The organism is Citrobacter sp. JUb117, assembly GCF_024809055.1.
In the GTDB taxonomy this organism is placed as follows: Bacteria; Pseudomonadota; Gammaproteobacteria; order Enterobacterales; family Enterobacteriaceae; genus Citrobacter; species Citrobacter gillenii.
Map to the genome: position 1 here is coordinate 1 of NZ_JANUFB010000015.1, position 41,702 is coordinate 41,702.

The 41,702-nt window shown below is 50.0% G+C and carries 37 protein-coding genes and 5 pseudogenes; 22 read left to right on the plus strand and 20 right to left on the minus strand.

What is annotated here, in order from left to right; translation table 11 throughout:
* The 8 genes and pseudogenes from M2374_RS22300 to pcoA form a co-directional block, all read right to left on the minus strand.
* Window positions 1-74 (minus strand): annotated as a pseudogene (locus tag M2374_RS22300) (TetR/AcrR family transcriptional regulator); the annotation flags it as partial.
* A 480-nt stretch (window positions 75-554) separates the two neighbouring features.
* Window positions 555-989 (minus strand): copper resistance system metallochaperone PcoE, encoded by a 435-nt coding sequence (gene pcoE, locus M2374_RS21600; RefSeq protein WP_038633679.1) that lies wholly within the window; start codon window positions 987-989, stop codon window positions 555-557.
* 215 nt (window positions 990-1,204) lie between these two features.
* Complete coding sequence (gene pcoS / locus M2374_RS21605) at window positions 1,205-2,605, minus strand: copper resistance membrane spanning protein PcoS (protein WP_006785898.1); 1,401 nt, start codon at window positions 2,603-2,605, stop codon at window positions 1,205-1,207.
* Window positions 2,602-3,282 carry a copper response regulator transcription factor PcoR gene (gene pcoR, locus M2374_RS21610; protein WP_001188930.1) on the minus strand — a complete coding sequence of 227 codons (681 nt, stop codon included), beginning with the start codon at window positions 3,280-3,282 and terminating at the stop codon, window positions 2,602-2,604. The genes pcoS and pcoR overlap by 4 nt, the downstream gene beginning before the upstream one ends.
* A gap of 54 nt (window positions 3,283-3,336) precedes the next feature.
* Window positions 3,337-4,215 (minus strand): copper resistance inner membrane protein PcoD, encoded by an 879-nt coding sequence (gene pcoD / locus M2374_RS21615; protein WP_229692861.1) that lies wholly within the window; start codon window positions 4,213-4,215, stop codon window positions 3,337-3,339.
* 55 nt (window positions 4,216-4,270) lie between these two features.
* Window positions 4,271-4,651: a copper resistance system metallochaperone PcoC gene (gene pcoC / locus M2374_RS21620; protein ID WP_000025662.1), complete on the minus strand. Its 381-nt coding sequence runs from the start codon at window positions 4,649-4,651 to the stop codon at window positions 4,271-4,273.
* 39 nt (window positions 4,652-4,690) lie between these two features.
* On the minus strand, window positions 4,691-5,581 hold the full coding sequence (pcoB, locus tag M2374_RS21625) for a copper resistance outer membrane transporter PcoB (RefSeq protein WP_074133539.1): 891 nt from the start codon (window positions 5,579-5,581) through the stop codon (window positions 4,691-4,693).
* Between the two features lie 5 nt (window positions 5,582-5,586).
* The gene (pcoA, locus tag M2374_RS21630) at window positions 5,587-7,404 is read right to left on the minus strand and encodes a multicopper oxidase PcoA (protein WP_000925242.1); all 1,818 of its coding nucleotides are present in this window, start codon (window positions 7,402-7,404) and stop codon (window positions 5,587-5,589) included.
* A 234-nt stretch (window positions 7,405-7,638) separates the two neighbouring features.
* On the opposite strand from pcoA, the gene M2374_RS21635 reads away from it, so the two are divergent.
* Window positions 7,639-8,088: a hypothetical protein gene (locus M2374_RS21635; protein WP_003032836.1), complete on the plus strand. Its 450-nt coding sequence runs from the start codon at window positions 7,639-7,641 to the stop codon at window positions 8,086-8,088.
* Between the two features lie 288 nt (window positions 8,089-8,376).
* Window positions 8,377-9,114 carry a peptidoglycan DD-metalloendopeptidase family protein gene (locus tag M2374_RS21640; RefSeq protein WP_000287501.1) on the plus strand — a complete coding sequence of 246 codons (738 nt, stop codon included), beginning with the start codon at window positions 8,377-8,379 and terminating at the stop codon, window positions 9,112-9,114.
* Window positions 9,115-9,147: 33 nt separating this feature from the next.
* On the opposite strand, the gene M2374_RS21645 is transcribed toward M2374_RS21640, so the two are convergent.
* From M2374_RS21645 to silC, 7 genes are all read right to left on the minus strand, one after another.
* Window positions 9,148-9,345 carry a DUF2933 domain-containing protein gene (locus M2374_RS21645; protein ID WP_000843494.1) on the minus strand — a complete coding sequence of 66 codons (198 nt, stop codon included), beginning with the start codon at window positions 9,343-9,345 and terminating at the stop codon, window positions 9,148-9,150.
* A gap of 40 nt (window positions 9,346-9,385) precedes the next feature.
* Window positions 9,386-11,839 (minus strand): Ag(+)-translocating P-type ATPase SilP, encoded by a 2,454-nt coding sequence (gene silP, locus M2374_RS21650; RefSeq protein ID WP_038633697.1) that lies wholly within the window; start codon window positions 11,837-11,839, stop codon window positions 9,386-9,388.
* A gap of 126 nt (window positions 11,840-11,965) precedes the next feature.
* Complete coding sequence (locus M2374_RS21655) at window positions 11,966-12,406, minus strand: DUF411 domain-containing protein (RefSeq protein WP_000758228.1); 441 nt, start codon at window positions 12,404-12,406, stop codon at window positions 11,966-11,968.
* Between the two features lie 86 nt (window positions 12,407-12,492).
* A complete protein-coding gene (silA, locus tag M2374_RS21660) occupies window positions 12,493-15,639 on the minus strand; it encodes a Cu(+)/Ag(+) efflux RND transporter permease subunit SilA (RefSeq protein ID WP_032620969.1) in 3,147 nt (1,048 codons plus the stop codon).
* A gap of 10 nt (window positions 15,640-15,649) precedes the next feature.
* Window positions 15,650-16,942, minus strand: coding sequence for a Cu(+)/Ag(+) efflux RND transporter periplasmic adaptor subunit SilB (silB, locus tag M2374_RS21665; protein ID WP_000157620.1), 1,293 nt, complete (start codon window positions 16,940-16,942; stop codon window positions 15,650-15,652).
* 113 nt (window positions 16,943-17,055) lie between these two features.
* Window positions 17,056-17,409 carry a cation efflux system protein CusF gene (gene cusF / locus M2374_RS21670; RefSeq protein ID WP_008786772.1) on the minus strand — a complete coding sequence of 118 codons (354 nt, stop codon included), beginning with the start codon at window positions 17,407-17,409 and terminating at the stop codon, window positions 17,056-17,058.
* A gap of 28 nt (window positions 17,410-17,437) precedes the next feature.
* A complete protein-coding gene (silC, locus tag M2374_RS21675; protein ID WP_038633711.1) occupies window positions 17,438-18,823 on the minus strand; it encodes a Cu(+)/Ag(+) efflux RND transporter outer membrane channel SilC in 1,386 nt (461 codons plus the stop codon).
* Window positions 18,824-19,012: 189 nt separating this feature from the next.
* On the opposite strand from silC, the gene silR reads away from it, so the two are divergent.
* From silR to M2374_RS21695, 4 genes and pseudogenes are all read left to right on the plus strand, one after another.
* Entirely contained in the window at window positions 19,013-19,693 is a 681-nt protein-coding gene (silR, locus tag M2374_RS21680) for a copper/silver response regulator transcription factor SilR (RefSeq protein WP_038633715.1), read from the plus strand.
* Entirely contained in the window at window positions 19,686-21,161 is a 1,476-nt protein-coding gene (silS, locus tag M2374_RS21685) for a copper/silver sensor histidine kinase SilS (RefSeq protein ID WP_032433718.1), read from the plus strand. The genes silR and silS overlap by 8 nt, the downstream gene beginning before the upstream one ends.
* A gap of 250 nt (window positions 21,162-21,411) precedes the next feature.
* The gene (silE, locus tag M2374_RS21690; RefSeq protein WP_038633721.1) at window positions 21,412-21,843 is read left to right on the plus strand and encodes a silver-binding protein SilE; all 432 of its coding nucleotides are present in this window, start codon (window positions 21,412-21,414) and stop codon (window positions 21,841-21,843) included.
* A 253-nt stretch (window positions 21,844-22,096) separates the two neighbouring features.
* Window positions 22,097-22,345 (plus strand): annotated as a pseudogene (locus M2374_RS21695) (transposase); the annotation flags it as partial.
* A 9-nt stretch (window positions 22,346-22,354) separates the two neighbouring features.
* On the opposite strand, the gene M2374_RS21700 reads toward M2374_RS21695, so the two are convergent.
* Window positions 22,355-23,506 carry an IS30-like element IS30 family transposase gene (locus M2374_RS21700; RefSeq protein ID WP_259156201.1) on the minus strand — a complete coding sequence of 384 codons (1,152 nt, stop codon included), beginning with the start codon at window positions 23,504-23,506 and terminating at the stop codon, window positions 22,355-22,357.
* 67 nt (window positions 23,507-23,573) lie between these two features.
* Here M2374_RS21700 and M2374_RS21705 point away from each other — a divergent pair.
* Window positions 23,574-24,467 (plus strand): annotated as a pseudogene (locus M2374_RS21705) (IS3 family transposase); the annotation flags it as partial.
* Window positions 24,468-24,577: 110 nt separating this feature from the next.
* On the opposite strand, the gene M2374_RS21710 reads toward M2374_RS21705, so the two are convergent.
* From M2374_RS21710 to M2374_RS21720, 3 genes are all read right to left on the minus strand, one after another.
* A complete protein-coding gene (locus M2374_RS21710) occupies window positions 24,578-25,027 on the minus strand; it encodes a zinc-ribbon domain-containing protein (protein WP_223229059.1) in 450 nt (149 codons plus the stop codon).
* A gap of 263 nt (window positions 25,028-25,290) precedes the next feature.
* On the minus strand, window positions 25,291-25,497 hold the full coding sequence (locus M2374_RS21715) for an AlpA family transcriptional regulator (RefSeq protein WP_024156440.1): 207 nt from the start codon (window positions 25,495-25,497) through the stop codon (window positions 25,291-25,293).
* 89 nt (window positions 25,498-25,586) lie between these two features.
* Window positions 25,587-26,168, minus strand: a complete 582-nt coding sequence (locus M2374_RS21720; RefSeq protein WP_038633736.1) for an inovirus-type Gp2 protein — start codon at window positions 26,166-26,168, stop codon at window positions 25,587-25,589.
* Between the two features lie 1,198 nt (window positions 26,169-27,366).
* Here M2374_RS21720 and M2374_RS21725 point away from each other — a divergent pair.
* The 15 genes and pseudogenes from M2374_RS21725 (at window position 27,367) to M2374_RS21795 (ending at window position 36,027) form a co-directional block, all read left to right on the plus strand.
* Window positions 27,367-28,470: a hypothetical protein gene (locus M2374_RS21725; protein WP_038633739.1), complete on the plus strand. Its 1,104-nt coding sequence runs from the start codon at window positions 27,367-27,369 to the stop codon at window positions 28,468-28,470.
* Window positions 28,471-28,636: 166 nt separating this feature from the next.
* Window positions 28,637-29,524 carry a GTPase family protein gene (locus tag M2374_RS21730; protein WP_038633742.1) on the plus strand — a complete coding sequence of 296 codons (888 nt, stop codon included), beginning with the start codon at window positions 28,637-28,639 and terminating at the stop codon, window positions 29,522-29,524.
* Between the two features lie 205 nt (window positions 29,525-29,729).
* A complete protein-coding gene (locus tag M2374_RS21735) occupies window positions 29,730-30,131 on the plus strand; it encodes a hypothetical protein (RefSeq protein ID WP_000819262.1) in 402 nt (133 codons plus the stop codon).
* A 96-nt stretch (window positions 30,132-30,227) separates the two neighbouring features.
* Window positions 30,228-30,695: a hypothetical protein gene (locus tag M2374_RS21740; RefSeq protein WP_000727137.1), complete on the plus strand. Its 468-nt coding sequence runs from the start codon at window positions 30,228-30,230 to the stop codon at window positions 30,693-30,695.
* Between the two features lie 190 nt (window positions 30,696-30,885).
* Window positions 30,886-31,136 (plus strand): annotated as a pseudogene (locus tag M2374_RS21745) (DUF905 family protein).
* 115 nt (window positions 31,137-31,251) lie between these two features.
* Window positions 31,252-32,070, plus strand: a complete 819-nt coding sequence (locus tag M2374_RS21750; protein WP_001234374.1) for a DUF932 domain-containing protein — start codon at window positions 31,252-31,254, stop codon at window positions 32,068-32,070.
* On the plus strand, window positions 32,070-32,333 hold the full coding sequence (locus M2374_RS21755) for a hypothetical protein (RefSeq protein ID WP_038633754.1): 264 nt from the start codon (window positions 32,070-32,072) through the stop codon (window positions 32,331-32,333). The genes M2374_RS21750 and M2374_RS21755 overlap by 1 nt, the downstream gene beginning before the upstream one ends.
* Window positions 32,334-32,410: 77 nt before the next feature.
* The gene (locus tag M2374_RS21760; protein ID WP_051594539.1) at window positions 32,411-32,806 is read left to right on the plus strand and encodes an antirestriction protein; all 396 of its coding nucleotides are present in this window, start codon (window positions 32,411-32,413) and stop codon (window positions 32,804-32,806) included.
* 52 nt (window positions 32,807-32,858) lie between these two features.
* On the plus strand, window positions 32,859-33,344 hold the full coding sequence (gene radC, locus M2374_RS21765; RefSeq protein ID WP_038642868.1) for a DNA repair protein RadC: 486 nt from the start codon (window positions 32,859-32,861) through the stop codon (window positions 33,342-33,344).
* Window positions 33,345-33,355: 11 nt separating this feature from the next.
* The gene (locus tag M2374_RS21770; RefSeq protein WP_038633763.1) at window positions 33,356-33,577 is read left to right on the plus strand and encodes a DUF987 domain-containing protein; all 222 of its coding nucleotides are present in this window, start codon (window positions 33,356-33,358) and stop codon (window positions 33,575-33,577) included.
* A gap of 22 nt (window positions 33,578-33,599) precedes the next feature.
* A complete protein-coding gene (locus M2374_RS21775; RefSeq protein WP_038633768.1) occupies window positions 33,600-33,959 on the plus strand; it encodes a type IV toxin-antitoxin system YeeU family antitoxin in 360 nt (119 codons plus the stop codon).
* Window positions 33,960-34,007: 48 nt separating this feature from the next.
* Window positions 34,008-34,385 carry a TA system toxin CbtA family protein gene (locus M2374_RS21780; protein WP_038633771.1) on the plus strand — a complete coding sequence of 126 codons (378 nt, stop codon included), beginning with the start codon at window positions 34,008-34,010 and terminating at the stop codon, window positions 34,383-34,385.
* Entirely contained in the window at window positions 34,382-34,873 is a 492-nt protein-coding gene (locus M2374_RS21785; RefSeq protein WP_038633774.1) for a DUF5983 family protein, read from the plus strand. The genes M2374_RS21780 and M2374_RS21785 overlap by 4 nt, the downstream gene beginning before the upstream one ends.
* A 29-nt stretch (window positions 34,874-34,902) precedes the next feature.
* Complete coding sequence (locus tag M2374_RS21790) at window positions 34,903-35,097, plus strand: DUF957 domain-containing protein (RefSeq protein ID WP_038633777.1); 195 nt, start codon at window positions 34,903-34,905, stop codon at window positions 35,095-35,097.
* 80 nt (window positions 35,098-35,177) lie between these two features.
* Window positions 35,178-36,027, plus strand: a pseudogene (locus tag M2374_RS21795) (DUF4942 domain-containing protein).
* 787 nt (window positions 36,028-36,814) lie between these two features.
* Here the strand turns inward: M2374_RS21795 and M2374_RS21800 are convergent.
* Window positions 36,815-40,573 (minus strand): peroxidase family protein, encoded by a 3,759-nt coding sequence (locus tag M2374_RS21800; protein ID WP_259156225.1) that lies wholly within the window; start codon window positions 40,571-40,573, stop codon window positions 36,815-36,817.
* Window positions 40,574-41,702: the final 1,129 nt, after the last annotated feature.

Consider the following 41,702-nt stretch of genomic DNA (forward strand, 5'->3'; position numbering starts at 1 on the left):
GCCACGACGGACTCGACAGTTACGGCACGACGTTCATCGGCCGGCAGATGCTTTGGATGGGTGTCAACGAGCACTCCTTGTAAGATAGTAATTGATTACTATCTTACCACAAGAGGCAACTCAAACAAGAGAAAACCCGACGTACTCGTCAATATCTAGAGTCTGCAATGGGCTTAACGTGCTTTATTTTCCGTTTTCTGAGACGTCCCCAGTATGGCAACCACGATCAGTTGTGTAGAGACATTAAAGTTGTATCCTTTAACCTGAAAAAGACTTTAAAGTTGTAAACTTTTAAAAAAAACACATACAAAACATGATACTAAGTGTGTATCACACGCTGTTCCAACATTATGCCTTGATGTTCTTGCAGGAACTGCAATTTACAGGAGGAAAAAGGTGTTTTTGTAGTTATCTGGCGTTACGTGACAGTGTTGGTCAGATACTTCCACCTCTTCAGAGTTAAAGTTTGATATATGGGAAAAAAACGCTCCCGGACGGGAGCGTAAGCCAGTGACTTCGGCGTCAAATGAGGGTCTAACAAGTGGAGCTGCGGGTTAATTCTGGGTGATCTGGCTGCGATGCTTTTCAGCCTGCTGCTGATGAATAACGGAAGATTGACCATTATTCGCCTTCTCATGCATAACAGCGGCTTTCTCATGCTCGTTCATTTCGGAAAATGATTTTGCTGTTTCGTTAGAAGCTGCTGGCTTGGATTTCATCATTTTTTTATGCATTTCAGCCATGTCCTGATGGGCAGCAGAATTGCCGTTTTGCATCATTTCATGGGACATTGCGGCCTGATCGTGACCGCTCATATCCATCATTTTCATGCTCTCCCCCTGAACTGCACTTTTTTCAGCGGATGATTGCATCTGATGGGCAGGCGCCTGGGCATTATTTACCTGGTCATGCATGTTCATTGTCTCTGCAGCCCAGGCAGATGAAGCGACAGCCATCATGGCAATAAAGGATACAAGGATCTTTTTCATGGTTGGGTCTCCGGTGTTTTCATACCCGAACAATCAATGCTTATAACAGAGAAAGCATTTGATCTCAGGGCTGGTTGATCATCACGCCAGGAACCGGGCGATTGAATTATCACGCTGTCCTGATTTATGGCTGATTATAAAAAACCGCCTCTGTTTATCGCGTGACTGAACGATGACATTTTTGTCACCTTCCGGGTTTCTCCTGAATAACGGTATTAATCCATTAACAGACGCACACTGAACACAATTTCCCGCCCCTGCTGTTCTGCTGACAGCTCGCCGCCGTGAGCATGAATGATCGACCTTGTAATTGATAATCCCAGCCCCGCGCCTTCCGTGTTGTAGAACCTTGATGAGTCTGCGCGATAGAACCGGTCAAACAAACGTTCCAGATTAGCGGGAACCTGGCCGGATATCGTATTCGTAATCATCACGTTCACACAGTCACTGTCACGCTCAAGGTGTATCGCTGTACAGGTGTTATCGGGAGAATACTTGATTGCATTGGAAAGCAGGTTACTGAAAGCACGTCGGAGCATATCGCTGTCTCCGGCAACAACGCCCTCTCCTTCAACCGTGATTGTCTTTCCTGTTTCGTCTGCCAGGGGCTCGAACAACTCACGTAATTCATTCAGTTCGGCTGCCAGATCCACATCATGTTTATCCAGCCGCAGCAGACCATGCTCTGAACGTGCCAGAAAAAGCATGTCACTGGTCATTCGTGACAACCTTTTCAGTTCTTCCAGGTTAGCGAATAAAATTTCGCGGTAATGCGAAACATCCCTTTCCTTAGCCAGTGCAAACTGCGTCTGCATCATCAGATTACTGACTGGTGTGCGCAGCTCATGCGCGATGTCAGACGAGAAATCTGACAGTTTCCGGAATGCCCCCTCCAGGCGATCAAACATATTATTGAACTCCTGCATGGTCTCAGAGATTTCCGGCGGAGCCAGATCGGGATTTAGACGCTGATCCAGGCTGTGTACAGTCATGGAGGAAGCCAGACTGGTCATTTCCCGTAACGGTTTCAGACCAATACGTGTGGTCAGCCAGCCCAGAAAAACAGAAATAAAGACCAGACCGATATTGAACCAGAACAGCCAGGTACTGAGTTTGTCCATAAACAGGGTGTGATACCCAGTATCCGTGGCAACCGTAATGATGACATGTTTGCTTTTACCCTGTTCCGGCGTCACGGCAACCCGCCGCGAGATACTGCGGTACACGGTGTTATTTTCTTCCGTCTGGATCATATAGTCGAGAATATCACCCGACTTATTAAGCAGGACCGCTGGAACAACAGAATTTTTGGCATAGAGTTCAACAATTTTTTCATTTTCCATGTTTTTTATAGAAATGAATAAACCATTGTGCCCTACCATCGCATCGTTTATTTTTTCTGATAATGACTTAATATCCGTTTTGTTCCGGAACGTCTCTGTTTTAAGAAACTCTTCGGTGAGCTGAAGTTTACCTGTCAGAAAATCGCGGTCCTGATTATCGAAATAGCCATTAAGGGTGCTAATCAGGATAAAACTTGATAACCACCATACCGTAAGCATCACCGCAGAAAAAATCAGGCTCAGGCGTGTGGTCAGGGAAATTTTGAACCTCACTCTTCTCTGATCTCCAGGACATATCCGGCACCGCGAACGGTATGGATCAGTTTTGGCTCAAAGTCATCATCAATTTTACTTCTCAGACGTCTCACGGCGACATCAATCACATTCGTATCACTGTCAAAATTCATGTTCCAGACCAGGGACGAGATAAGACTCCTGGGTAACACTTCTCCGGTGCGTTGCAGCAGCAACTCAAGCAGAACGTATTCTTTACCGGTGAGATGGATCTTCTTCCCCGAACGGATCACGGTCCGGCGCACCATATCAACGGTCATATCGGCGATGGTGCAGACTGTTGCGGCCTGCGAGCGTGCCCGGCGCAGTAGGGTTCTTACACGTGCAACCAGCTCCGTAAAATCAAAGGGCTTAATCAGGTAGTCATCTGCGCCAAGCTCCAGTCCTTTCACTTTGTCCCGCACGTTGTCCTTTGCGGTTAAAAACAGGACCGGTTCTTCGTGCCCGGACTCCCTCAGTGCGCTGATGATTTGCCACCCGTCGAGGAAAGGCAGCATCACGTCCAGTATTATCAAATCATACTGTCCCTTCGACGCGGCCCCGAGACCATCGCGGCCATTATTAAAGAGATCGGCCTGATAGCCTTCCTCAACCAGTCCCTGCTGCAGGTAACGACCTGTTTTTTGTTCGTCTTCAACGATTAAAATACGCTGCATGGTCAACTCGCTGATATGAAAGTAAAAATCTCACGCATGAGCTTTGGCTGTCCCCTAGCTGACCTGAGACGGAGCAAGCATTCCGAGCCACGCTACGGCGCCCAGAATGATAATCGCAACAACGAATTCTGTCAGGATGCTGTTTCGCATCAGGGCAACGCTGCGATCATAATTCCCTTCCCTGACCATAACTTCAAGCCGTGGCCCCAGGTGAAACCGGTTTGCTGCAGCCAGAAGAAGCATCAGAACAAACAGAGCCGTCTTGGCAAGCAATATCCTCCCCCAGGAACTGTTGAATAAGGGAGTTAAGTTACCCTCAGCAATATACAGATAGTTGACCAGCGCACTCAGGATCAGGGCTACAACAATCACCGTTCCTGCCGTGGCAAATTTTGCCAGGGAGTCAGATATCACAATGACGCTCTGTGCATTATGCTCGTTTCTGCGCATCAGCAGGATAGCAAATGCAACCAGAGCACCTGTCCAGGCACCTGCAGCGCCGAGATGGGTCAGATCGCTCAGTAAATGGAGATAGTAATGCAGACCGTCATGCATAACGGCGTGTCCTCCCCAGGCAAGTGTGGCCAGCGCCACGCCCCCACTCATCGTCATCAGCAGGCAGGACAATACTCTCTTATTAGTGTAAAGGAACAAAGCACCGAGTGTGGTAAACAGGGCACAGAGCCTGACAATCCAGCTAATACCCACATCAGTTTCTTCTATCACCATCTCGATAACATGGATGGATAATTCTCTGAGGTCAGTTACTCCACTCATGGCATTAGATACCAGGAGCATATTAATGCCAGTAAGAATGATGCCTGTAACAACAGCAAAGGTTATAAACGACCTGAAATTAGTCAGGTTATAGGTTTCATGTCTGACACCACTTATTCCATATATCTGAAAAAATGGCAATCCAAATATTACCATCAAATCCAGATAAAGAAGAAAACGAATAACAATCATAATCAGGTCGTTCATAATATTACTTCACTGTAAAGGTGTAATTACCGGTAATAGGGTGCGTATCTGAAGAAACCGCGCGCCAGTCAACACGATAAGTGCCAGCGGGTAAAGGCTCTCGCGGAATAATGACCATCGATTTAGGGTCAGCGCCTGGCGCCACTTTTGCCGCGACCGGCATCGGAGAATGTGATGACATGCCTTTCATACCCGTCATTGTTAATTTTGCACCTGAGAATTTCACGGTCAGATTTTCCGAGAAATTAAGCTGAATCTTTTCCGGGGCCGCTACGGCTGAATCAGCCTGTGGCACAGAGCTTTTTAATTCCGGATGGGCCATAGCAGAGAAAGCAACGCCCATAACGAGGCCACCTGTAAGAATGGCTTTATTTAAAATCGACATTTTATTTACCTGTTTAGTTGAGTGTTTTATATCAGTGCGTTAAAACCAGATTCTGGCTCCCGCCAGGAATACTACCTGATGGTCTTTCTCACCTTCTCTTTTCGCCATATCGGATGTTTTCCCGTAAAGTTGATTCCAGGAAACGCCTATATAGGGTGCAAACTCACGGCGTATTTCATAGCGCAGCCGGAGCCCCAGCTCTGTGTCAGTCAGTCCCCTGCCGCGACCCCGCGATTCATCATCCTGACTGTAGAAATTCACCTCATAGGATGGCTGGAGTATGAGCCGGTTAGTCAGTAAAACGTCGTATTCTCCTCCCAGACGAAGGGCTGCTTTTCCGCCATTACTGACAAAACCCGTAATTTCAGACTCAAAATTATAGAGTGCCAGCCCCTGAAAACCGACAGCAGCCCAGGTCCGGGCAGAAGCAGGTCTGAAATCCTGCCTGACACCCGCAACCAAATCCCACCATGGGCCAACCGCATGTCCCCAGAGTAACTGCGCTTCAGCCGCCTCCGTTTCCCCATTGCTTCGTTCACCTTCACTCTTTAGCCAAATCCGATCTGTGTCGCCTCCAATCCAGCTGTTAACACTCCAGCTGAAATTGTTGGTGTTATCCGACCGTTGCCATTCCAGTTGATCCAGCAGAACCAGATAATTAATCGCACTGTCGTGAATCGCATGCCCCTGTAAATTGCCGAATGCAGCCTTCCGGTCGGCATCGGTAACAGGCGGAATTGGCGTTCTGCTCTCAGTTACAATGGGCTCCATTGACGTCATCTCAGTGAAATTCTCATCTGCTGGCATCTGCATGGCAGACATGTCGTGCCCGGCGTGGGGATCTGCAGAGACGGAGCCCGCCGCAATAGAAAGCGGTGAGGTAAACAAACCGGCGACCAGAACAGGTATGGCCTTCAAATTTCTCTTCATTCGCATCATTCCTCCACCCGGACTTCACGAAACATTCCCATTTCCATGTGATAGAGCAAATGGCAGTGATACGCCCAGCGGCCAAGCGCATCTGCTGTCACTCTGTAACTGCGTTTTGTACCAGGGGGAACATCTATTGTGTGTTTACGAACCATGAAATTACCGTTTTCATCTTCCAGATCGCTCCACATACCATGCAGGTGAATGGGGTGAGTCATCATGGTATCGTTGATCAGCGTGATCCTGAGCCGCTCACCGTATTTCAGCAGCACCGGTGCGGCATCTGAAAACTTGATTCCGTTAAATGACCAGGCAAACTTTTCCATGTGGCCGGTTAAATGCAGTTCTATGGTACGGCCAGGTTCACGTCCGTCAGGATCCTCAAAGCGGCTTTTCAAATCCGCGTACGTGAGAACCTTTCTTCCGTTATTTCGAAGACCAATACCCGGATCATTTAATTTCGGAGAGACGCTCATCGCCTGCATATCAACCAGTGGGTTATCCGTTTCTGACGCAGGATGACTTTGCATACCCGGCATTCCGGCCATCCGGGAATGATCCATACCGGCCATGCTGCTGTGATCCATGGGCGCGGAGGATGTCCCGCTATCCGGAAGGTCAGCACCGTCCATAGACATCATCTCTCCGCTGTTATCCATGCCTCCCATCTGGCTGTGGTCCATTCCTGCCATATCATGTCCCATTCCCCCCATACCCATATCTTCCATGGTCAACAGAGGACGGGGATCGAGGGGGGGAACGGCAGCACTTAACCCCTCTCTCGTGGCCAGTGTCCCTCGAGCGTAACCGGTCCTGTCCATGGATTGTGCGAAGATGGTATAGGCCTCACCCTGAGGCTCCACAATGACATCATAGGTTTCGGCAACGGCAATCCTGAATTCGTCAACGGTAACCGGGTTTACATACTGGCCATCTGCAGCCACGACCGTCATTTTCAGCCCGGGGATACGGATATCGAAATAGGTCATTGCCGATCCGTTGATAAACCGTAAGCGTATCTTTTCACCGGGACGGAACAGTCCGGTCCAGTTTTTCAGCGGGGCCTGCCCGTTCATGAGATAGGTGTAGGTGTAGCCACTGACATCCGCGAGGTCAGTCGGATTCATTTTCATTTCAGCCCACATTTTCCGATCGGCAATGGTGGCTGACAGCCCCCTGGTATTCACGTCGCGGAAAAAAGAGCCAACGGTTGGTTTATTGAAATTGTAGTAATCCGACTGTTTTTTTAATTTTTTCAGCAGGCTGTGAGGATTTTCATCGGTCCAGTCAGACAACATGACCACATGCTCACGATCGTAAGCAAACGGTTCTGGCTCCCTGGCATCGATGATAATGGCACCGTATACCCCCTCCTGTTCCTGCAGACCGGAATGGCTGTGGTACCAGTAAGTCCCGTTCTGCTTAACCTTAAAGGTGTAAACGTAGGTATCATCAGGCTCTATGCCCATAAAACTCAGCCCCGGAACACCATCCATATTGGCCGGAAGAATAATGCCGTGCCAGTGAATGGACGTCTGTTCATTAAGACGGTTTTTGACCTTCAGGGTAATGGTGTCACCTTCTTTCCAGCGAAGAACGGGCCCCGGCAGGCCTCCATTGATTGTTTTGGCCTGACGCTCACTGCCCGTGATATTGACGGCCGTTTCACCAATGGTCAGGTCAAACTGAGTACCCTGCAGGGATGCGGCAACTGGCAGGCTCAGACTGGAACGCGCATTGAAACTCCATACGCCAAGACTTCCGGCTACGCCAGAGAGGGTTAACCCCTTCAGGAAAGTTCGTCGAGACGTTTTCAACAGCATGCGCATTCCCTTATTTAAAGTATGGTTACTGACAGAATTCGAGAACCGATTTAAATTAAATTACTGGTTCATCCACTTACAATGAAATGAATCTAGCACACCTTAAGAAACAAATTCATTACAATCGTGTAATGTACATAGCTGTATTACATTTACGTCATCTTCCCCACAGGTTGATTATTTTTATATATGATCATAAGGACATCTTTTATGTACCTCAGAAGGTAATTACACATGAATATATTAATCACGACCACTGCGTTTACAGCTTTATTTTGTGGGGCAGCTTTTGCTCAGTCCAGTGATATTGCCCATGAAGCACATCGATTTGTTAATAATGCCTCAGCCGTCAGTCATGTGAATTACTCGACGCATGAAAACTTACCGGACAGGGTTAATAAAAACAACACGCCCTCATTCTCTGAAATGAATGAACATGAAAGGGCCATTGTTGCTCATTCATTTATGAACAACAGCGCGTCCTATGCGCATCAGAAAATGATTGAGGAACATAAAAAAATGCTGTCCGGCAGTGATGCAAATTCAAAGACCTCGTCTTCTTCTTTTAACGAACTGAATGCCGGAGAAAAAGCCGCTCTCGTGCATGAGCAGGTCAATAATGCCGGTGCGGAAGCACATCAGACGCAGGCAAGAAAGCTTCGCGGGCTGTATTCGACCAGGTAACTGCAGGCGGGTTAGTGCTTAGCGTCAGGTGCGCAGCAGGGCTTTACTGACGGGTTACGTAGCAGGACATGAGCCCCATATTGCTCTGCCGTAACCTGTTTCAGTCCCGTTAATCATCACCGTCGGGCTGGTCATACAGTTCCCAGAGCTTCAGGAGCAAACGGGAAACAAGATATGTTACAAAAATGACGACCATCAACGGTGCTCCCGATTAACTGACAGATGACACGCCTCCTGAAAACCCCTAGCATACGCCGCAGTGTTCATGCTAACGGCGAATTCCAGTAAATGTATTCTACCGATGTCGTAAAAGAAAATGCCTACCTTTCAGCCACCCGCTCGGGGCTGGAATCGAACGAGATCGCTACTCTTCAGCGCTCCTTGCCTTCCCGGTTTAATCTGCGGCATTTGAAAAAAAATGAATCATTAAAACTCGTACTGCAAAAGAAAGCGGGAAAATCACGTGTCGTGGCCTATAAATTTACGTCCGGTTCATTTAATTACACGGCGTATCGTATATCAGATAAAAAGTTCTATAACCTTTCCGATACTTCCGGGAAAGGCAGTCTCGATTATCCGTTACCGGCCACAGCAAGACTCAGTTCGCCTTTCAATCCTGCAAGACTTAACCCGGTATCGGGAAAAGTGAGTCCCCATAATGGCATTGATTATTCCATGCCCATGAACACGAAAATAGTCAGCGTCATCGACGGAAAAATCACCCGGGCCGAATACAACAGTACCATGGGATATTTTGTTGAAGTAACGGGAAAAGCCGGTGTTAAAACTCGCTATCTCCACCTCAATAAAATACTCGTTACTAAAGGGGCCAGGGTTACACGGGGAGGTGCTATTGCGTTATCCGGTAACAGCGGACGTTCATCCGGTCCTCATCTGCATTACGAGCTGGTCATCAATAACAACCCTGTTAACTCTCTGGCGTTCCGGGCAGCGGCACCCGCTGATAACAAACTCGAACAGCATGCCTTTGCGCATGCCAGAGACTACGAACGATACCTGGACTGATAACGGGACCGCGACGCGGCCCCGTCTGCCGGATTAATTTTTTTTATCGTTTTCACTTCCGTGATGTTGATGATCTCCATGCCCTCCGTGGCCGTGGAAAAGATGCATTAGCGGGCAGACCAGCAATAACAGATATGGCCAGTAACCTGCCACATGTGACCAGTGTTCGCGCAGGAGGGCAAATGCCGCGATCGCGGCGACAGCAATAAGCGCATAGGTGGTACTTTTCATACTGGACTCCTTCTGTTCGTAACTGACCCTTCACTCAGTGTTATTTCCCGAGCCTGACACTTTTCAGACGCAACGCATTCACAATGACGCTGACGGAGGAAAGAGCCATGGCCGCCGCCGCAATAACTGGCGACAGCAGTATTCCATACACAGGATAAAGCAGACCTGCAGCCACAGGCACGCCAAGTGCGTTGTAGATAAATGCAAAAAACAGATTCTGACGGATATTTTTCATGGTGATCTCTGACAGATGACGGGCCCTGTTCAGTATCATCAAGTCGCCTTTGAGAAGGGTGACTCCGGCACTTTCAATTGCCACATCTGTACCCGTTCCCATGGCTATACCCACGTCAGCCGCTGCCAGCGCCGGGGCATCATTCACACCGTCTCCGGCCATCGCAACCACATGGCCAGACTCTTTCAGTCGGGTTATCACTGCTTTTTTGCCATCCGGCAGAATTCCGGCTTCAACCTCATCTATTCCCAGTTTCCGTGCGACTGCTTCAGCAGTAAGCTGGTTATCCCCGGTGAGCATAACAATGCGGATCCCCGCCTGACGCAAAGCTTTAAGCGCATCCGGCGTGGTTGTTTTCACGGGATCCGAGATAGCTATCAGGCCTGCAAGGTCCCCGTCTGTGGCCACATAGATAACGGTAGCGCCTTCCATCCGCAACGTATCCGCAACGGCCTTTTGATTATCAATAACGATACTGTTTTCCTGCATAGCCAGTTCATTACCAATAACAACCCGTTGACCTTCGACATCGCCTGAGACACCTTTACCCGACGGTGCATCGAAATGAGTGACTGCGGGTATTGCGATCCCCTTTTCCTGTGCTGCTTTAACTACTGCCATACCCAGCGGATGCTGCGAGCCTTTTTCCACTGCGGCTGTTACACGCAAAAGAGATGTTTCCCCACCCGGATTGAGACTGATAATCCCTGTCACCGTAGGCGAACCTTCCGTGAGCGTGCCTGTTTTGTCGACAACCAGCGTGTCCACTTTTTCAAGACGCTCAAGGGCTTCGGCATTCCTGATTAACACCCCGGCCTGGGCTCCTTTGCCCACCCCCACCATTATCGACATCGGCGTGGCCAGCCCCAGCGCGCAGGGACAGGCAATAATCAGGACCGACACAGCCGCAATGAGACCGTGCGCCATCCTGGGCTCGGGCCCCCAGACAGACCAGATCACGAAAGCAACAACCGCGATAAGTATCACCAGAGGAACAAACCAGCCTGAAACGCTGTCAGCCATTCTCTGGATGGGGGCACGCGAACGCTGTGCATCAGCGACCATCTGAACAATTCGTGAGAGCATTGTTTCATCACCGACTTTCTCTGCACGGATGATGAGACTCCCTGTCTGATTAATGGTCCCCCCGATGACAGGGTCACCCTCCGTTTTGGTAACCGGCATAGATTCCCCGGTCACCATCGATTCATCAACGGTTGTTTTGCCTTCGATCACAATACCGTCGACCGGAATACTCTCTCCTGGTCTGATGCGGAGCTTATCGCCAGGCAGAACATCTTCCGCATTAATATCCGTTTCATGACCGTCATGATCCAGCCGCCTGGCGGTTTTGGGGGCAAGATTCAGTAGTGCAGTAATGGCACCTGAGGTTTGTTCCCGTGCCCGCAGCTCAAGAACCTGTCCCAGCAGAACAAGCACCGTAATAACTGCTGCGGCTTCAAAATAAACGGCCACCAGGCCATCCATGTTTCTGAACGATGCAGGAAACCAGGAGGGGAAGACGGTTGCAATGACGCTGTACACCCAGGCTACGCCGGTGCCCATTGCAACAAGGGTAAACATATTCAGGGAGCGGTTACGTAACGACATTCCGGCCCGGGCGAAGAATGGCCAGCCACACCACAACACGACAGGAGAGGCCAGAAGCAGCTGCAGCCATGTGTTGTGCTGTGGCGGTACTGTATTCCTCAAGGCGGGAAACAGATGAGATCCCATTTCGAGTACCAGAACCGGAAACGCCAGCAACAACCCCAGCCAGAAGCGTCTTGTCATGTCGCGAAGTTCATCACTTGGCCCCGTGGATGCCGTAGCTACGAGCGGCTCCAGTGCCATTCCACAGACAGGACAGCTTCCGGGACCACTGCGGCGTATCTCCGGGTGCATCGGACATGTCCACACACCTTCAGAATTCTCTTTCTCCGCCTGGTGGTGAGGCTGTTTTATCTGATCAGGGCTGACTTCGTGATGATCGTGGTGATGGTGATGGTGATGGGAATGTTCACTGGCATCTTCGGTAAGATAACGATCGGGATGGGCTTTAAATTTACTCTCACAGCTGGCGGAGCAGAAATAAAGTTGGTGGTCCTGGTATCGAATGCTGCTGTGCGCCCTGTCGGGCAGGATGTCCATCCCGCACACGGGATCTCTCACCTTATGCAATACGTGGCCCTCGTCCGGGGATAATGTCTGCTCAGAAGCAGTCTGGTTGTTGTGTTGCACTGCATTGTCATTTTTCACAGTAACTCTCCTTATGCATACCGAAGCATCTTCTGTCTTCAGGGTATGTCATGGATGCGATTACCACGAATGCCGCCGGCATAAGAGTGCCTGCTGCCGGCGTCCCGTTATCAGCCGTTCCGCTGACTATTCGATTCGCTGGAAGACTTTTTTACTTCCATCCGGTGAGAATGCGATAACATCGTAAGCCTCTTTTCGGGCTCCCATCTCCATTCCAGGACTTCCTGCTGGCATACCGGGGGTGGCGAGACCGTATATACCTGAACCAGACTGCATTGCCTTATGTATCGTTGTCGCAGGCACATGGCCTTCAATGATCAAATTACCGGCAACCGCGGTATGACAACTTCGCAGTCCTGCAGGAATAGCATGCTTTTCTTTCAGGGCTGACAGCGCCTGATCATTCATGACGTGAGTTCGTACTTCAAACCCGTCTTTTTCCATCGCCTTGCCCCACAGGGAACAACAGCCACAGTTTTCAGATTTGTACATATCAATCACTTTTTCACTCGCCATCGCGGGCAGTGAAAGGCCGAGAGCCAGCGCCATCAGAACCACTTTTTTCATACTCACCTCTGTATATTATCGATTTAAACCCTGACGTCAGGGTGAATCAGTAAAGAAGGACACCCACAGGGGGTGCCCTTTCAGGTTCAGGACACGCTTTTTTTATGTCTACGCAGCCAGATTAATTTGTAGGCGGCAGGAATAATGAACAGGGACAGCAGCGGAGCCGTGATCATCCCACCAATCATGGGTGCCGCGATACGGCTCATGACTTCTGAACCTGCACCGGTTCCCCAGAGTATTGGCAGCAGACCCGCAATGATCACCGCCACGGTCATGGCTTTCGGCCGGACACGCAGTACGGCACCATGATAGAGGGCTTCATCAAGGCCTTCCGGTGTGAACGTCTCTTTACGGGACAATTCCGGGTGCGCTTCAATGGCATGACGCAGATACATCAGCATGACCACGCCAAACTCTGCTGCCACCCCGGCCAGAGCGATAAACCCCGTTCCGGTTGCGACAGACATATGGAAGCCCTGCCAGTACAGGAACCATATCCCGCCAACCAGGGCGAACGGCAGGCTCATCAGGATCAGCAGGGCTTCATCAACCCGGCGGAATGCCAGATACAACAGGATGAAGATGATCATCACCGTCATCGGCACCATCAGCTTCAGTTTCTTGTTGGCATGCTCAAGCAGTTCAAACTGTCCGGAGAATGACACGCTGGTACCCGGTCTCAGTTTCACTTTCTGACTGATCGCCGTTTTAATGTCATTAACCACCGACACCATATCCCTGCCGCGCGCGTCAATGTAAATCCAGCTGGCTGGACGGGCATTTTCCGTTTTCAGCATAGTCGGCCCGGAAACGACCTTAATATCCGCAACATCGCCCAGCGTGATCTGCTGCTTCATCGGGGTCAGGATCGGCATCTGTTTCAGGGCCTGCGGGCTGTTCCGGTAATCCTGCGGATAGCGGATATTAATCGGGTACCGGGCCACGCCTTCAACCGTCTCACCCACCATAGCCCCACCGATGGCTGATGAGATGAACAGCTGCACATCGCCCACCGTCATTCCGTAGCGGGAGGCTTTTTCCCGGTTGATATCCACATCAATGTAGCGCCCGCCTTCCAGTCGCTCTGCGAGAGCAGACACTACGCCGGGTACGGTTTTGGCGACCGCTTCGATACTCTGCGCCGTTGCATCGATATCGGACAGAACCGTTCCGGACACCTTGATACCTATCGGGCTTTTGATCCCGGTTGAGAGCATATCAATACGGTTACGGATTGGCGGCACCCAGAGGTTTGCCAGCCCCGGTAAACGGACGGTCCTGTCGAGTTCTTCAATAATCTTGTCAATCGTCATGCCTGGACGCCACTGATCCTCAGGTTTGAGCTGGATCGTGGTTTCAACCATTTCGAGCGGTGCGGAATCCGTGGCGGTCTCTGCTTTACCGGTCTTGCCAAATACAGAGGCCACTTCAGGAACGCTTTTGATTAACTTGTCCGTCGTCTGCAGGAGCGCTGCAGCTTCAGCCGGAGAGACACCCGGCAGGGTCGACGGCATATACAACAGGTCGCCCTCGTTAATCTTCGGCAGAAACTCACCGCCCACCTGGCTCAGCGGCCAGATAACGGTGAAAATGGACAAGGCCGCAACCAGCAGGGTTGTTTTTGGCCAGTGGAGAACCCGCAACAGCAATGGATGATACGCTTTGATCAGTACCCGGTTCAGGGGGTTACTGGTCTCTGCAGGAATTTTCCCCCGGATCCAGAATCCCATCAGAATCGGAATGACGATGATGGCCAGCGCGGCCGCGCCCGCCATGGAGTACGTTTTCGTGAATGCCAGCGGGCCAAACAGACGTCCTTCCTGACCTTCCAGGGTAAAGATAGGAATAAAGGACAGGGTGATGATCAGCAGGCTGATAAACAGTGCGGGTCCCACTTCAACGGAGGCATCGGTAATCACCTTCCAGCGGGTGGCGTTGTCAATCTGCTCACCAGGATGCTGATGATCCCACTCCTCAAGCCGCTTATGCGCATTCTCAATCATCACAATGGCGGCATCCACCATCGCACCGACGGCAATCGCTATCCCTCCCAGCGACATGATATTGGCGTTCAGTCCCTGGAAGTGCATGACGATAAAGGCGATACACAGACCAAGCGGCAGAGAGATAATCGCCACCAGGGCAGAACGTACGTGCCACAGGAACAGGGCACAGACGATGGCCACCACGATAAACTCTTCCAGAAGTTTGGAACTGAGGTTATCAATCGCCCGGTCGATGAGCTGGCTGCGATCGTAGGTGGTCACGATTTCAACGCCTTCCGGCAGGCTGGCCTTCAGCGTCTCAAGTTTATCCCTCACTGCCGTGATAACGTCGCGTGCATTTTTACCCGACCGCAGGATCACCACGCCGCCAGCGACTTCGCCCTGGCCGTTCAGCTCGGCAATACCACGCCGCATTTCAGGCCCGGTCTGCACGCGGGCAACATCCCGCAGATAAACCGGCACGCCGTTCTCGCCTGTTTTCAGGACGATGTTATTAAAATCATCAATGCTCTGAAGATAACCGCTGGCACGGACCATATACTCAGCTTCGGCCATTTCAACGGATGAGCCACCGGCCTCCTGGTTAGACGATTCAAGGGCCTGTTTCACTTCGGGCAGGCTGATACCATACTGAGACAGTTTTACCGGATTGACCTGAATCTGGTACTGTTTCACCACGCCGCCAACCGAAGCGACCTCAGCCACGTTCGGGATGGTTTTCAGCTCAAATTTCAGGAACCAGTCCTGCAGAGAACGCAGTTCTGAAAGGTCGTGTTTTCCGCTGCGATCGACAAGGGCATATTCAAATATCCAGCCCACCCCCGTGGCGTCCGGACCGATTTCAGAACTCACACCGGCGGGCAGTTTTCCCTGTACCTGGTTCAGGTACTCCAGCACGCGGGAACGGGCCCAGTACAGATCGGTGCCGTCTTCAAAAATGACATACACATACGAATCACCGAACTGTGAAAAACCACGCACGGTTTTTGCGCCAGGCACGGACAGCATGGTGGTGGTAAGTGGATAGGTGACCTGGTTTTCTACAATCTGCGGGGCCTGGCCGGGATAGCTGGTTTTGATAATGACCTGCACATCTGACAGGTCAGGCAAGGCATCGACAGGCGTGTTAATAATCGTCCATGTGCCCCAGATGCTGAGAAACAGGGCCCCCATCATGACCAGGAAACGGTTGGCGACAGAGCGCCGGATAATCCATTCAATCATCGTCGTCTCCTCAGTGCCCTGAATGCATATTTACAGGCTGGTCAGACATTGCTGGCATACTGCTTTCTGTTTTTTCAGGGTGGCGCATACGTTCCAGTGCGCCCGTAATATTGGCTTCAGAGTCAATGAGGAACAGGCCACTGACCACCACGGTATCGCCTTCATTCAGGCCGGAGCCGATGCCGGACTGTTGCTGTGACTCATGCAGAACGTGGATCTGTTTCGGCACAAACTTGCCTTCATCATCAACAGTAATCACGCGCTGTTCTTTGCCGGTATCGATAACGGCCTGGCTTGGTATCAGCAGCATCTCCTGGCTTCTGGTATTCAGTTTCAGATAGGCATTCATGCCCGGCTTGAGAAACTCATCCTTATTAGAAACCTGGAGACGGACCTGAAGCGTACGGGTTGTCTGATCCACGCTGGGAAGAATATTCCATTTTTCGACATGGAATGTTTTATCCGGATAAGCCGGTACCGAAATTTCAAACTGCGACGTATCTTTCAGCAGATAGGCGATAGATTCTGGCACTGCAGCGCTGATCCAGACCGGGTCCATTCCCTGAATCTGAGCCACCACCTTATCTTTCGAAATATTCATGCCGGTGCGCAGGTCAAATGCAGTAATGACACCATCAATAGGTGCTTTAATGGTAAAACGGGTCTGAATGCTCCGGGTAGAACGCAGTCTCTGAATATCCTCTTCCGGCATACCTGCCAGGCGAAGCCGTTCCAGAACGCCTTTAATTTGCGTGGAAGTACCACCGGTGCTGGATAACAGAAGGAATTCACTCTGTGCTTCCACCCAGTCCGGAATGGTAATATCGATAAGTGGCGTCCCCTTCTTCACATGATCGCCAATCGTCATGGGGTAGACTTTTTCGACAAACCCGTCAGAACGCGCCTGCACAATAACAAACTGATACTCGTTATAGCTGACATTAGCCGGGATTGTCTGAGAATAATTCAGCATTCCTCGCGTGACTTTTTGCGTTTTTAATCCCAGATTCTGAACCTGGGTTGGGTCGATACGGATCCCGCCACTGCTTTTATCGCCACTGTCATCAGCATATTTTGGCACCAGGTCCATATCCATAAAGGGCGATTTTCCGGGTTTATCAAATTTGGTATCCGGTTTCATTGGGTCATACCAGAAAAGCACCTTTCGTTCCGGTGCCTTTTGTTCTGTTTTTTCTGTCTTTTGTGCTGAGTTTACATACTGCCAGGCAGTAACCGATATCAGCCCCCCTGCTATGAGGCTGCTGATAATTATTGCAGCATATTTTATCTTTAAAGAAGCCATACAATTTTCCGCTAAAAAATCAAAACACCTGGCATATGCGCCTGACGGTTAACTCACACATATACCTATGTGAATGTACAGGCGCACAGGATGTAATCGCTCCGGACAGCCAATCAGGACTGCGTCACGTTAATGCTTTTAAGTAAAGAAATATTACCCTGCTGAATAAACGAGAAATCGACATGGTTGCCGGTTTTCAGGGCATTGATAGCGTCGTCTGCATTAACAAAAGTGAAGCGCATGGTCATTGCAGGCCAGCCCACCGCAGGGATTGCTTCGTGCGAAATGGTGATCTTTTTACTATTTATATCAATTTCTTTAACGACACCGGTGCCCTTGATAACCTGCTGTACCGAAGCATCACTGGCAGTATTCATATCGCCATGCTGATGTGTTTCAGCATGAAGACCGGCAGAAAACATGACAGAGAAGGCACCAAATAAAACGGCTTTAAGTGAATTACGCATTTTAAATTTCCTGATTAATGAAATAAATTTACTCTACCCAACCGCCACCCAGTGCGGTAAACAGATTAATTTCGTTAACCTGCCGGGAATAGGTAAGATCGAGAATGGTTTGCTGCGTAGCGAAGAGAGAACGCTCTGCATCCAGCACTTCAATGTAACTGACAGCACCACTGGAATATAATCCTCTGGCACGCTGGAGAGTTATCTGAAGTGAATCAAGATAACGCTGCTGTGACTCAAGTTGCTGGCTAAGGCTGTCGCGCAGCGCAAGCGTGTCGGAAACATCCTTAAAGGCTGACTGAATTTTTTGTTCGTAATTAACCACCGACTGTTGCTGGCGAATTTCAGCCAGCTTCAGATTGGCTTTATTCCTGCCAGCATTAAATATAGGAATTTCAATTTTAGGGATAAAATTCCACATTCCACTTCCTGACGTAAACAGGCTGGACAGCTCCGTACTGCTTGCGGAAAGACCACTGGTCAGGGTAATTGAGGGGAAAAAGGCCGCTCGCGCTGCGCCAATATTGGCATCAGCCGCTTTCAGCTGATATTCCGCTTCCATAATATCCGGTCGCTGCAGCAAAATTTGTGAAGACAGATTTGGTGGCAATTTTACTGGGGCTATCTCCCCGCCTTTCATCCCTTTTTCTGACGGAAGTGCGCGGTACGTTCCCAGCACCAGTTGCAGGGCATTGTTTGCCTGAGCCAGATCGCCTTCTCGTTTGGCTATTTCGGCGCGGGTACTTTCGATTTGTCCTCGCGCCTGTTCAAGTGCCAGAACGTTCGTACTCCCGGTCACGAGCTGCTGCTCAACGAAAGCATAGGACTGTTGATAATTTTTCAGCGTTTCCCGCGCAATACGAAGTTGTTCGTACGCCAGTTGCTGGCTGAAATAGCTTTGTGAAACGTTGGATACCAGCAGGATGTGTACGGCCCGACGGGCTTCTTCGCTGGCAAAGTAGTTCTGGCGATCAGCATCACTCATGTTCTTAAGTTTGCCGAAAAAATCGAGCTCATAACTGAACTCCAGACCTGCGTCGTACTCCTGTGTGGTCGGCTTGTCACCTTTCAGACCACCGCTGTATGTGATCCCGGATGAGGCATTCAGCTGGGGATAACGATCTGCATCCGTGACGTTGAACTGGGCCCGGGCCTCTTCAACCTTCAGTGCAGCCATTCTCAAATCACGGTTATTAGTCAGGGCTTCAGTAATCAGCCGGGTGACCTGGGGATCGACAAAAAAGTTACGCCAGCCCGTATCCTGATAGCCATTCACCGCTGGCGTCAGGCTGTTACGGGACAGTGAAAACTGCTGGGGTACCGGTGCTGCCGGACGCTGATATTCAGGCGCCAGAGAGACACAACCAGCCAGAATGAAGATTGTGCTGATGCTGAGTAGTTTTAATTTGAACATATTGCTTCTCGTCCAGGCAGACCTGGTAAATGGTTCAAATGAAGTTCAGAGTATTACCAGGGTTACTTTACAGAATGCACTCTGTTTGTCGGGTGACAGAATAATGACAATGTTGTCATTTTTACGGTAATTCGTTGATTACGATCGTGTGCGCAATAGAATGACATTAGCAGCCAGACGGGGAGCAAGATGAAAATATTGATCGTCGAAGACGAAATTAAAACAGGTGAATATCTCAGCAAAGGGCTTACAGAGGCAGGGTTCGTAGTGGATCACGCTGATAATGGTCTTACCGGATATCATCTCGCCATGACAGCCGAGTATGATTTAGTCATTCTGGACATCATGCTGCCTGATGTGAACGGCTGGGATATCATCCGCATGCTGCGCACTGCCGGAAAGGGTATGCCGGTCTTACTACTGACGGCCCTCGGCACGATCGAACACAGGGTCAAAGGACTGGAACTGGGTGCGGACGATTATCTGGTTAAACCCTTTGCGTTTGCCGAACTGCTGGCCCGGGTGAGAACCCTTCTGAGGCGGGGAAACGCGATGATCACGGAAAGCCAGTTTAGGGTGGCTGATCTCTCGATGGATCTCGTATCCAGAAAAGTCAGTCGCGCCGGAAACCGCATTGTGCTCACCAGTAAAGAGTTCAGCCTGCTGGAATTTTTCATTCGCCATCAGGGCGAGGTTCTTCCCCGTTCCCTGATTGCCTCTCAGGTCTGGGACATGAATTTTGACAGCGACACTAACGCGATTGATGTCGCCGTAAAGCGACTCCGCGCTAAAATAGACAACGATTACGGGACAAAGCTGATCCAGACTGTCCGGGGCGTGGGCTATATGCTGGAGGCCCCGGATGCATAGCAAACCTTCCAGGCGCCCTTTCTCACTCGCCCTGCGGCTGACCTTTTTTATCAGCCTGTCCACGATACTGGCTTTTATCGCCTTCACCTGGTTTATGCTGCATTCTGTTGAAAATCATTTTGCCGAGCAGGATGTCAGCGATCTTCAACAAATCAGCACTACCCTGAACCGTATACTGCAGTCCCCGGTGGATCCGGATGAAAAAAAAGTAAGCAAAATAAAGGAGTCGATTGCCAGCTACCGCAACGTTGCCCTTTTGCTCCTCAATCCCAGGGGGGAAGTGCTCTTTAGTTCAGCGCAGGGGGCGGCACTACACCCGGCCGTGAATTCCGCAGATTTTAGCGAGCACAGCCGCGCACGGGATGTCTTTCTCTGGACGGTGGAGGATCCTGCGAGACCGATGGATACCGGGTCTGAAATGAAGATGGAAACATACCGGATTATCGCCTCCTCTGGCCAGGCGATATTTCAGGGCAAACAGCAGAATTATGTCATGCTGACTGGCCTCTCCATTAATTTCCATCTCCATTACCTCGATGCGCTGAAAAAAAATCTGATTGCGATCGCCGTCGTGATAAGCCTGCTGATTGTTCTGATCATTCGCATCGCTGTCCGTCAGGGGCACCTGCCCCTTCGTAATGTCAGCAATGCCATTAAAAACATCACCTCCGAGAATCTTGATGCACGGCTGGAACCGACACGCGTTCCCATTGAGCTGGAGCAACTGGTTATCTCGTTCAATCATATGATTGGAAAGATTGAGGACGTCTTTACCCGCCAGGCCAATTTCTCTGCCGATATCGCGCATGAGATCAGAACGCCCATCACCAATCTGGTGACGCAGACTGAAATCGCACTGAGTCAGGATCGAACCCAGAAGGAACTTGAGGATGTCCTCTACTCCAGTCTTGAAGAGTATAACCGGATGACCAAAATGGTCAGCGACATGCTGTTTCTGGCACAGGCGGACAATAACCAGCTTATACCTGACAGGGTCCGTTTTGACCTCAGAGCAGAAGTCATGAAAGTCTTCGAGTTTTTCGAAGCCTGGGCCGAAGAACGCAATATCACGCTCAAATTTAACGGGATGCCCTGCCTGGTTGAGGGAGATCCACAAATGTTCAGAAGAGCGATCAATAATCTGTTATCCAATGCCCTGCGTTATACCCCGGAGGGACAGGCCATCACCGTCTCAATAAGAAAGCAGGAGAGCTTTTTTGACCTTGTGATTGAAAATCCAGGGAAACCGATCCCTGAAGAACATTTATCAAGGCTGTTTGACCGTTTTTATCGGGTGGATCCATCCAGACAACGAAAAGGAGAAGGCAGCGGCATCGGCCTTGCGATTGTGAAGTCAATCGTGGAAGCACATCACGGAAGAGTGCAGGTGGAATCAGACGTACGCTCCACGCGTTTTATCTTATCCGTGCCCAGACTGGAGAAAATGATCCCGGAAACCCAATGCTGAAAATAAAGATGTAAATGACAAAGATGTCATTAGCCTGTCATGCAGCAAACAGAAGCCATTCGATATAATTAGTGCAACTTATCAGGAAGGCTGGATTGCTTCATCAATACCCGGCGTCAGAGTACGCCAGGAAATGAATATCCAGCCCTCTTCCGGAGAAATAAACGCTGCCGAACTTGTTTCAGTTATGGAACTGAAAACACCGGTTGTACTTCCCCGGACATCACTAATTCAGAAATGGAGAGTTATCATGAAAAATATCGTATTAGCATCTTTGCTGGGCTTTGGTTTAATTTCATCGGTCTGGGCCACTGAAACCGTGAATATCCATGATCGCGTCAACAATGCACAGGCTCCTGCTCACCAGATGCAGTCTGCTGCGGCTCCTGTCGGGATCCAGGGGACTGCTCCTCGTATGACCGGTATGGACCAGCATGAACAGGCCATTATTGCTCATGAAACCATGACGAACGGCTCGGCGGATGCGCACCAGAAAATGGTGGAAAGTCATCAGAAGATGATGGGAAATAACACGGTATCCACGACCGTCCCGTCAACGTCTTACGCGGCGATGAATGAGCATGAAAGAGCAGCGGTTGCCCATGAATTCATGAATAACGGGCAATCCGGCCCACATCAGGCCATGGCCGAAGCGCACCGCCGCATGATCAATGCAGGCTGAATGCGACGGTAGTATCCGTGCTGTTACCTTTTCCCTGATAGATTTTCCTGAAACAACGTTGCTACATTTTTGCCCCCCGTCAGGGGGCTTTTTTGTCTGACTCAGCTACACTTAACCGGTACCTGTCTGAAAGGAATTATTATATGAAAATCAAAAACACCCTTTTTGTAATATTAATGTTATCCCTGCCTGAATCGCCACGGGTTTAACAGACACCTCAGAGTCATTTAAGATGGCTTAAAGAGAGGTGCCCATGAGCGGTAAGCGTTATCCCGAAGAGTTTAAAATTGAAGCAGTCAAACAGGTTGTTGATCGCGGTTATTCTGTTGCCAGCGTTGCAACACGTCTCGATATCACCACCCACAGCCTTTACGCTTGGATAAAGAAGTACGGTCCAGATTCTTCCACTAATAAAGAAGAGTCAGATGCTCAGGCCGAGATCCGCCGTCTCCAGAAAGAGCTGAAGCGGGTTACCGACGAACGGGACATATTAAAAAAAGCCGCTGTAGATTCAATCTGTCAATGCAACACCCCTTTCAATTATCTCTTTCGGTGTTTTGAACTTCAGTGTCTTTCTCGGTCTGTTGTTTAGCTGAGCAGCAACCAGATCTAGTTCATGTTGAGTATATTGGGCAAGACATGTCTTTTTAGGAAAGTACTGCCGAATTAGCCCATTTGTGTTCTCATTTGTTCCCCGCTGCCAAGGACTCTGAGGATCGCAGAAGTAAACTTTAACGCCGGTGCTGACAGTAAATTCTAGATGTCTGGCCAGTTCCATTCCTCTGTCCCATGTCAGTGATTTTCTGAGTTCTGACGGTAAACTCAGGAATTTGTCGGTAAGAGCCTGATTTACTGAGACAGAATCTTTGCCCCTGAGTCTAAGGATGATCGTATAACGTGATTTTCGGTCTACAAGTGTGGCTATATGAGAGTTTTTTGTACCTGAGACTAAATCGCCCTCCCAATGCCCCAGAGAGCGTCTGTTATCGATATTTCGGGAACGTTCGTGAATTGGTGTTCCGTTCACTATGTTAATCGTACCTCTTTCGCCTTTGCGGGTATGACGCCTGCCATGGCGAAGGCTATGCGACCGTCGCAGATGCTGTATATTCAGGTGGTGTAGCGCTTCACGGCTACGAAAGTACAGCGTTTTATAAATTGTCTCAGGTGATATTCGCAGCGTTTTTTGACGTGGTTTTGTTCGCCTTAACCATCCTGATATTTGCTCTGGAGACCATTTCATCTCCAGCTTTTCCAGAACAAGCTTTCGCAATGGTAAATTTTGATCCAGTAAGCACGGTTTTGGCCTTTTCGCCATTCTGTTGGCTCGGTTAGTAGCATCAACAGCTTTGTAATAGCGTCTGCCCCGATTACGCTGAACTTCACGTGAGATCGTCGAAGGACTGCGATTCAGCGCAGTAGCTATCGCACGAATGCTCATTTTGGCTGACAAACCAGCTCGTATCTCCTCGCGCTCAGACAGTGTCAGGTGAGCTACAGCCCGCTTACGCTCATGGGGTTTTATGCCGCCAGTATCCCTTAACATAGTGAAGATCGTTCCGGGTTTTGAACCCAGGATATTCGCTATTTCACTGAAGCCTGTTCCGTTCTTCCATAGTTCAAAAACAGAGGCTTTTTCCTCTGCTGTAAATGTTCGTCTCATTCAAAAAACCTCCGCAACCCCATGTTTTCACATAACTGTTGCGTTGACCAATTGAATCTACAGCGGCGTACTTCGCAAAGCTGTCCGACTGAGGTACGCCTTTATCCGTGACAACACCTGTTGCTGGCCTGTTCGCCTGCTCTGTCGGGTGCTGGATGTTCATCCCAGTGGTTTTTACGCCTGGCTTCAGCAGCCGCATTCACAACGCCATCAGGCAGACCTGAGGCTGACAGGGCAGATTAAACAGTTCTGGCTGGAATCGGGATGCGTCTATGGTTATCGCAAAATCCATTTGGATCTGCGGGACAGCGGGCAACAGTGCGGAGTGAACAGAGTCTGGCGACTGATGAAACGTGTCGGGATAAAGGCTCAGGTCGGATACCGGAGCCCGCGGGCACGTAAAGGCGAGGCCAGTATCGTGTCGCCCAACAGGCTCCAGCGACAGTTCAATCCGGATGCTCCGGATGAGAGTTGGGTAACGGACATAACCTACATCAGGACCCACGAAGGCTGGCTGTATCTTGCCGTGGTTGTTGATCTGTTCTCACGCAAAATTATCGGCTGGTCCATACAATCCCGGATGACAAAGGACATTGTCCTGAACGCACTGCTGATGGCTGTATGGCGGCGTAATCCCCAAAAACAGGTGCTGGTTCATTCGGATCAGGGCAGTCAGTACACAAGCCATGAGTGGCAGTCGTTCCTGAAATCACACGGCCTGGAGGGCAGCATGAGCCGTCGCGGTAACTGCCATGATAATGCGGTTGCAGAAAGCTTTTTCCAGTTGTTGAAACGTGAACGGATAAAGAAAAAAATCTACGGAACGCGGGAAGAAGCCCGCAGCGATATTTTTGATTACATCGAAATGTTTTATAACAGTAAGCGTCGGCATGGTTCTAGCGAACAGATGTCACCGACAGAATATGAAAACCAGTATTATCAACGGCTCGGAAGTGTCTAGATTATCCGTGGCGATTCAGACTGGTCTTAATGTTCACTTTTAGCGGGTGGTCAAGTCTGGAGTTGAAATATGTTCCTCTTCCATGAAGGTGAGGTTGCTGTGAGACATTGTCATTTCGCAAATTTTTCAGGAACAGTGAGAATATCAAAGAGTTTCATTTCCGTACTGTAGATATGCTGCCTGCATTCCGGACAGCACCGGAGACCATAATATTCACGCTGGCAGAGCACGCGGAAATAATCCTTTTTTGAGGGACCTGTAGATGGTGTGTCATCACGTTCCATCAGTGCATTAACTGCCTGCTCAAAAGCTGATACTGGTTTCTCTTGGGGAATGGCCTGATACTCGCACTGTCTTAACTTAAGTTCTTCAGCTTCTTCCAGGTCATGTTCAAAATAACCGCCGCTGTCATGCGTCCAGCGTAGTCTCAAAGGATTGTTGCAGGAGCAGCAATACCAGCGTTCCCGTGAGCGAGGTGTTAAATCTCTGGTATGAATAACTTTGCCCATGTGGTTCAGGGCGGTACGAATGATGCGAAATTGCATATTGTGAATCGTCATAATAATGGTCCTTTGCCGGACGACGCGCAGGCGTCATTCTTCCCGTGGAGGGCAGACGTGCATGCGGTATCCGGAATTAAATGAAATGAGGTCAGGGGCATGGGAATAAGACGTGGGTTAAATCAGGCAAAAGGTTTCAGCGAAATGCCGTAGCGGTGGACAGGGCCATCCGGTAACAGAACGGACAGGGCGTCACACCGCAGAACTGGTGTCTGCATTTGTCACATATCCAGCGTGGAGGAATTGTCGTAGCGTACATGAGGTCAGCCTCTGGAGTCGGTGATACGCTGCTGTAGCCAGGCTTCCACTTCGCTTTCAAGCCAGCGGGAGCTACGCCCAAGCTTAATGGGTTTTGGGAATTCACCCAATGAAATCAATTTGTAGAACCATTTGTCGGTTAAGCCGGTGAGCTGTGTAATGAATGCCATATCGACAAACTTATCGTTAAGCAGGCTGGTTGGTGTGGTCATCGTTTTTTCTCCGTTGGTGATAAGGGAGAAGAAGCCAGGTATTCGAATGGTGCAGACTTCTTCAAACGATGACGCACTGGCGTAATTTTTTAGCCGATAACGCGACTCCGGGGTCTGCCTGTTACGGACACTACCGGGACTGCGCTGACTCTGTAAATCCGGCGCTCTGTACGCTGCGACTGTTTACCCAGATAGCTCAGGATGTACTGCATACCTTCCCTTCCTCTGCGATCTGAAAAGTTGATTACTCGTTCACCTCGCACCCGGTAATGTCCCTTAGGCTCACACCGGTGCGCGTAGCCTTCTCCGTCCGTAATGTCCTCCCACAGCAACTGGATGGATTTCCAGAAGCACCAGGCCTTCCGGTGGCTCTGACCATTGATATAAAACGCCGCATGAATGTGGTAACGGTGATCTCCCCCATATTCCATTACCCAGGCATATCCCTCCAGACCAGATATCTCTGCGCATTGCTCAGTCAGCCATGTCATCTCAGCCACCAGTTGATGAATATCACCATACGCGTATGAATCAGAGTTTTTCCTGTATGCAAAATCCACCCGAAGCAGGAGTAATTTCGAATGACAGTCAAATAACCGGTCCTGATGGTTAAATAATACTGACTGAAGAGAATAGTCTGGTTTGTGGTTTGAGTTGATTACGTATTCCATGATAAATATCCCATAACAGTTATTGGTCATGAGATTACAGGAGAGATTAATTTTTTATGCAGAATACCGATTCAGGTTGTCAGCCATGAAAGTATGTTATTGCGTATCATTTTTCACATGTACTGTAACAGTAATTTCTTATTGTAAAATGGAATGAATGTTCATCACACTGGAAAGTCTGACAATCATTATGCTTTACGGCAAAGAATAAACAATGATGTTAGTAAACATTGAACGTACCGGGATGTCTGAAAAGAAATCATCATCCGGTAGACGAAGAAATGCTGTACTTACTGAAGAGTCATTATTCCTAGATACAAAGGTGTAAGCAGTTGGACAAGTAACCCTTCTTTATAAAATAACACTAATAACCTTAATGTTTCTTTTCACACAATCAGTAACCTCCAGAGAATACGCTCACCACGCAGGTTTAAGTTATTCACGCCATGGTGTTCTAATATCATTAGAACACCATTCCTGTCTTCCCCGACTTGATACCTGTACAGCAGGCATGTGCTCATGAAAGATTTGTATACGCATACTTTTTGACTCCCGGAACGGGTCACCCTGCCACTGTAATATTTACTGCAATAGTATTTTGCCGTTATTTATGCCGGTACGGGGTTTATTTTCTGATTACTCCCCCGGTATTTTCAGGCACAAAAAACGTGGAAGTAAGAGAGTAATTATTGGTTACTCAGGAAAAACATTCCATGCGCGGCCCGGAAAACATGAAAAAAGGTAAATTCATGACGGGCTAACGTATTTATTTTCGAGGGGAAACCGCATTCTCCCCGGCGATAACAATCAGACCACAGAATGCTCTGCAACTGGATGACAGGATAAGATACTCCCTGACCAGGTAAACACAGTCGGAAAAACAGTCTCGCTGTAAGACGCTGATCGGAAGTAACGGAACACCCTCAGTCGCCTGAAAAGACAGTCAGAATCGTTTTCACCTTAAAATCATGTCATAACAATCTGAAACAACAGAAAAAAACAAACACACAAAAAACGACAAACAAATTATATATAATTCATTTAATTCAATGAATTAAGAGGCAATCATAAGCTCTGAATAATGCTTAAAAGGCTATGTTTTACCATGCCGGTTCTGTGATCTAATCACTCTTAATTCAGAGCTTTATACGATATAATTCGGAGGTATAAAAACAGAACCAGTATTCGGGAGAGCAGAATGAGAAGGGACGGACTGAATGATTTTTATGAAGTGAACTTTCTGAGGTTAAGGGAGATAGATGCCACGTATCCATCGGAACCCATACGTTACGCGGACCTGGCTGACATATACAGCTTCATCAGCTTTAAAGATGCAGAATGTGAAAAAATACCGTCTGATAAACTTTCCACTAAAAAAAGAAAAACACAGGTAACAGACGGCTACGCATGCAATCTTTTGTCGGACATTCTTAAATATGAGAATTCATTACGCCCTGGCTCATCCCGTTCTCTCGCAGGAACACATAAATATTTGAAGCTTCATTGCGAAGCAACCCCAGAATATAAAGAAGAACTGAAGAGAAATCTTATTCATAAAGAAGATGTGCTACTTAAAATTCAGACTGAATATAACAAAATAAAAAATAAAGCATCCGGAAAAATCACAATAATCCCAATCAGCTTTCACCTCAACTGCAAGACAAATGGAATACTTGAACACATCATCGATGACTTAACCATAATTAACATAGCCTTTTCCTCGATGATGAGTAAAATAAAACATCGCACAATGTACAGCCGGATAGCCGGACATGTAAGACTGGGCATGCTGGACGAGAATTTTGAGCCTTTCGCCCATGTGTTATTTTTTATTCAGGACGGGGCTGTCAGTCATGACTTTATCAGGGAAATTATTGAGGTCTGGTACTCTTTCATCCCTGAAGACATTGAATGCCTGGTGGGTGTTTCTGGTTTTGACTTTAATTTCTTACTCAACTTCCAGCGTGAAGTCATCAACAAACAAAAAAGTTCTCCCACGCCAGGAGGAATAGACTTTTTCATATCCGACATACTGAATCCGTTCCCTGATGTCACTGCACCTGGCTATCGGCGTCATGAACCCTGCACATTATTCTCCCGTCTGCTCAGAAGAACAGAAAGGGAAGATAACATCAACAGACCCCACCGACGACGTCTTGCTGACAGGGAGGCAGAAATCAGTGCGACTAAAAAAAAGAGTGGTTATGACAAACTGAAAAACACACCAGCAATTCACAGGGAATATTTTTTAAGAATTGCAAAAAAAATCAACAAAATTCCTTTTATGCGTACCATAAACTGAATCAACATATCTGTGGGGGGCGCTCGCCCCTGCTGATATCTGGATTAAATGCTATATCCGCATTTTTAAATTTTTCTCAGTTATATATCACCTCAGTGAATTCCCTCCCGTTTACGTCAGTCAGGCCATCCATCCGTGATGGCCATTTTATTATGCCGAGGCTTATATGAAACATCCTTCGGGCTATGCCCTTATCCGTCGCCATCTGCGGCGCTATCCCCGTATTCTGCGGCAGCATCTTCTCCGGGAGCTCAGCCGCCTCGTCGCGTATGAACCCGTGATTGGCATCATGGGCAAGACCGGCGTCGGCAAATCCTCGCTGTGTAATGCGTTGTTCCGGAGTGAAGTCTGTGCGGTGAATGCCGTGGAGGCCTGTACCCGTCAGCCTCAGCGTGTACGTCTGCGCTTCGGTAACCATTACCTGACGCTGGTGGATTTACCCGGTGCGGGAGAGAGCATCAGCCGTGACAACGAATACCGTGAGCTGTACCGCGAACTCATGCCACAACTCGATATGGTGCTGTGGGTGCTCAAGGCCGATGACCGCGCATTCTCGGTGGAAGAGCTTTTTTATCAGGAGGTATTCGCACAATACAGCGGACCGCTGCCACCGGTGTTATGGGTCCTCAACCAGGTGGATAAAACCGAACCTGCAGCGCACTGGAACTGGTTATCGGCGCAGCCATCAGCATTGCAGGCTGAACGTATTATACAGAAACAACAGACCGTGGCCCGTCAGATGGGAACCGCAGAGACGAATATTCTTCCGGTGTCAGTCAGGGGGCGGTACCACCTTCCCCGTCTGGTGGAGGCGATGATTACCCGTCTCCCAAAGCAGGCCCGCAGCCCGCTGGTGCCTCACCTGCAAAGCGGGTACCACACCCCCGGCATTATCACTACCGCCCGCAACAGCTTTGGCGATGCCGTGGTGGAAGTGATTGACGCGGTCATCGACCAGGCCCCGTTGCCGCAGGTTGCACGTTGCGCGCTCCGGACAGTCACACACACCGTGGCCCGTGCTGCCCGGACCGTCTGGTCCTTCTTCTTTGGCTGACTTCCGCATCGATAAGCCTGTCTTCCGTTTCGATAAATAATCTGGCTCTGTCACGATCGATTTTGTCGATCGACCCGATCGGTTTTATTCATTGTTCATGATGAATTTCCGGTTATAGAATCCCTCAGGGATACTGTATTCAGCCATTTACTGATTAAAAATCAATGCGATGAATTGCAGGAATGCCTTCATCCGGAGAAAAGTAATGAAAAGGTTTTTTATGGCGCTGACCGCCAGTCTGTTGTTCACCTCACTTCCCTCCCTGGCCGGCAGCGATATGCCCGTTAAAGTGGAGGTCAGCCATGCCGGCCATGAGTGCTATGGCTGCATCTATGTCACCGTGACAGCAAAAACCGACACCGTTCTGATAAAGAAAATCGATGTTAACCGGGGAAAATGTCCGATGCTGACACACCGAAAAATAGCCTACAGGGGCCGGAATGTGGATGGCTGGTGGCCCACAGATAAACCGTTCACACCCCGTAAAATGACCTTCGCTGAGAGTGTCTTCTGGAAATTTGGTCACACTTTGGATTTTGGTAAAGCCTGCAATTTTGTTGAGGCCCGGGTGTTCACCGATCAGGGCACATTCACCGTCAGCCAGTGATATCGCCAGTATCACTTATCAGCCCTCTTTCTTAACGCGTCTCAATGTCTTCAGGAGAGACCCGTATCGTCTTAACCATCACCCTCAGGGAATACTATGAAAAAGAAAATACTGCTTTTCACTCTTCTGATATCTGCTCTGACTCCGGCAGTGTCACAGGCCTTCGGTAACCGTGATACCTGGGCCAGCGGCTGGGGTCAGGGCGTGTCTGAGTTTGTAATTCTGGGGAAAGGACAGTCACAGCTTTACCTGACCTGCGAAGACACCGGCTCACAAGCGGCCACCCTGACCTTCACCGACGCAAACGGTCATCAGGTCAGGATGGATAACGGCCAGTCGCTGGACATGAAAATTGACGATGAGGAGCCTGTCAGCGTCAGTGACAGCGAGTCACATGTGGGCTCAGACAACGTGGCATGGGCATGGGATAAACTGCGCACCGGTAAGCGGGTCATTGTGTCCGGGGAGGGCGTAAAGGCAGCCGTGTTTACGCTTAACGGTGCGGGGAAGGTCCTTCCCGCGTTCGGGGACAGCGGCTGTCTGCCGAAATATGCCCTGCCGTAATAAAGACAGGTAACGCCTTTTTTCTGAATTCATTCACGCTCACGACAACAGGAACCTCAGTCCATGACGCATATCCCGGTTCAGGCAGCACACACCCGCCAGCCCTGACCACTGCATCAGTATTTCACACCGCCGACGCCCTGCTCATTTGAGCGGGGCGTTTTCTTTTGTTTCTCATCAGGGATCAGATATGCAGACCACTGATAATGCGTCGCTGCCACCCGGCCCCTTCACCCGCCGACAGGCGGAAGCCATGGCCGCACGCTATCTCAACGTCACCGTCGAAGACGACCAGGGCCCCATTTTCGTCTGGTCATCCGCGACTGCCGTGGCATGCTGATATGGCGGGACTGGAATTTTGCCCCGCAGGCCGGAGAGATGCTGAACCGCTATCTCATCAGCGACGGTATTCCTGTGTCACCACAGCCACTGAGCCACTGAGCGGCGAAGTCCTGCTCATTTTTCAACAGAACACAGTCCCCCACAGGCCATGCACCTTCCGGAGCATGGCCTTTCTGCTTTTATGCCCTTTAACCCGATATCAGAGGTATTAACCATGCGCTTAGCCAGCCGTTTTGGTGCGGCCAGTCTCGTACGCCGCGACCGCCCACTGACCCGTGATGAACTGGCACACTATGTGCCCAGCGTATTCAGTGAAGAAAAGCACGAATCACGCTCAGAACGTTATACGTATATCCCGACCATCACACTGCTTGATAATCTGCAGCGGGAAGGCTTCCAGCCGTTCTTTGCCTGCCAGACCCGCGTTCGCGACCTGAATAAACGCGACCACACAAAGCACATGCTGCGTCTGCGGCGTGAGGGGCAAATCACCGGCAAACAGGTCCCCGAAATCATCCTGCTTAACAGCCACGACGGCTCCAGCTCATACCAGATGCTGCCGGGCCTGTTTCGCTTTGTCTGCCAGAACGGACTTGTCTGTGGCGAAACCTTTGGTGAGGTTCGCGTACCGCACAAGGGGAATGTGGTGGATAAAGTCATTGAAGGGGCTTATGAGGTGCTGGGGATATTTGACCGGGTGGAGGAGAAGCGGGATGCCATGCAGTCACTGCTACTTCCTCCGCCGGCACAACAGGCGTTTGCCAGAGCCGCCCTGACGTACCGCTTTGGGGAAGAGCACCAGCCGGTGACGGAAGCACAGATTCTGTCTGCGCGACGCTGGCAGGATGAAAGTTCCGACCTGTGGACCACCTACCAGCGTATCCAGGAAAACCTGATTAAAGGCGGTCTGCCGGGCAGAACAACGAAAGGTAAACGGGCCCACACCCGTGCGGTTAACGGCATTGACGGCGACGTGAAGCTCAACCGCGCCCTGTGGGTAATGGCGGAAAGCCTGCTCGGGAGCCTGAAGTAATGCAGTGTATTCCTGGCGGCGTGATTCAGGTTTCGCCACATCCGTTCTCCCTGATCAGTGAGCAAAGCTGCCGCTCCATCTCTGATGACGACCTGTGCGCCTGGTGCTCTCACCTTCTTTATCGTCCCGGTGAACTCAGCCAGTGCGGCATAAGTATCCCTGAGGGGCACTGGCCTTCACGCTGTGATGATGATGGCTATGTGCAGTTCTGTCCGTCACTTTGTCACAACAACCCACATGAAAATACAAAGGAAATCAAATGAACAACATACTCACCCTGACCAGTCCGGTGACTGAATCTCTCACCTCACCACGTACTGATACAGACCGCATCGAATGCATGCCCGTACCCGATGAACAGCGTGCCGCCTTCTGGCCGCAGCAGTTTGGCAGCATACCGCAGTGGATAACCCTTGAACCCCACATTTTTGGCTGGATGGACCGGTTTTGCAGGGACTACAGCGGCGGGATATGGAATTTCTTTACCCTCAGCAATGGCGGTGCATTTATGGCCCCGGAGAACGAAAACGATGAGAAATGGACACTGTTTAACAGCATGAACGGTAACGGCGCAGAGATGAGCGCTGAGGCTGCCGGAATAGCCGTCTGCCTTATCGCTTACAGTCATCACGCCTGCCGCACCGAATGCAATGCCATGACGGAGCACTATTATCGCCTGCGGGACTATACCCTGCTGCACCCGGACTGCCACGCAATTATGCGTATCATTGATTAGGGGAATAACCATGACGAATCCGGCCCCCTTACCCACGTCATCGCAGCCTGATATGTTCCCGTCACTGACCTCACCACACCAGGAAGTCCCCCTGTCCCCGTATGCCCGGCGAACGTTACGGCGGGCAATGAACCTGCTGGAGCGCCAGTTGCGTGAACCCGGTGTGGCCTTCACCTCCGCCGGTGCCACCCGGGACTGGCTGCGTCTGCGCCTGGCAGGGGAAGAGCGCGAAGTGTTTATGGTGCTGTTCCTCGACAACCAGAACCGCCTCATTGCCCACGAGATACTGTTCACCGGCACTATCAGTCATACCGAAGTCCATCCCCGGGAAGTGGTGAAAGCCGCCCTGAAACATAACGCAGCCGCCGTCATCGTTGCCCATAACCATCCGTCAGGCCTGGCGGAGCCCAGCCAGGCTGACCGCCGCCTCACGGAACGTCTTAAGCAGGCACTAGACCTGGTGGATATCCGCCTGCCGGACCATCTGGTGGTTGGCGGCATGGAAGTAGTGTCATTCGCTGAACGCGGCTGGCTGTAAGGAGAGCAGCGATGAAGATTATCAGCAAACGTCAGGCGATGGCGCTATATCGCCAGCATCCTGAGTCCAGGCTGTTTCGCTTCTGTTCCGGAAAATACGCCTGGTCCGGCAGCGTCTGCCACTATGCAGGGAAGGAGGTCCAGGATATCAGCGGCGTCCTGGCCGTGTTCGCTGAACGTCGCCAGGACCGCAACGGCCCGTATGTCGTTCTGCGCAGCGTCACCCTCAGTTAACTCATATTCAAGGAGCACGACCTTGTTGAATAAAACACTGCCGGCAAATCATCATATTTCTGAACCGTGGTGGGGACTGAAACGTAATATCACCCCGTGCTTCGGTGCACGGCTGGTACAGGAAGGCAACCGGCTGCATTATCTGGCCGACCGCGCCAGCATCACCGGGACATTCACCGACGCGGATTTGCGCCATCTCGACCAAGCGTTTCCGGTACTGCTGAAGCAAATGGAACTGATGCTGGTTTCCGGCGAACTCAGTCCCCGCCATCAGCACTGCGTCACGCTGTATGCAAAGGGACTGACCTGCGAGGCTGACTCACTCGGATCGCATGGCTATATCTATATAGCGATTTATCCGACACCATCAGTAACGTCATAACCCCCGCAACACCTTTCTTTTTACCCCTTCAACAACGAGATACCCCTTATGCAAACACAACCCGTATCCCCGGCACGGGAGGCTTCTCCACGTCTGTCACCCGTGGAGATTTGGCAGCGACTTCTGAGCCACCTGCTGGATCATCACTACGGTCTGGCGCTAAACGACACGCCGTTTGGCAACGACGACGTGATTCAGGAGCACATTGACGCCGGTATTTCCCTGTGTGATGCCGTCAATTTTATCGTCGAAAAATACGATCTGGTACGCACTGACCGTTACGGATCCAGCACTACAGAGCAGTCACCGCTTATCAGCAGTATCGATATTCTCCGCGCCCGTAAGGCCTGTGGACTGATGACACGTAACGGCTACAGAACGGTGACAGATATCACTACAGGCAAATACAGCAAGATGACCCGATGAAGCTGTCTCTCAACGTGGAAGCTGATGCCATCAACGTTCTGGCCCTCAACATGGGGCGTATCGCAGTGGATGTCGATGGTATTGAATTGTCCGAACTGATCGCCGCGGTAAACCAGAACGGCTGCTCACTGCGGATCGCGGATGAACCTGGGAAGATCGCCGTTGAATTCCCACGGCCCCCTTTTACATCATTACCGGGGATGTGCTGCAGTACTGCGCACCTCACGGAGGAAGACAATTCACTGTTGTACGCCCTGTCACATCAGCGCGAAGACTTCGGCGAGTCGGAATGGATTATGTACACTGGTTCAGATTATCTGATTCGCCTGTATGCCTGGTCGTTTCCGGTATTACGGCTCAAACGCCTCGGACTGTCGAAAGCCTGCCGCCGGTTAGTGATAACGCTTATCCGTCGCTACGCCGTTGGCATTGTTCATCTGGATGCCTTTGGCGAAGTGCTGCCCGGCTTTGACGTTTTCGACTGGTAACCCCACCTCAATCACCACAAGGTTTTCACATGCCAGAATTAACCACTGAAACCGCTCTCGATATTTTGATTTGCTTGCTGCAGGACAACATCTGTTGCGACAACGGGATTATCTTCGATAACGACGAAGTAAATACCGATTCAGCCGTGCTGTTGCCATGGATTGAACAGGCACTCAGGGATGTTCGCGATCTTCAGCGTCTGCAGCAGACCAGTACAGATTAATTACCTGTCCGTACTCATCACTTACCCATAAGCGCCAGCCCTCACCGACTGGCACTTTGCTTTATATAAGGAAATAAATGATGTCAGACCTTACTCTTAACGAACCCGAAGTATTAACCGGCCACACAGACGTTATTTGCTCCACCAGCATTGAGCGCATCGTCACCGGACGTAATGCGGCGCTGGCGCAGATTGAAGTGCTCATGCAACAACTTAGCGATATTGCAACACTGACCCGCAGTATTGGCGGTAAAACCGCTCTGGACTGGGCCATGAAGCAGGAATTCCGCCGTGGTTGCTGGTTGATGGAAAAACCAGAAACAGCGATGAAAGCCATTACCCGTAATCTCGATCGTGGTATATGGCGCGATTTAATGAAAAAGTCAGGGATGCTTTCCATCATGGACGCTCAGGCTCGTGATCAGTGGTACAGAAATCTTGGGGGGGGAGAACATTCCTGCAGTCAGCGAAGCCAACATTCTGAGCACTTTTGAGCAACTGTATCTGAATAAAGGTGATGTGTTTGAGCGGGGTGTCATTAACGTCTTCAAAGGGTTGAGCTGGGATTTTAAGACGAACAGCCCCTGTAAATTTGGAGGGAAAATCATCGTCAGTGGGCTAGTCAAATGTGACCGGTGGGGATTTGGGCTTCTCTGGGGCTGGCAACGCGATCGGTTAGCTGACCTTGAGCGGATGCTGATGCTTCTGGACGGAAAACCGGTTCCCGACAACCGTGCCGACGTCACCCGTCGTCTCGCCAATCATATCCATGAAAACAGGCACAGCAATCGTTACGAGGATGAGATGTTTGCAATCAAATACTTTCAGAAGGGAACTGCTCATATCACCTTTAAGCGGCAAGAACTGGTCGATAAGCTGAATGACATCATCGCACGTCACTACCCTGGAATGCTGGCATCCGGACAGTAATCAGGGGCCTGCACATATGTGAAATGTCAGTATCAGTGCAGAGTTAAACAAACCCCTTGCCAGGTTCGCCTGCTTATGGACAATATGATACTGACGTTCCTGGTGCTTTTCTTCTGGTGGTTTGTTACTGGATTCTGTAACGCACCAGGAGCGTCACCAGACAAAGGACCATCATAAAGTATCAACACATCAGCCTGAGGCGAGTATCCCACTTATCGTCACCGATTCGGGTTTCGGATTCATACCAATCGGGAATGAGGGTACAAATGAGGGCATAAATATAATCACATCAAAAATTTTACTTATAAATCATAAAGATAAAACAAAAGATCGATTCCGAGTCCGGCACCACTATTTAGAGAAACCAGCCTAAGGGCTGGTTTTTTGCTTTCTGGGGTTACGGTAGATTTCGGGTCACTTTGACCGCTGATGTCATTACCTAGCTTCCGCCATCCAGTCTGAGGATGTTGATGGCACTGAAAAATTTGTGACCTTTTTTAAGTTGTCCACTCAGGATTTCTGTAACTTCTTTGCGCTTCCTTTCCTTGTGGCTCATTCAGATTTAATGGAGAGCATTAAACTATATTGCTTTCGGAATAAAATAATCCTGAACGCCTTATCTTGATAGCCTCGATTTTGGGTATAGAACCTATTCACATCGGTAGAGGCGCCAGCATAAGCAAATGGATAACGCGACTAAAAAAACAGCGTTATAAAGGTAGCTTTCATTCCCTTTAATAACTTATTTAGTGTTGTTGGAGTATGCTGGCGCGACATCATCGTCTCCTTATCCGATTAGAATAAAATCATCAATATTGACGCTTTTAGAGTTTACGTTTTCTAAAGTAATGACATTGGCATTAACAGGATCGCCGATGGTAATTACGGTACTGTTACCGGTTCCCCCGGCAATCTTGACGCTGCTGGCAAAATTCGCCACACCAATGCCGAATAAACTCACATCGAGGTAATCCTGTCCGCCGCTGGGGTTACTGTCGAAGCCGCTGGTAATACGGTCTCGCCCAAAGCCTGCGCTAAAGACGAAGGTGTCATTTCCGGCACCACCGGTCATGATATCGTCACCCTGGCCCCCCTCGAGTCTGTCGTTACCCGCTCCACCTGTCAGTTTATCGTTACCGGCCCCGCCCTGAAGGTTATCGGCACCGTCACCCCCATCAAGGGCGTCATTTCCTGCGCCACCGTAGAGCGTGTCGTTTCCTCCCATCCCATACAAAAAGTCATTACCGCTGCCACCGGTGATGGTGTTGGCAATGGCATTCCCTCTACCGGTGAACGCGCCTGTCCCGGTAAACACCAGGTTTTCAACGTTATTGGTCAACGTGTAATTATGGAGGGTGGTCTGGACAGCATCTGTCCCGCCATTAAGACCTTCTGTGACGACGTCTCCATTATTATCAACAATATAGGTGTCATTGCCGAGGCCGCCTACCATCAGATCAGCCCCTTCGCCACCGTCAAGTCTGTCGTTACCCTCTCCGCCTGTCATTTTATCGTTACCGGTCCCGCCCTGAAGGTTATCAGCACCCTCCCCCCCATCAAGGACGTCATTTCCTGCCCCGCCGTTGAGCGTGTCGTTTCCTCCCATCCCATACAAAAAGTCATTACCGCTGCCACCGGTGATGGTGTTGGCAATGGCATTCCCTCTGCCGGTAAACGCGCCTGTCCCGGTGAACACCAGGTTTTCAACGTTATTGGTCAACGTGTAATTGTGGAGGGTGGTCTGGACAGTATCTGTCCCGCCATTAAGACCTTCTGTGACGACATCGCCATTATTATCAACAACATAGATGTCATTTCCGGCACCGCCCACCATCACATCGGCCCCGAGGCCACCGTTGAGAATATCGTTGCCAGCCCCACCGTTGAGCGTATCGTTGCCGCCCCCGCCATTCAGGACGTCGTTGCCGAGCCCACCATTCAGGATGTCAATGCCGTTCCCACCATTCAGGACGACGTTATTGTGGGCAATGACCGGCGGTTTATCGAGCTGACTCGTCCCGAAGATGTTCTCGGGAAGATTGGTCAGGCCCGTGTTGCGTGCCACGATCCCGGCAAAACCCTGTTCCTCGATAACCTCGTAGAGGTCCAGATGCTCCACGCGATCGAGATAATACAGCCGGTCACCTTCCTGGATGCGGTCAAGTTGTTCGTGGATGATGACCCAGAAGGTCTGGCCAACCACACCACCATTGATGTGCTTCTCGGCGAGTCCGCCAACGAATAAATCCACTCTGTCGATACCTTTGACGGTGTTTCCGTTGACCAATTTATAGCCAGGATTCGCCGCCAGGAAGTCTGCAATTTGACTATCCTCTAGTACGAGGTCGGGATAGGCCTTCTTGAATTGCGCAATGACGGTGTCGCTGAGATTGTTCCGTGCCTGGAAGTCTTCCCATGAACCGTAGGGTGTGAGATCGCCAGCAAAGCTGACCGCCTCTTTGACGTACGGATCGAGAGAGGCCATCAGGTCGGCCCGGATCTGGTTCATCGAACCCAGACCAACGTCCCACTCGCGGGCGACGTCGAAGGCGAACACGTCAGCACTCATACGAACAAGGTCGTTGCGCACAGCATCGACGATATTGACGTCGACTTCTTCCGCAGGCTGGACAACACCCCCGGCAATGATCCCGGCGGCACCCAGTTGCTCATAGCCTGGCTGTGGAGAGTAAGGCAATTGCGATTTGGGGAAGTTAAACGCGCTCGTATCGTTGGTCGGGTTGAGGAACGCGTCGAACAGCGGCACCTGCGTTGCATTGCCCTCAGCGTCGAGCACCGTCAGCGTCTGCCCTATCAGCGAATGCCCGAACCGGTAAGCGGCAACCGCGAACTCGTGCGAGACTCGTGCATCCACTTCCGGATTGTACTCGGCGAAGCCGTGATCGCCCTCACCTCTCATGCCACCAAGCAACTTGTCGGCAAAGTCGGTGTAAATAACGCGCTGATATTCAGCTTCGTTAATGATCTTGGCAGCCTGGAACAGCTCTTCAGCTGTTCCATTAAATCCGGCTTCGAGCAATGCGTTGACATGGAAGTTGTGATTCCGTTCCCAGATGTTGTGGATCGCGGTTAGTGCGATGTTTTCGTTCGCACGTCCATCACCCGCCACGTAGTGGTCGAGCAGGTTGATAAAGGGGTTGGTGTCGAGCAGCAGCGCAAAGCCACTTCCCATGAAATTAGAGGTCATGGCAGGAAGCATCGCTTGGTTGATAACGCCATTACTGTCGACCAGTCCGGCGAAGTACTCCCGGAAGGCTACGCGGTGGTCGCCCGGCAGCGAGCTGTCGGTGAACAGCGTGTTGTTGTTCCAGTGATGCAGGATCAGTTCACTCAGCGTGGGCAGTAGCTTGAAATTTGGATTTGATGGATCCAGTCCGCCCTCTAACAGCTTGCCCGTAAACCCGCCCAGTCCATCACCTTCTCGCAGGAACTGGCCGACGAGTTCGTTAGAGCCATAAGTTTGGTTCTGGTCAGCGAATGGCGATGTCTTATTGAGATGCTGCGGGATTCCATTGGCATCAATACTGTTAACGGTGCCACGAGTCAGGTCCGCGGGGTTTGGAACCGAGCCCGGAGTGCCAATCTGGATCGTTCCGTTACCTCCCTTACCGAGGAAATCGAGACCGTGATCGAAGTACTGACCGAAGGCCGTGAATAAGCTGTTCACGCCAGCGGCATTGCCGGACAGGTTTGCTTCCTGTGCACCAAGGGCATCGCTGATGGCTCGCGGATCCAGCCCGGAGAACAAGGGGTTGATGTCGCGGTTTTGGGTCGTCTCGTTCCAGGCGCCGTAGTGCGCGTCGGTGAGCCGTATGAACGGCTGATCGGCTGAACCATAGTCAAGGTGAACCCGGTTATTACCGGTACCTTCGAGATCTCGGATCCCGAGCGCATCGTTGTCTTCCCCTCCTTCAAGCCCGTTGACGAGATTCTTCAGGTTGGCGACATCACTGGCGGTGAGAGGGAAAGCACCGTCGCCGCCGACATCGTCATTGTCATTGTCATCGTCATCGGCTTCCGTCGACGTTTCCTTGCGTGCTAAGACAATGGGATCGGTAGGTTTCAACTTGGTGTTTATGCCATCATGCACCGTGATCTTGTCCTGAGTTAGCGTAGAAGCCTTGGATCTCGGTGCCAGCTCAATCACCTCCTGCGGCGTCGGTGTGCCAAACACATCATCCAGACTTATGCCGAGCACCGGATCGGTCTCTTTGTTCACTTCAACTGCGGATAAGAAATTGGCGGTCCGGTTGCTGATAATCCATGACGGCGGATCTATAACCGACCATATCCCAGCATATCCCGCCTGAAATGAGGAATCAAAAAAGCGCAGGAAGGAAAAGTCTGTAACACCAAACTTGCCTTGCCCTGTGACCAGGTTGTTAAAGCTAGCATCGAAGGTTCGCATACTGAATGGCACAAGATGGTTAGATAATATATTGAAGTTGAGATCGTCGACATCCATTTGTGCTATAGATATTTGTTTGAGGGTATATTTCAGGTCAGGTTTTATGACATTCTTCATTTTCATTTCTCTCAGTAATGATTATGAAAGGCACGAAAAGGCGAAGCCGGTAAGCGGCACTCGAATTACGCGCCTGGAATTGCTAACTGAGCGAATAGGTAGAGCGACTTCGAGCTCCGGGTGGACGCACAACCTATATATCACCCTTTAACGTCACAAAAGACCCTATGATAGATATGCTCAGCCCCCACTGGAAAATCGCGACGACTTACTTTGCCAAACTGATAGCAGGCTTCAGACAAGCGACCCCTTAATATTGAATAAAGCCAAAAAAATAACATCCGTCAATTAGTAGCAACTATTTTTAAATTTCGAATGGAAAAAAAATCATCAATATTACATAGCTAATACATCACCCAGAATTTAATCGTTCATCATTGCGTTAACAGTCGCACATTAATTTCCTTTAAATTCAATATTCTACAAAAACCCATCCAGACAAGTATTGAATAAATCATAAAGAAAAAATTGAACACCCATCAAGCCGCACTAATAAAAATGATATAAAAGTTTAAATGGCGACAATAAAAATAATACATCCTCATTACCGCGACGCTGAAATTCCGGAGCTAAACTATATTAATATATCATTACCAACATAAATGAAGTTATTATATGTAATGTTAAATTTTCTTATGCGGTTTAAATTATGATTTTCCTGACTGGATATACGGAATAGCCTCGGATTTCCTGGAGGTTTTACTGGATAACGTCGGAATGTAAGGACGCGCGGAAAATTCAGATGACTTCCTTGAAAGAAGTTATTTCGCGATAGGATCGAAGCTAAATAGGGTACACTGGCAAGATGGACATTTAACAGCCAAATTTGACATGAGTTTTGATAATCCCCGTGTCCTTGGTTCGATTCCGAGTCCAGCACCACTATTTAGAAGAAGCAGCCTACGGGCTGGTTTTTTGCTATTGTATTTCCCAAGGCTTTTCAGCCAATCCCAAGCCATCTCCTTATCAATTACCCGCAACCGTCGCTGCTACCCCCCATAAATTAATGGGCAGTTAGATTTTATAATTAAAGAAGAATGCTTTGTCGTTCACGGGCAGGATAAAGGACATTTTACGCGGACAGAAGAGAGGTTTTGCTGGGCAGATAAGGCGCTGACGCGGCTATCCA

Excerpts from the sequence above, each read along its gene's own strand:
- M2374_RS21760 (WP_051594539.1), top strand. The coding sequence starts at position 32,411 with ATGCCCGTACCCGATGAACAGCGTGCCGCCTTCTGGCCGCAGCAGTTT.
- silC (WP_038633711.1), bottom strand. The coding sequence starts at position 18,823 with ATGTTCAAATTAAAACTACTCAGCATCAGCACAATCTTCATTCTGGCT.
- pcoE (WP_038633679.1), bottom strand. The coding sequence starts at position 989 with ATGAAAAAGATCCTTGTATCCTTTATTGCCATGATGGCTGTCGCTTCA.
- M2374_RS21755 (WP_038633754.1), top strand. The coding sequence starts at position 32,070 with ATGCAGTGTATTCCTGGCGGCGTGATTCAGGTTTCGCCACATCCGTTC.
- M2374_RS21770 (WP_038633763.1), top strand. The coding sequence starts at position 33,356 with ATGAAGATTATCAGCAAACGTCAGGCGATGGCGCTATATCGCCAGCAT.
- M2374_RS21740 (WP_000727137.1), top strand. The coding sequence starts at position 30,228 with ATGAAAAAGAAAATACTGCTTTTCACTCTTCTGATATCTGCTCTGACT.
- cusF (WP_008786772.1), bottom strand. The coding sequence starts at position 17,409 with ATGCGTAATTCACTTAAAGCCGTTTTATTTGGTGCCTTCTCTGTCATG.
- M2374_RS21635 (WP_003032836.1), top strand. The coding sequence starts at position 7,639 with ATGAATATATTAATCACGACCACTGCGTTTACAGCTTTATTTTGTGGG.
- silR (WP_038633715.1), top strand. The coding sequence starts at position 19,013 with ATGAAAATATTGATCGTCGAAGACGAAATTAAAACAGGTGAATATCTC.
- pcoD (WP_229692861.1), bottom strand. The coding sequence starts at position 4,215 with ATGGTAATATTTGGATTGCCATTTTTTCAGATATATGGAATAAGTGGT.
- silS (WP_032433718.1), top strand. The coding sequence starts at position 19,686 with ATGCATAGCAAACCTTCCAGGCGCCCTTTCTCACTCGCCCTGCGGCTG.
- silA (WP_032620969.1), bottom strand. The coding sequence starts at position 15,639 with ATGATTGAATGGATTATCCGGCGCTCTGTCGCCAACCGTTTCCTGGTC.
- M2374_RS21750 (WP_001234374.1), top strand. The coding sequence starts at position 31,252 with ATGCGCTTAGCCAGCCGTTTTGGTGCGGCCAGTCTCGTACGCCGCGAC.
- silB (WP_000157620.1), bottom strand. The coding sequence starts at position 16,942 with ATGGCTTCTTTAAAGATAAAATATGCTGCAATAATTATCAGCAGCCTC.
- M2374_RS21735 (WP_000819262.1), top strand. The coding sequence starts at position 29,730 with ATGAAAAGGTTTTTTATGGCGCTGACCGCCAGTCTGTTGTTCACCTCA.
- M2374_RS21640 (WP_000287501.1), top strand. The coding sequence starts at position 8,377 with ATGTATTCTACCGATGTCGTAAAAGAAAATGCCTACCTTTCAGCCACC.
- M2374_RS21710 (WP_223229059.1), bottom strand. The coding sequence starts at position 25,027 with ATGACGATTCACAATATGCAATTTCGCATCATTCGTACCGCCCTGAAC.
- M2374_RS21725 (WP_038633739.1), top strand. The coding sequence starts at position 27,367 with ATGAGAAGGGACGGACTGAATGATTTTTATGAAGTGAACTTTCTGAGG.
- radC (WP_038642868.1), top strand. The coding sequence starts at position 32,859 with ATGTTCCCGTCACTGACCTCACCACACCAGGAAGTCCCCCTGTCCCCG.
- pcoB (WP_074133539.1), bottom strand. The coding sequence starts at position 5,581 with ATGAAGAGAAATTTGAAGGCCATACCTGTTCTGGTCGCCGGTTTGTTT.
- M2374_RS21645 (WP_000843494.1), bottom strand. The coding sequence starts at position 9,345 with ATGAAAAGTACCACCTATGCGCTTATTGCTGTCGCCGCGATCGCGGCA.
- pcoC (WP_000025662.1), bottom strand. The coding sequence starts at position 4,651 with ATGTCGATTTTAAATAAAGCCATTCTTACAGGTGGCCTCGTTATGGGC.
- M2374_RS21700 (WP_259156201.1), bottom strand. The coding sequence starts at position 23,506 with ATGAGACGAACATTTACAGCAGAGGAAAAAGCCTCTGTTTTTGAACTA.
- pcoR (WP_001188930.1), bottom strand. The coding sequence starts at position 3,282 with ATGCAGCGTATTTTAATCGTTGAAGACGAACAAAAAACAGGTCGTTAC.
- M2374_RS21785 (WP_038633774.1), top strand. The coding sequence starts at position 34,382 with ATGAAGCTGTCTCTCAACGTGGAAGCTGATGCCATCAACGTTCTGGCC.
- M2374_RS21790 (WP_038633777.1), top strand. The coding sequence starts at position 34,903 with ATGCCAGAATTAACCACTGAAACCGCTCTCGATATTTTGATTTGCTTG.
- silE (WP_038633721.1), top strand. The coding sequence starts at position 21,412 with ATGAAAAATATCGTATTAGCATCTTTGCTGGGCTTTGGTTTAATTTCA.
- M2374_RS21800 (WP_259156225.1), bottom strand. The coding sequence starts at position 40,573 with ATGAAGAATGTCATAAAACCTGACCTGAAATATACCCTCAAACAAATA.
- M2374_RS21715 (WP_024156440.1), bottom strand. The coding sequence starts at position 25,497 with ATGACCACACCAACCAGCCTGCTTAACGATAAGTTTGTCGATATGGCA.
- M2374_RS21720 (WP_038633736.1), bottom strand. The coding sequence starts at position 26,168 with ATGGAATACGTAATCAACTCAAACCACAAACCAGACTATTCTCTTCAG.
- M2374_RS21780 (WP_038633771.1), top strand. The coding sequence starts at position 34,008 with ATGCAAACACAACCCGTATCCCCGGCACGGGAGGCTTCTCCACGTCTG.
- M2374_RS21655 (WP_000758228.1), bottom strand. The coding sequence starts at position 12,406 with ATGAAAAAAGTGGTTCTGATGGCGCTGGCTCTCGGCCTTTCACTGCCC.
- pcoA (WP_000925242.1), bottom strand. The coding sequence starts at position 7,404 with ATGCTGTTGAAAACGTCTCGACGAACTTTCCTGAAGGGGTTAACCCTC.
- M2374_RS21730 (WP_038633742.1), top strand. The coding sequence starts at position 28,637 with ATGAAACATCCTTCGGGCTATGCCCTTATCCGTCGCCATCTGCGGCGC.